48 protein-coding genes and 4 tRNA genes (1 of these 52 running past the window's edge) are annotated in these 57134 nt (G+C 70.8%); 23 read left to right on the top strand and 29 right to left on the bottom strand.

What is annotated here, in order from left to right:
* Positions 1-302: 302 nt before the first annotated feature.
* Positions 303-917: a helix-turn-helix transcriptional regulator gene (locus ACQKM2_RS11375; RefSeq protein ID WP_427708516.1), complete on the bottom strand. Its 615-nt coding sequence runs from the start codon at positions 915-917 to the stop codon at positions 303-305.
* A 503-nt stretch (positions 918-1420) separates the two neighbouring features.
* Here ACQKM2_RS11375 and ACQKM2_RS11370 point away from each other — a divergent pair.
* The gene (locus ACQKM2_RS11370; protein WP_427708515.1) at positions 1421-4360 is read left to right on the top strand and encodes an AfsR/SARP family transcriptional regulator; all 2940 of its coding nucleotides are present in this window, start codon (positions 1421-1423) and stop codon (positions 4358-4360) included.
* Between the two features lie 57 nt (positions 4361-4417).
* Here the strand turns inward: ACQKM2_RS11370 and ACQKM2_RS11365 are convergent, their stop codons facing one another.
* From ACQKM2_RS11365 to ACQKM2_RS11285, 17 genes are all read right to left on the bottom strand, one after another.
* Positions 4418-5431, bottom strand: a complete 1014-nt coding sequence (locus tag ACQKM2_RS11365) for an LLM class flavin-dependent oxidoreductase (protein ID WP_427708514.1) — start codon at positions 5429-5431, stop codon at positions 4418-4420.
* Entirely contained in the window at positions 5428-6069 is a 642-nt protein-coding gene (locus ACQKM2_RS11360; RefSeq protein WP_427708513.1) for an NAD(P)H-dependent oxidoreductase, read from the bottom strand. The genes ACQKM2_RS11365 and ACQKM2_RS11360 overlap by 4 nt, the downstream gene beginning before the upstream one ends.
* Positions 6070-6099: 30 nt before the next feature.
* A complete protein-coding gene (locus tag ACQKM2_RS11355; RefSeq protein ID WP_427708512.1) occupies positions 6100-7269 on the bottom strand; it encodes a sugar phosphate nucleotidyltransferase in 1170 nt (389 codons plus the stop codon).
* The gene (locus ACQKM2_RS11350; RefSeq protein ID WP_427708511.1) at positions 7266-7991 is read right to left on the bottom strand and encodes a 2'-5' RNA ligase family protein; all 726 of its coding nucleotides are present in this window, start codon (positions 7989-7991) and stop codon (positions 7266-7268) included. The genes ACQKM2_RS11355 and ACQKM2_RS11350 overlap by 4 nt, the downstream gene beginning before the upstream one ends.
* Positions 7991-8785: an inositol monophosphatase family protein gene (locus tag ACQKM2_RS11345; RefSeq protein WP_427708510.1), complete on the bottom strand. Its 795-nt coding sequence runs from the start codon at positions 8783-8785 to the stop codon at positions 7991-7993. Before ACQKM2_RS11345 ends, ACQKM2_RS11350 begins: the two co-directional genes overlap by 1 nt.
* A complete protein-coding gene (locus tag ACQKM2_RS11340; protein ID WP_427708509.1) occupies positions 8778-9698 on the bottom strand; it encodes an ROK family protein in 921 nt (306 codons plus the stop codon). The genes ACQKM2_RS11345 and ACQKM2_RS11340 overlap by 8 nt, the downstream gene beginning before the upstream one ends.
* Positions 9682-10470 (bottom strand): MBL fold metallo-hydrolase, encoded by a 789-nt coding sequence (locus ACQKM2_RS11335; RefSeq protein ID WP_427708508.1) that lies wholly within the window; start codon positions 10468-10470, stop codon positions 9682-9684. The genes ACQKM2_RS11340 and ACQKM2_RS11335 overlap by 17 nt, the downstream gene beginning before the upstream one ends.
* Entirely contained in the window at positions 10460-11755 is a 1296-nt protein-coding gene (locus ACQKM2_RS11330) for an aspartate aminotransferase family protein (protein ID WP_427708507.1), read from the bottom strand. The genes ACQKM2_RS11335 and ACQKM2_RS11330 overlap by 11 nt, the downstream gene beginning before the upstream one ends.
* The gene (locus ACQKM2_RS11325) at positions 11745-12914 is read right to left on the bottom strand and encodes an acyl-CoA dehydrogenase family protein (protein WP_427708506.1); all 1170 of its coding nucleotides are present in this window, start codon (positions 12912-12914) and stop codon (positions 11745-11747) included. The genes ACQKM2_RS11330 and ACQKM2_RS11325 overlap by 11 nt, the downstream gene beginning before the upstream one ends.
* A 20-nt stretch (positions 12915-12934) precedes the next feature.
* Positions 12935-13933: an NAD-dependent epimerase/dehydratase family protein gene (locus tag ACQKM2_RS11320; protein WP_427708505.1), complete on the bottom strand. Its 999-nt coding sequence runs from the start codon at positions 13931-13933 to the stop codon at positions 12935-12937.
* A gap of 50 nt (positions 13934-13983) precedes the next feature.
* Positions 13984-14235, bottom strand: coding sequence for an acyl carrier protein (locus tag ACQKM2_RS11315; protein ID WP_427708504.1), 252 nt, complete (start codon positions 14233-14235; stop codon positions 13984-13986).
* Between the two features lie 22 nt (positions 14236-14257).
* Complete coding sequence (locus tag ACQKM2_RS11310; protein WP_427708503.1) at positions 14258-15430, bottom strand: NAD(P)-dependent malic enzyme; 1173 nt, start codon at positions 15428-15430, stop codon at positions 14258-14260.
* Positions 15417-16736: a hypothetical protein gene (locus ACQKM2_RS11305; protein WP_427708502.1), complete on the bottom strand. Its 1320-nt coding sequence runs from the start codon at positions 16734-16736 to the stop codon at positions 15417-15419. The genes ACQKM2_RS11310 and ACQKM2_RS11305 overlap by 14 nt, the downstream gene beginning before the upstream one ends.
* Positions 16726-18228: a class I adenylate-forming enzyme family protein gene (locus ACQKM2_RS11300; protein WP_427708501.1), complete on the bottom strand. Its 1503-nt coding sequence runs from the start codon at positions 18226-18228 to the stop codon at positions 16726-16728. The genes ACQKM2_RS11305 and ACQKM2_RS11300 overlap by 11 nt, the downstream gene beginning before the upstream one ends.
* The gene (locus ACQKM2_RS11295; RefSeq protein WP_427708658.1) at positions 18221-20488 is read right to left on the bottom strand and encodes a peptidase domain-containing ABC transporter; all 2268 of its coding nucleotides are present in this window, start codon (positions 20486-20488) and stop codon (positions 18221-18223) included. Before ACQKM2_RS11295 ends, ACQKM2_RS11300 begins: the two co-directional genes overlap by 8 nt.
* Positions 20489-20949: 461 nt before the next feature.
* Positions 20950-22569 (bottom strand): condensation domain-containing protein, encoded by a 1620-nt coding sequence (locus ACQKM2_RS11290; protein ID WP_427708500.1) that lies wholly within the window; start codon positions 22567-22569, stop codon positions 20950-20952.
* Positions 22570-23115: 546 nt separating this feature from the next.
* Positions 23116-23604 (bottom strand): YajQ family cyclic di-GMP-binding protein, encoded by a 489-nt coding sequence (locus ACQKM2_RS11285; protein ID WP_427708499.1) that lies wholly within the window; start codon positions 23602-23604, stop codon positions 23116-23118.
* A 204-nt stretch (positions 23605-23808) separates the two neighbouring features.
* Here ACQKM2_RS11285 and ACQKM2_RS11280 point away from each other — a divergent pair.
* Positions 23809-23890: transfer RNA gene (locus ACQKM2_RS11280), tRNA-Tyr, on the top strand.
* A 65-nt stretch (positions 23891-23955) separates the two neighbouring features.
* Here ACQKM2_RS11280 and ACQKM2_RS11275 read toward each other — a convergent pair.
* Positions 23956-24465: a hypothetical protein gene (locus tag ACQKM2_RS11275; protein ID WP_427708498.1), complete on the bottom strand. Its 510-nt coding sequence runs from the start codon at positions 24463-24465 to the stop codon at positions 23956-23958.
* Between the two features lie 107 nt (positions 24466-24572).
* Here ACQKM2_RS11275 and ACQKM2_RS11270 point away from each other — a divergent pair, with 107 nt between their 5' ends.
* Positions 24573-25013, top strand: a complete 441-nt coding sequence (locus tag ACQKM2_RS11270) for a DUF3574 domain-containing protein (RefSeq protein WP_427708497.1) — start codon at positions 24573-24575, stop codon at positions 25011-25013.
* A gap of 56 nt (positions 25014-25069) precedes the next feature.
* Here the strand turns inward: ACQKM2_RS11270 and ACQKM2_RS11265 are convergent, their stop codons facing one another.
* Both ACQKM2_RS11265 and ACQKM2_RS11260 read right to left on the bottom strand, forming a co-directional pair.
* Positions 25070-25726, bottom strand: coding sequence for an SDR family oxidoreductase (locus ACQKM2_RS11265; RefSeq protein ID WP_427708496.1), 657 nt, complete (start codon positions 25724-25726; stop codon positions 25070-25072).
* A 54-nt stretch (positions 25727-25780) separates the two neighbouring features.
* Positions 25781-27052: an amidohydrolase family protein gene (locus tag ACQKM2_RS11260; RefSeq protein WP_427708495.1), complete on the bottom strand. Its 1272-nt coding sequence runs from the start codon at positions 27050-27052 to the stop codon at positions 25781-25783.
* A gap of 370 nt (positions 27053-27422) precedes the next feature.
* On the opposite strand from ACQKM2_RS11260, the gene ACQKM2_RS11255 reads away from it, so the two are divergent.
* From ACQKM2_RS11255 to ACQKM2_RS11210, 10 genes are all read left to right on the top strand, one after another.
* A tRNA-Thr gene (locus ACQKM2_RS11255) sits at positions 27423-27495 on the top strand.
* A 48-nt stretch (positions 27496-27543) separates the two neighbouring features.
* Positions 27544-27616, top strand: a tRNA-Met gene (locus ACQKM2_RS11250).
* 86 nt (positions 27617-27702) lie between these two features.
* Complete coding sequence (rpmG, locus tag ACQKM2_RS11245; RefSeq protein WP_007265873.1) at positions 27703-27867, top strand: 50S ribosomal protein L33; 165 nt, start codon at positions 27703-27705, stop codon at positions 27865-27867.
* A gap of 215 nt (positions 27868-28082) precedes the next feature.
* On the top strand, positions 28083-28535 hold the full coding sequence (locus ACQKM2_RS11240; protein ID WP_007265874.1) for a MaoC family dehydratase N-terminal domain-containing protein: 453 nt from the start codon (positions 28083-28085) through the stop codon (positions 28533-28535).
* Between the two features lies 1 nt (position 28536).
* Positions 28537-28968, top strand: coding sequence for a MaoC family dehydratase (locus ACQKM2_RS11235; RefSeq protein ID WP_427708494.1), 432 nt, complete (start codon positions 28537-28539; stop codon positions 28966-28968).
* A 126-nt stretch (positions 28969-29094) separates the two neighbouring features.
* Positions 29095-29649 (top strand): TetR/AcrR family transcriptional regulator, encoded by a 555-nt coding sequence (locus ACQKM2_RS11230; RefSeq protein ID WP_427708493.1) that lies wholly within the window; start codon positions 29095-29097, stop codon positions 29647-29649.
* An 81-nt stretch (positions 29650-29730) separates the two neighbouring features.
* Positions 29731-31218: a DHA2 family efflux MFS transporter permease subunit gene (locus ACQKM2_RS11225; protein ID WP_427708492.1), complete on the top strand. Its 1488-nt coding sequence runs from the start codon at positions 29731-29733 to the stop codon at positions 31216-31218.
* Positions 31219-31459: 241 nt separating this feature from the next.
* Positions 31460-31858 carry a DUF3291 domain-containing protein gene (locus tag ACQKM2_RS11220; protein ID WP_427708491.1) on the top strand — a complete coding sequence of 133 codons (399 nt, stop codon included), beginning with the start codon at positions 31460-31462 and terminating at the stop codon, positions 31856-31858.
* Positions 31859-32959: a UDP-N-acetylmuramate dehydrogenase gene (locus ACQKM2_RS11215; protein WP_427708490.1), complete on the top strand. Its 1101-nt coding sequence runs from the start codon at positions 31859-31861 to the stop codon at positions 32957-32959.
* 1 nt (position 32960) lies between these two features.
* Positions 32961-33413, top strand: coding sequence for a hypothetical protein (locus tag ACQKM2_RS11210; RefSeq protein ID WP_427708489.1), 453 nt, complete (start codon positions 32961-32963; stop codon positions 33411-33413).
* Here the strand turns inward: ACQKM2_RS11210 and ACQKM2_RS11205 are convergent.
* Both ACQKM2_RS11205 and ACQKM2_RS11200 read right to left on the bottom strand, forming a co-directional pair.
* Positions 33367-34386: an adenosine deaminase gene (locus ACQKM2_RS11205; protein WP_427708488.1), complete on the bottom strand. Its 1020-nt coding sequence runs from the start codon at positions 34384-34386 to the stop codon at positions 33367-33369. The two genes, ACQKM2_RS11210 and ACQKM2_RS11205, sit on opposite strands and share 47 nt — an antisense overlap.
* 188 nt (positions 34387-34574) lie before the next feature.
* Positions 34575-35801 carry a pyridoxal phosphate-dependent aminotransferase gene (locus tag ACQKM2_RS11200; protein WP_427708487.1) on the bottom strand — a complete coding sequence of 409 codons (1227 nt, stop codon included), beginning with the start codon at positions 35799-35801 and terminating at the stop codon, positions 34575-34577.
* Between the two features lie 195 nt (positions 35802-35996).
* Between ACQKM2_RS11200 and ACQKM2_RS11195 the strand changes: the two genes are divergently transcribed.
* The 10 genes from ACQKM2_RS11195 to ACQKM2_RS11150 all read left to right on the top strand — a co-directional run bounded on the left by ACQKM2_RS11195 (position 35997) and on the right by ACQKM2_RS11150 (position 49334).
* Positions 35997-36069: transfer RNA gene (locus ACQKM2_RS11195), tRNA-Trp, on the top strand.
* Between the two features lie 105 nt (positions 36070-36174).
* A complete protein-coding gene (gene secE, locus ACQKM2_RS11190; RefSeq protein WP_042801552.1) occupies positions 36175-36456 on the top strand; it encodes a preprotein translocase subunit SecE in 282 nt (93 codons plus the stop codon).
* An 84-nt stretch (positions 36457-36540) separates the two neighbouring features.
* On the top strand, positions 36541-37476 hold the full coding sequence (gene nusG / locus ACQKM2_RS11185; protein WP_427708486.1) for a transcription termination/antitermination protein NusG: 936 nt from the start codon (positions 36541-36543) through the stop codon (positions 37474-37476).
* Between the two features lie 170 nt (positions 37477-37646).
* Complete coding sequence (gene rplK / locus ACQKM2_RS11180; RefSeq protein WP_007265885.1) at positions 37647-38081, top strand: 50S ribosomal protein L11; 435 nt, start codon at positions 37647-37649, stop codon at positions 38079-38081.
* Positions 38082-38168: 87 nt separating this feature from the next.
* Positions 38169-38897: a 50S ribosomal protein L1 gene (gene rplA / locus ACQKM2_RS11175; RefSeq protein WP_427708485.1), complete on the top strand. Its 729-nt coding sequence runs from the start codon at positions 38169-38171 to the stop codon at positions 38895-38897.
* 155 nt (positions 38898-39052) lie between these two features.
* Positions 39053-39970, top strand: coding sequence for an LppX_LprAFG lipoprotein (locus ACQKM2_RS11170; RefSeq protein WP_427708484.1), 918 nt, complete (start codon positions 39053-39055; stop codon positions 39968-39970).
* Between the two features lie 285 nt (positions 39971-40255).
* Positions 40256-40786, top strand: coding sequence for a 50S ribosomal protein L10 (gene rplJ, locus ACQKM2_RS11165; RefSeq protein WP_329380783.1), 531 nt, complete (start codon positions 40256-40258; stop codon positions 40784-40786).
* Between the two features lie 111 nt (positions 40787-40897).
* Complete coding sequence (gene rplL, locus ACQKM2_RS11160) at positions 40898-41281, top strand: 50S ribosomal protein L7/L12 (RefSeq protein WP_329197480.1); 384 nt, start codon at positions 40898-40900, stop codon at positions 41279-41281.
* 575 nt (positions 41282-41856) lie between these two features.
* Positions 41857-45339, top strand: coding sequence for a DNA-directed RNA polymerase subunit beta (gene rpoB / locus ACQKM2_RS11155; RefSeq protein ID WP_427708483.1), 3483 nt, complete (start codon positions 41857-41859; stop codon positions 45337-45339).
* A gap of 95 nt (positions 45340-45434) precedes the next feature.
* The gene (locus ACQKM2_RS11150) at positions 45435-49334 is read left to right on the top strand and encodes a DNA-directed RNA polymerase subunit beta' (RefSeq protein WP_427708482.1); all 3900 of its coding nucleotides are present in this window, start codon (positions 45435-45437) and stop codon (positions 49332-49334) included.
* Positions 49335-49395: 61 nt separating this feature from the next.
* Here the strand turns inward: ACQKM2_RS11150 and ACQKM2_RS11145 are convergent, their stop codons facing one another.
* The 6 genes from ACQKM2_RS11145 to ACQKM2_RS11120 form a co-directional block, all read right to left on the bottom strand.
* Positions 49396-50436, bottom strand: a complete 1041-nt coding sequence (locus tag ACQKM2_RS11145; RefSeq protein WP_427708481.1) for a M48 family metalloprotease — start codon at positions 50434-50436, stop codon at positions 49396-49398.
* A complete protein-coding gene (locus ACQKM2_RS11140) occupies positions 50433-51380 on the bottom strand; it encodes a hypothetical protein (RefSeq protein ID WP_427708480.1) in 948 nt (315 codons plus the stop codon). Before ACQKM2_RS11140 ends, ACQKM2_RS11145 begins: the two co-directional genes overlap by 4 nt.
* Before the next feature lie 16 nt (positions 51381-51396).
* On the bottom strand, positions 51397-53529 hold the full coding sequence (locus ACQKM2_RS11135) for a hypothetical protein (protein ID WP_427708479.1): 2133 nt from the start codon (positions 53527-53529) through the stop codon (positions 51397-51399).
* A complete protein-coding gene (locus tag ACQKM2_RS11130; protein WP_427708478.1) occupies positions 53526-54317 on the bottom strand; it encodes a hypothetical protein in 792 nt (263 codons plus the stop codon). Before ACQKM2_RS11130 ends, ACQKM2_RS11135 begins: the two co-directional genes overlap by 4 nt.
* A gap of 127 nt (positions 54318-54444) precedes the next feature.
* On the bottom strand, positions 54445-55158 hold the full coding sequence (locus ACQKM2_RS11125) for a Crp/Fnr family transcriptional regulator (RefSeq protein ID WP_427708477.1): 714 nt from the start codon (positions 55156-55158) through the stop codon (positions 54445-54447).
* 61 nt (positions 55159-55219) lie between these two features.
* On the bottom strand, positions 55220-57134 hold the 3' portion of the coding sequence (locus ACQKM2_RS11120; RefSeq protein ID WP_427708476.1) for a YfhO family protein. Its footprint extends 569 nt past the window's final position; only the last 1915 of its 2484 coding nucleotides appear in the window; the start codon falls outside the window, past its right edge — the gene reads right to left on this strand; its stop codon occupies positions 55220-55222.

Here is a 57134-nt window from a genome sequence, read left to right as displayed (position 1 = left end):
GCAACCCTCGCGCGGGACGAATCCCGTATCCCGACGAGGCTGACGTTTCTGGAAGTGGTGGCCCGATTTATTCGAGCCGCCCCTTCTCGTCGATTTTTCGACCCTCGCACTTCCTGCGATCGAGGTCAAGCGTCCATCAGGGCAGAAATGTGCACTTAAGGGCAGCGCGCAGCCCCGCCCCAGTGGATTTGATTTCACCGGACCCGACACGCCTGCGCCGTATTGCCCTTTCGGCTCGAATGCCTGCCCGTGTGGGTAATCGTGCGGTCCGCACGGCGTGGCCGGAGCACGCGCCGGACTCCCTAGATGTAGCCCTCGCGCAATGCGTAGGCCACCGCGTGGGCGCGGTTGCGCAGCTGGAACCGCGTCGTCACGGTGTGGAGGATGTTCTTGATCGTCCGCTCCGAGTACAGGAGCTTGGCCGCTATCTCCCCGGTGTCCATGCCGTCGGCCATCAGGCGCAGTACCTCGACCTCTCGCGGCACCATGCCGACGGCGACGGGAGCCCCCTCCCGGGCCGGACCTTCGCCGCCCTGGCGCCGCCCCATGCTGCCGATCAGTTTCCCCAGCAGGTCGGGGGGCAGGTCGCCATGGCCCCGGTGGGCGGTGAGGACGGCCTGGCGCAGCCGCTCCCCGGTCACCTCGCGGCGCCACAGGATCGTGGTCACACCGTGTGAGACGACGTTGACCAGTTCCGACTCCTGGATCCGGTCCAGGACCAGGACCACTCGCGTCCGCTCCGCCCGCACGAGCCGGGACAGGCTCGTCAGAACCGCCGCGTCGAAGGTGTCGGCGATCAGCAGCGCGACGCCGGCTCCGGCCTGCTGGTCGTCGTCGACGAGTGCCATCTCCGGGCACTGCCGGAGGTAGCTCACCACTCCGGCCCGGGAGAGCGGGTCCAGGGCGTGAACGGTCACTAAGATCGGGCGGATCGTACGTATGTCGTCGGCATACTGAAGCACGGCGATGGGTTCCTTTCGTTGCGCTTGACGGCGCAGGCGCCACCCTGGGGGCGGCGGCACCATGTCGGGACCGGTCGCGGGGCGTCTACCGCCGGGCGCCGTCATCCCCCTCCTGCGCTCAGGTTGACGCCGCAGGAGTTCCCTCATGTCCCGCCGACCGCTCGGCCGGACATGATCACCGGGCACAAGCTAGCCGCTGCCTGTCAATAAAAGATTGACGGACGCGCGCCCGCTCCACCCGCGCGTGCGGTTTGCGTCCGTCGCCCCGCCGATAGGAGGATCAACGTCCTGACCGTTTCCGCGAGTGTGTGCGGCAGGTCGACCGCACGAGGACACGTGAACGACAAGACCCCGCTGACGACCAGTCGGAACTCCGGACACCCCGGTCCGCCGCCGGTCGCCGGGACACGCCTGGCCGCCCGGGCAGACGGTCCGTCCGGCTCCACTCACGTCCGACGGTGACCGGCATCCGCGCGTCCCACGGTGCGCCGGCCACGGGTGGCGAGGGCCGGCTGCGCCTCTGTCTGCTCGGGCCGGCGCAGGCCTGGCGAGGGGAGACCGAGCTGGACCTCGGGTCCCCCCAGCAGAGGGCGATGCTCGCCGCGTTGGCGCTGCGGGCGCGCCGGATCGTCTCCGTCGACGAGCTCCTCGACGCCCTGTGGGAGGAGCCTCCGGCCCGCGCCGCCACGGTGGTGCGCACCTACGTCTCGCGGCTGCGGCGAGTGCTGGAACCGGACCGGCCCCACCCGACGGTCCTGGTGTCCTCGGGCAGCGGCTACATGCTGCGACTGCCTGCGGAATCCCTGGATGTCGAAGTGTTCGAGGAACTGGTCACGGCGGCGGGCCGGGCCCGCTCCACGGGGGACACGGCCGGTGCGGCCGGACTACTGAGGGAGGCCTGCGAGCTGTGGGGCGGCGAGCCGCTGGCGGGACTCCCGGGGCCCTTCGCCCAGGCCCATCGGGCCCGGCTCGTCGAGCGGCGGCTGCATGCCGTCCACGGCTGGCTGGAGGCGGAGTTGGCGGTCGGGAGGCACGCCGGTGTCATCGGTGAGCTGACCATGTGGGTGAACCAGCATCCGCTGCTGGAGCCGATGCGGGAGCTGCTGATGCTGGCGCTGTACCGCAGCGGGCGGCAGGCCGAGGCGCTGGGCGTGTTCGCCGACACCCGCCGCGCGCTCATGGAGCAGCTGGGCATCGACCCGGGGCCGCAGCTGCGCGAGCTCCAGCAGGGAATCCTGTTGGGCGATCCGAAGCTGGCCGCGCCGACGGTGCTGCCCGCGTCGGCCCTCGACGCACCGGTCGGGCCCGCCGGCCCCGCCCCGTTCCCTCCGGCGCAGCTGCCCGCCGACATCGCCGACTACACCGGCCGGGACCAGCTCGTGCGGGACCTCTGCGTCGGCCTGCGCTCCGACGGCCCGACGATGCCCCTGGTGGGGGTGTCGGGCATGGGCGGGGTGGGCAAGTCGACGCTCGCCGTGCACGTCGCCCACGCCGTGCGCGACCGGTTCCCCGACGGTCAGCTGTACGTCAACCTCCGCGGGGCCGGTCCCTATCCCGCCGACCCGGGCGAGGTGCTGGCCGCCTTCCTCGGCGCACTGGGCGTGGCCGACGCCGCGATCCCCCCGGGGACCACGGAACGGGCCGCGCTGTTCCGGTCCCGGGTGGCGGGCCTGCGGCTGCTGATCCTGCTCGATGACGCCCGTGACACCGTCCAGGTCGGGCCGCTGCTGCCCGGCAGCACGTCGTGCGCGGTACTGGTGACCAGCCGGGCGGGGCTGGCGGAGATGCCGATGTCGCGGCGGGTGGGCCTGGAGCCGCTGGCGTCGGAGGAGTCGGTGCGGCTGCTCGCCGCGATCGCCGGGGAGTCCCGCGTGGACGAGGAACCCGACGCGGCCCGCCTGATGGCGGAAGCCTGTGGGTTCCTGCCGCTGGCGGTGCGGACCGCGGCGTCCCGCCTGGCGGCCCGCCCGAACTGGCCGCTGTCGTACATGGCTGACCGACTGGCCTCCGAACGCCGGCGCCTGGCCGAGCTGGAGGCCGGCGAGCTGGCCGTCGCCGCGTCGTTCCGGCTCAGCTACGACCAGCTCGACCGCGAGGCCGCCCGCGCGTTCCGGCTGCTGGCGCTGCCGAACGGCCCGGGCGTGTCGTCGGCGGCCGCCGCGGTTCTGCTGGAGCGGCCGGAACAGGAGGCCGAGCGGCTGGCCGAGTCGCTGACCGACCTGGGACTGCTGTCCTGCCCGTACCCCGGCCGCTACCAGTACCACGACCTGCTGCGGCTGTTCGCACGCCAACTGGTCCAGGAGGAGGACGGTGCCGTCGCCGAGCGGGCCGCCGTCGAGCGGCTGCTGCGGCACTACCTGGCGACCGTGGCCGGCCTGTACCGCGCGGTCAGGCCCGGCTACCCCTTCCCCGACCTGGTGGCGTCGGAGGCCGCCGAGCCCGGGTTCGACGGACCGGCCGAGGGGCTGCGCTGGGTCAGGCAGGAGATCGCCGCCGTCCTGGCGGTCGCCGAGCAGGTCATCCGCGACCCTGACGGCCCGCTGGCGGTCGTCGCGGATCTGACGCTGGTGCTGATCCAGCTGATCGACCTGGGCATGGCCGTGCCGGAACTGTGCGACCTGGCCGGACGCGTCGCCGAGGCCACCCGCGTGGCCGGGCTGCCGCAGAGCGAGGCGCGTGCCCGCTACACGCTGCTGTGGGCCCTGCGGGAGATGCAGCGCCCCCGGCAGGCCCGCGCCGAAGCGGCCCGGGTGATCGCGTTGGGGCGGCGGACGGGGCAGGCGGCCCTGCTGTCTCCCGCGCTGACCGCACTCGCGCTGACCAGCATCCGCCACAGCAGCGACGAGGAGGTCATGGCCTGGTGCGACGAGGCCGTCCGCCGGACCGCCGAACTGGGGAACCCGTCCTCACACGCGTTCGTCGAGGGAATGGCGGCACTGGCCGACGTCGCCGTCGGACGACCGGAGTCGGCACGGCGCCGGGCCGAGCGCAGCCTGGCGGCGTTCCAGCACCTCGGGGACTTCGTCGGCCAGGTCCACATGCTCTACGCCCGGGCGATGGCGCTGCACGGGCTGGGCATGTTCGAGGCGGCGTGCGACGGCTACCGGGAATGCCTCGCGGCCCTGCGCACACTCGGGTCCTGGGACCGGATGCCGGGCGTGCTCGTGGGCCTGGCCGAGTCCTGCCGAGCCGCCGGACGCCCGGCCCGGGCGTTGGAGGCGGCCGAAGAGGCGCTGGCGATCGCCCAGCGGGTCGGCCTGGAACACCGCAAGGCCAACGCGCTGGCGGCCCTCGGGCAGGCACTGTGCGACCTCGGGCAGCACGACCGCGGCCAGGCCTGCCTGGCGGAGGCACGCGCCGAGTTCGCACGGCTCGCCGCCTTCGCACCGGAGGCGTGAGCCCCGCACACCGCGGTCGCGACGAACGCCCCGGCCAGGACGAGCCCCGGACAGGCCCTAGGACGGGCTCCGGCCGGGCACGGTCCACCGCGCAAGGAACTCCGCGTTGGACTCGTACTCCTCCCAGGGGCTGGCCAGGATGATCTCCGAAACCCCGCACTCCAGGTACCGGGAGAAGTAGCGCCCCACCTCCTCGGCCGAACCCACCAGGAACGGCGAATGCGAAGCCCCGGAGAGGATCGCCCCCAGCCAGAAGACGCCCTGGTGCGTCTCCTCCGCGGACAGGTCCGCCAGGTCCTTGCGCCACACCGAGTCCGAGGCGCGCCCGTGGAGTTTCACGTTGATCTGCGCCGCCCGGTTCGGTGGGAAGTACCGCCGGGCAGCGGCCCACGCCTCCTCGCTCGTCTCGCGCACGATCAGGCCGAAACGAACACCCGAGTCCGTCCGGCGCCCCACCGAAGCGGCGAAGCCGTCGGCGAACAGGTCGGCCGGAGCCGGATTGGTCACGGCCACCGCACCGTGCCGCACGCTCAGGTCCACGGCCTCGTCCGAGGATCCGCCGATGAAGATCCTGGGAAGCAGCTCCGGATCCATCCCGGTCGCGAAGTACTCCGGCTTCTCGTAGTCGTACAGCGGAACGGTCCGCGCGGCCGGCGAACCGCCGGTCAGGAGTGCCGTCAGGACGCCGAGGTACTCGTCCATGCGGTCGAACCGCGCCCCGTGGTCGAGGCGGTCGCCGACCTGGCGCAGTTCCTTCGGCGTCGAGCCGGCCACCATGTTCAGGTCCACCCGGCGGCCGTGGAGGTAGGCCGTGGTGGCGAGCATCTTGGCCAGGGCGAAAGGCGAGGTGTAGTACGGCTGGACCGCGACCATGGGGACGAACGTCGTCGATCGCTGGATCAGCAGCGACGACAGCAGCCAGGGGTCGGGGACGCGGTGGTTGAAGTGGACAAGCGCACCGGTGAACCCCAGGCGCTCACACGTCGCGGCCAGTCCCACCGCGTTGGCGATGTAGTCCTCGTCGGGGAACAGCCCCTGCATCGAGGCGTAGACCCGAAGTCCCTCGCTCATCGGTTCCGTGCTCCGCTCGTCATCGTCGCCGCGAAGTCGGTCGCGGCCTTCCGGGTCTTGTCCGCGGCGTCCGGCCCCAGGCGCCGGCCGGGGCAGTCGGGGTCGGGGCGTTCGAAGGCGTCTTCGAGCAGGAACAGGCCCTTGGTGCAGGTGGCCCCCAGGGTCCGGAGGACGGGAGCCAGCCCGTACTCGATGCCGAGGAGGTGGGCGAGCGTCCCCGCCGTCGCCGTCGGCAAGACCGTCTTCCCGGCGAGCGCGTCGCGACCGAGCAGGTCGAGGAAGACCTTCAACAGGCCGGCGTAGGACGTCTGGTAGATCGGCGTGGCGACCACCAGTCCGTCCGCCCGGTCGACCAGATCGAGGGCGGCACGGATGCGGGGCTCGTCCCGACGGCAGCGTACGAGGCCGTCGGCGGGGAGCTCGCGCACCGGCAGGTGCCGGACCTGGAAGCCGGCGGCATCCAGGCCGTCGAGGACGCCGAGCGCCGCCGCCGTGCTCATCGAGTGTTCCGACGGGCTGCCGGTGACCGCCACGACCAGCGGACCGGAAGCCGGTGCCGGTGAGGTCTCCGGGTCGGGCAGGGCGCGCAGCGCTCCGCTGGTTCCACGGCTCGGGGCCGCTACGGTGATCGTGTTCATCAGGCGCATTTCTCTTCTGCGGACGTTCTGTCAGGGCGCCGGGGCGTCGGTGTGGAAGCTCGTCGCGTCCACGGGGGTCGCGGCAGCGTCGGAGAGCAGCATCCGGAAGGCCCGCTGTCCGGCGGCCAGCCGCGCCCCGGGAAGCAGGACGCACTCCCGGACCTCCGCGTCCGGCCCGACACTGGCGCCTTCCTCGATGACCGCGGGCCCGACGACCCGGCTGCCCCGGCCGAGCCGGACACCGCGTCCGATCCGGACCGGTCCGGAGATCACGGCTTCCGGATGGACCGACGCGCTCGGATCGACGGCCGCGAGCGGACCGTCCGCAGCGGTGAAGGGCGGACGCCCCAACCGCCCGGTCAACGCCATGAACGAGCCGTCCAGGAACTGCCGCGGCGTGCCGAAGTCGACGAACCGGTGCGTCGTGACGTGGGCCAGGACCCGGGCGTCCGGGCGGGCGACGATCCTGGCGAGCACGTCTCGGCCCAGGTCCACGGGGTCCGGCCGGCCCGCTCGGCCGTCGAGCGTCTCCGACCGGACGGAGTCCTTGACGAGTCCGGCCGCCGACGGACCGAACACGGCGATCCCCGTCGCGGCGATCCGGCCTTCCGCGGCGGCTCCGGGCTTGTGCTGGTAGCGCAGGACCCGGCGGCGGTCCCCGGCCAGAACGGCGATGTCGCCGGTGAACTCCGCGGCCGGCCACGGGTGGCGCAGGCAGCCGAGGGTGACGTCGCCGCCGCCGGACCGGTGGTCCGCCAGCAGGGCCGTCAGGTCGAGGGTGGAGACGGTGTCGGCGGGCAGCACGAGCAGGGTCTCGCCGGACCCGGACCCGGACCCGGACCCGGACCCGGACCCGGACCCGGACCCGGCGAGGGCGGCGAGCGTCCCGCCGGTGCCGAGCGGGACCTCCTCCCGCTGGTAGGAGATCTCGACGCCCAGATCGGCGAAACCGGCGAGCGCCTGCCGGAAGGCGGGTTCGTGGACCGACCGGACGTTCACCGTGACGGCCCTGACGCCGGCTGCCCGGAGCCGGTCGACCGCCCAGCAGATCAGCGGGACGCCGAGGACGGGCAGCAGCGGTTTCGGGCAGGTGTCCGTGACGGGTGCCAGCCGGGAGCCGTATCCGGCCGCGAGCACCAGTGCGCGCACCGCTGCGCGCTCCGTACCGCCCTCGGCCGCCGCCGTGTCGTAGGGGCTCACCGCGCGCAGCTGATGCCGGCGAGACGGCTCATCGTGATCTCCCCGCCCGCCAGGTCGTACCGGACGAGGTCCAGCGTCGCGGGCCGTATCGTCCCGTAGCGCTTCGCGCGGCGTGCGGAGACGACTCCGGCGATCGAACGCTCGGGGACGACCGGCGCCCGGAACACGGCGACCGAGACGTGGGCGATGTCCCGCATGGTCGTGTAGTCGTTGCTGGCGAACGCCCGCGGGCCCTCGGCCGCACCGGCCTCGTGCAGTCTGGTCCGCAGCCGGACCAGACCGTCACTGGGGATCCCGCACACGAACAGTCCGCCCTTCGATCCGCCCAGGCCGGACAGCTCGATCTCGATCGGCGGGCAGTCCTCCAGCGCGGTTTCGACGAGGTCCGCGTAGTGGTCCACCTGGTCCTGCGGCACTTGGTCCTGGTAGCCCTCCAGACTGCGCACGGTGCTGTGCAGGTGCTCGGGCAGGTAGGTGAAGTGGTGCGGCGACAGGGCCGCGGCGATCGGGCCCAGGTCCTGGGCGATCGCGTCCCGGACCGCGCCGTCGACCGGCACGACCAGACTCAGCCCCCAGCGGGGGTCGCCGTGGCGGGGGACGGGGTCGGCGTTGTACGCGCCCTCGGCGAGAGCGGACTCGGCGTCGCCCCACATGCTCTGGAACTTCGCGGCCAGGCCGGGTGTCCGGTGGGTGCCGGCTGTCGGGTCCGTCGGCTCGGGCATCAGTCACTCATCCGGGTGTTCGGCGGGGTCGGGCAGCGTCGGAGATCGGCGATCAGCTCGTCGTGCAGCGCGCCGTTGGTGGTCAGCAGGCTTCCGCTGCGGAGGTCCCGGGTGCCCGACATGTCGGTCCAGGCACCGCCCGCCTCGGCGACGATCAGGGCCGGGGCCGCGACGTCCCAGGGCGAGGTGCCGTAGGACAGCGCCGCGTCGACGCTTCCTTCGGCGACCATCACGTGCCCCCAGAAGTTGCCCCATCCCCAAGCGGTTCGGAACCCGCGCATGACGTCGGAGAGGGCTTCCCAGGCGGGTACCGGGTATTCGTGCGCTCCGCCGAAGGCGAAGCCGGCCGATCGCCGCTCCCGGACGGCGGAGGTCCGCAGCCGGCCCGAGACGCCGTGCGCGCCCTGTCCGGCCGCGGCCCACCAGCGCCGCTCCAGCCCCGGCGCGTCGATCGCGGCGGCGGTGACCGCGTCACGGTCGTGCCAGGCGACCAGCGTCCCCCACACCGGATGCCGTCGGCTGAAGTTCTCGGTGCCGTCGATGGGGTCCACGATCCAGACCTCGGACAGTTCGGTCGCGCCGCCGGACTCCTCGGCCAGCACCGCCTCCCCCGGGGCCAGGCGGTGCAGCACCGCCAGGACCGCCTGCTCGGCGGCCAGATCCGCCTCGGTGACGATGGATCCGTCCGCCTTGTCCCACCGTGCGACGGAGGGCCGGCGCAGGAATTCGGCGGCCGCCGCCGCGCCGGCCGCAGCCGCGGCCCGCGCGATGTCGGCCCTGCTCGGACTAGTCATCCCACACTCCCGTCGATGCGAGGGCCGCGGCGCCCGCCACACCGGCGAACCGGCCGAGGCGGCCGACCACGATCCGGGCGTCGCGCCCGGTCACGGTGGTCATGTGCCGGTGCGCCGCGGCGCGGAGGTCTTCGAGGAAGAGGTCCGACACGTCGGCCACGCCTCCGCCGACGACCACGACCTCCGGGTTGAACAGGTTCGCCATGGTCGCCACCGCCACCCCGAGCCGGCGGCCCAGGTCGGTGAAGAGCCGGACGGCGGCGGGATCCCCGGCGCGCGCCGCCCGGGCCGCGGCGCGGGCGTCGGCCGGTCCACCGGTGGCCGCGGCGAACCGCCGTGCCAGCGCGGTCCCCGAGGCGACCTGTTCCAGGCAGCCCGCGCCGCCGCAGCCGCACGACGGCCCGTCGGGGTCGACGACGATGTGCCCGGCTTCAAGCGCGACCCCGGAGGCGCCGAGCAGTCGGCGGCCGCCGGTGATCGCCGCCCCGCCGACCCCGGTGCCGACGAAGATCCCCACCGCGTCGCCGACGCCCCGGGCCGCCCCGAACCGCCATTCCCCGAGGAGCGCGGCGTTGGCGTCGTTCGCCAGGGCGTCGATGTCGAGGCCGGAGCCCGGCGCGCCGGGTCGGAGCCCGACCAGGGCGGGCGCCGTGGGCGCCGACGCGATCCGTCCGGTACCGGCCTCGACCGATCCGGCGACGCACAGTCCGGTGCGCGCGACGCTCCGGCCGGCGGCCGCCGCTTCGGCCACCAGCCGTTCGCGCAGGTCCCGGACCTGCCCCAGGGCGTCGGGCCGACGCGGTTCGTCGATCGTCGATCCCACCAGTCGGCCGTCCACGGCCACCAGCGCCGCGCGGACGCTGGTACCGCCGACGTCGAACCCCGCGATCAGCGGCTCACGCTCCGATGACATGGATGTCCCCCTCTCTCGCGAGATCGATGTCGGCCGCCGGGGCGGCCGCTGCGGCGGCGGTCAGGCTCGCGGCCGCGTGTCGTGCGTCGTAGTGGGTCAGCAGCGTGCGACGGGGCTCGGCCCGCCGTGCGATGTCCGCCGCCTCCGACGGGGTCATGTGCCAGTGCTCGCCGGAGACCGGGGCGGTGGCCGACGTCGCCTCGACGAGCAGCAGGTCGCAGTGCTCGGCGAGCCGGACCAGCCCCTCGAAATGGGCGGTGTCGCTGGAGAAGACCAGGGTCCGGCCGGCGGAGTCGGTGATGCGCAGGGCGTTCGCCACGGTGTTGTGCACCGCCGTGACGGGCTCGAACGCCAGCGCGCCGCTGGTGAAGGGCAGCCCCTCGCCGTACGGGTGCGCGGTGAACGCCGCGTCGAAGTAGTCCTCGGCCAGCTGCATGCCCCGGGCGACGCCCCGCAGGATCTCCGGGCCTCCCGCCGGGAGGAAGAGGGGGAGTTTCGGCAAGCCGTGGCAGAACACGTAGTTCCGCAGGGCGACCAGGTCGAAGAAGTGGTCCGGATGCATGTGCGAGACCACGACCGCGGTGAGTTCCTCGGGGCCGGCGTACTTCAGCAGCTTGCCGACGGCCCCGTGCCCGCACTCCAGGAGCACCGCGGTGCCCGGGGCCCGCAGCAGATAGGCGGAGGTGGCCTGGTCCGGGTTGGGGACGGCACAGCTCGCGCCGAGGATCTGGAGGCTGAAGCCGGTCGTGCTGTCCGTCGTGTCATCGGTCATGTCGTCGGTCCTCCAGTTCTGAGCCGTCCACGGCCAGAGCGGCGGCCAGCCGGTCGGCGGCCTCCTCGGCCTCGGACTCGTCGATGGTCAGCGCGGGGTTGACCCGCAGGACCCGGCCGCTGCGGCCGACCAGCAGACCGTGCTCGGCGAGGCGCTGGTCGAGCGCCGCCCACTGCGGCGCCGAGAGGTCGGCCCCGACCTCGATCCCGAGCATCAGGGCGCCACCGTGCACCGTCACGTCCAGTGGCCCGTCGGCCAGCCCGGAGCGCAGCCGCTCGGCCCAGGCCGCGCCGAACCGTCCGGCCCGCTCCACGAGGCCCCGTCGCAGAAGCGTGTCGAGGACGTAGGAACTGGCGGCCACGGCCAGCGGGTTGGCCCCGTACGTGCTCGACAGGAAACCGGGGTACCGGCGGGCGGCCCGCTCGACCAGCTCCGGACGGGCGAGGACGCCTGCCACCGGGAACCCGTTGGCCATCCCCTTGCCGGTCACCATCAGGTCCACGCCGTGGTCGGCGGCCTCGGAGACGAACAGCCGACCGGTGCGGCCGAAGCCGGTCAGCACCTCGTCCGCGATCACCAGTGCCCCGTGCGCCTTGGCGACGGCCGCCAGCCCGGCGAGGAACCCGGGTGCCGCGGGCCGGTTGCCGTTCGTGCCCTGGACCGGTTCCACCAGGACGGCGGCCACGTCCGCCCCCGGCTGCCGAAGAGCTCCGGTGACCGCGTCCAGTGCTTCGGCGAGCCGGTCGCCGGGGGCGTCGTCCAGGAGGCTGGGGAACGGGCACCGCAGGACCTCCGGATCCCCGGCCCCGCCACCGAGCCAGCGCCCGTCGGTCAGCCCGGCGACGCCCGAGCTACGGCCGTGGAAGGACCCGTCGAAGACGACGACGCCCCGCCGCCCGGTCGCCTCCCGCGCGATGCGGACGGCCGCGTCGACCGCTTCCCCGCCCGTCGAGAACAGCGACAGGTGGGTCAGCCCCTCGGGCGCGACCCCGGCCAGCGCTTCCCCGAACGCCGCCCGCCGCGAGCTGGGGTGCCGGGTGACGGCCAGCCGGCCGGCCTGGTCGGCCAGGGCCGCCGCGAACCCCTGGTCGCCGTGCCCCAGAACGCAGCGGCCCGCCCCGGCGAACAGGTCCAGGTACTCGCGCCCCGCGGCATCGACCACCCGCGAGCCGGTCCCGTACTCGATCGCCGGCGGCCGGGCCGTCACCACACCCAGCCCGTGCAGCAGGTGGCGGCGTTCCCGCGCGACGGTCCTCTGGTTCGCGTCGGCCGTCTCAGAGGTCATGGTAGGAGGTGCCTTCGAGTTCCAGACGGCCTATCAGCTCTTTGCAGAAGTCGTCGTTGGGTCCCATGAGCGAAGCCGCCAGGGAGTCGCGCAGGTGCCGCTCGATGGGGAGGAACCCCTTGGCGTAAGCGCTCCCGCCGCTGGTGAGCAGCGCTTCGCGGGCGACCTCGGAGCAGGTCTCGGCGAGCGCCACCTTGGCGGCCGTCATCAGCACCGAGAGCTGCTCGAATCCGCGATCGGCGTCGATCTCCGCGGCCAGCCGGGCCACCAGGCTCTCCCCGGCGGCGATCTTGATCGCCATGGTGCCGACGTGCCGGCGCGCGACCGGGTACTGGCTCAGGTTCCGGCCGAACGTCGTGGCGTCGCCGGCGTAGCGGCGGCCCCGGACACGCTCGACGCAGGCGCGGTAGGCCGCCTGGGCGATGCCGAGGTACACGGACGCCACACCGAGGTGGTAGATGGGCTGGTTCGCCTCGTTGTACTTCGTCAGCCCCGATGTGTCGCCGCCGGCGAACAGCAGCGCCTCTTCGGGGAGATCGCAGTGGAAGGTGATCCACGTGCTGCTGTTGCCGGCCAGGCCGAGCCCGTTCCACTCCCCGAAGGTGATGCCGGGGGTGTCCGCGGGCACCGCGAAGAGGGCGTGGTCCCGGTCGTCGTCCGACCCCGGGCTGCGCGTCGAGACGATGTACAGGTCGGCGTGGCCCGCCGAGGTGGCGAAGCTCTTCTCCGCGTCGATCCGGAACCCGCCGCTCTCGTTCCGCTCGGACCGGCTGGCCACCGACCACCACTGCGAGCCCGAGCCGGCCTCGCTGATCGCCTCGGTGACCAGGGCGGTGCCGTCGAGCACCGGCCCCAGGTACAGCTCCCTCTGCTTCTGCGATCCGAACAGCACGATGGAGTTGAGTGCGGTCAGGTGCATGACGTAGACCATGGCGGTGGACGCGCACTCGGTGCCGAGCCGCCTGACGATCTCGCTGATCTCGGCGGCGCCGAGCCCCCAACCGCCCATCTCGGCGGGCACGGTGGCGCCGAAGAAGCCCGCCCGCCCCAGCGCCGCCAGACCCGCGGCCGGGAACCGGCCCGCGCGGTCGACGTCCGCCGCCTGGGGACGGACCGTCTCGGCGATGATGCGGTCCAAGGTGGTCAGGTGGTCGTCCATGGGCGCAGTCCTTGAAGGGGTCATCGGGTGATCGGGTGGGCGTGGTCGAGGATGAACTGCGGGCCGGTGCGGTCGGCGTGGATCTGGGGCTCGAACCGGGACCACCACGCCTCGTTCCCGCGGTACCAGCGCAGGGTGGCCGCGAGGCCGTCGGCCAGCGCTGTCTCCGGCTTCCAGCCGACGGCCCCGCGCAGCCGCTCCGAGGCGGCCACCAGCGAGCTGCCGCGGCCGTCCGAGACGGGGCAGTCGATCCGCCGGGTCCGCCCGCCGACACCGGCGTCGATGGTCTCCGCGACCTCCACGAGGTCGACCCCCTCGCCCGCGGAGATGTTGTACGTCCCGCCCCACTCGCCCGATTCGACGAGGGCGAGGATCGCGGCGGCGGCGTCCGCCACGTACAGGAAGTCACGCCGCCGGCCCGTCGTGACCTCACGCTCGCAGCCGCCGAGGATGCCCTGAGTCAGCAGCCGGGGGACGATCCGGTCGGGGGCCTGCCAGGGTCCGTACAGGTTCGTCAGCCGCACCGTGGTGATCGGGCAGCCGTAGTTGATCCGGTAGGAAGCGGCGATGTGCTCGCAGCCCACCTTCGAGGCGGCGTACGGCGACCGCGGGTCGGCCTCGTCGTCCTCGACGAGCAGCTCGCCGTCGTTCCCGCCGTACACCTCGATGGAGGAGGTGAACAGGACGGGGATGCCGTGCCGGCGGGCCGCGGCCATCACGGGGGTGTGGGCCGCCATGTTGTTGGCCACGACCTGCTCCGGGTGGTGCAGGGAGTAGTCGACGTGCGGCAGCGCCGCCAGGTGGACGATGAAGTCCAGATCCTCCGGCAGCACCGCGTCCGGCCGGGCCAGGTCCAGATCCAGGCGGGTGATCCGCGGGTCGGCGGCCCGGTGCGCGAGCCGGCCCAGGCGGTCCCCGACGTCCACGGTCACGACGTCGTAGCCGCGCTCGACCGCGAGGTCGGTCAGATTGACACCGAGGAATCCGGCCCCGCCGGTGATGCCTATCTTCTTTCGCATGATGGTGAACCTTTCAGTGGGGCCGTGCTGCCGCTTGCCGACGCGGCCGGTCAGATCCGAGCGTTGATGTAGGCGCGCACCGCGCCGACGGTCGCGAAGGTCTCGAGCGTGAAGTCCTCGTCCGAGATGGTGAATCCCCAGGTCGCCTCGATCTGTGCGAGGAACTCGACCAGGTCCAGGGAGTCGAACCCGAGGTCGGCGACCAGCGCCTCGCCGTCGGCGAACTCCGCCGGCGCGGTACCCCGTGCCGGACCCTGGGCGAACCGGCCGATCAACTCGTCGATCGCGGTGTGTGTGGTCATGGGCTGTGTCCTTTCCTGCGGTTCATGAGACGGGGGCCGCCGCTCCGACGGCCGCGCTGACGTGCGCGAGGACCGCCGGGTCCAGGACGTCGGGCATCAGGTGGCCGGCGTCGAGCGTCGGGAGCGAGGCCGAGACCAGTCCGTCGACCGCGGCGAGCAGCATCGCGGGGGTGATCTGCTCCGCTCCGGCGGACAGGGCCCCGTGGAAGATGCCGGGGACCGCCAGCAGGTTGGTGACGCAGTTCGGGGCGGTGGCCCGGCCGGTGGCGTAGAGGGCCCCCACCGAGCACGCCGCCTCCGGCAGGACCTCGGGAACCGGGTTGGCCAGCGACAGGACGATCGGCTCGGGACGCATGCTGGCCAGCAGGCTCCCGGCCACCGTGGCCCGCGACAGTCCGACGAGGGCGTCCGCGCCCGCCAGCGCCTCTTCGAGGCCGCCGGTCAGGGCACGCGGGTTCGTGTACGCGGTGGCCTCGCGTTTGGCGTCGTCGAGGTCCCGGCGCCGGGCGCCGACGATTCCGCGCGTGTCCACCAGCGTCAGATCGGGCAGGCCCGCCGTCGCCAGCAGCCGCGCCGTCGCGATACCGGCCGCGCCGGCGCCGAGGATCACCACGCGCATGGCGGCGAAATCGCGGCCGGTGAGCAGCGCCGCGTTGCGCAGGGCGGCCACCACGGCGACTGCCGTGCCGTGCTGGTCGTTGTGCATGACCGGGCAGTCGAGCGCGTCGCGCAGCCGCCGCTCCAGCTCGAAACAGCCCGGCGCGGCCACGTCCTCGATGCTCACGGCCCCGAAGGACGGCCGCAGCGCGGCCAGTGCCGCCACGATCGCGTCGATGCGTCGGTCGGAGAACACCAGGGGAATCGCGTCCAGGCCGGCGAGCTCCTTGAAGAAGGCGCACTTCGTCTCCAGGACCGGCAGACATGCGCGCGGCCCGACGTCCCCGAGCCCCAGCACGGCCGAGCCGTCACTGACGACGGCGACCAGGCGCGGGGCCCAGGTGTACTGCTCGGACAGCTGCGGGTCCCGCTGTATCGCGGAACTCACCAGAGCCGTTCCCGGCGTGGACAGCGCGGCGAGCCCGGATCCGACCAGCAGCGGACGTCGTAGCGCCGTCCCGATGAGGCCGTGCTCGAAGGTCTCCAGCACCTGCGGTACGGACAGCCCCGGCGGCGCCGGCAGGCTAGCGTTCGGCATGCTGAACGCCGGTTCCGCCGACGGACGGGGCCGGCCCGGCCCCGGTCCGGAAGCCGTCGGCCGCATCGTGCGCCGCGGTCCGGCGCCCGTCCCCGGGCCTGTCCGGTCCCTGACTGAGGACGCTTCGGAACTTGCGCCCCGGCTCGTGCAGGACGTCCCCGAGCAGGACCGAGACCTCGCTGGCGAAGAAGGTCGGCTTCAGGTACTCCGCCAGGACCCGGCCGGCCTCGGGGGTCCAGGCCCGCCCCGGCTCGATCACCGTGGTCAGCTCCGCCCCGGTCTGCCGGAACTGGTAGCGGGCGATGGAGCCCGGCCACGCCTTGAGGGCCCGGCGCACGCCGATGTCGAAGAAGGTCTGGTAGACCGGCTCGCCACCGTCCCCGACCGCGTACTCGGCTATCCGCCCCTCGACGACCTCGATCGCCGGGCCGGACCGGCCGCAACCGCACTCCTCGGCGCGCACCGTCACCCGGTCGCCCAGGTCGTAGCGGAGCAGCGGCATGGTCCGGAACCGGTGGTTGGTGACGATCAGGGCACCGGTGCCGTGGGACGCCGGACCGTCTTCGGTCAGCACTTCGACCGTCAGGTTCTCCGTCAGGACGTGGCGGACACCCAGCGGACACTCGTAGGCGACGCACCAGGTCTCCTTCGAGCCGTAGTGGTCGGCGAGCCGAGCGCTCGGGAACGCCGTCCTGATGGCGGACCGGTCCCCGGGAAGGGTCGGCTCGCTGTTCAGCTCGATGAGGCGCAGGCTGTCCGGGCCGGTGAGCCCGCGCTCGGTCAGCCAGCGGCCGAACAGCCCGGCCACACTCGGAACGACCTGGAACCACACCGGCCGATGCCGGAGGAGCGCGTCGTGGTACTCCTGGAACGCCGCGTCGGACAGATCGCGGACGCTCAGGCTGAGGACGCTTCCGCGGACCTTGGCACGGCCTTCGTCGTTCTCGTCACTGCTGAACCGGCAGGCCGGCAGCCGCGGTGAGGTGACGCCGTACCAGCGGCGGGCCTTCCACAGCGGCATGGCCGCCCGGGTCCCCTCCACGGACCGGTAGTAGCGGCGCAGCGGGGTGCCGGTCGTTCCGCTCGTCTCGACGAACAGCAGGTCCGACGGGACGTACCCGTCCGTCAGGAACGCCGACTCCCGTCCCCGGACGCCCGCCTTGCCGAGCACCGCGAGATCACTCAGCGCCGAGGCTCCGCCGGGGTACGCCTCCCGGTAGTGGGGAACTTCCTTCAGCGCGTGCCTGACGAGGCTCTCGACCTCCTGACCGGCTCGGCCGGCCGAGCCCGACGGTTCAGACCCCATGACGCTCAGCCCTTCCGATCTTGCCGTTCACGGTCCGCTCCAACGAGTCGACGAACACCACGTCCCGCAGCCACTTGTGGGGGGCCAGCTGTGTGCGCACGGCCTCGTGGATCTGCTCGGCGGTCACCACCACGTCCCCGCGCCCGGCCACCACCAGGGCCACCGGCCGCTGCCCGCGCCGAGGGTCGTCGCGGCCGAGGACCCGGACCGCCGTGACGCCGTCGACCGCGCCGACGACCTGCTCCAGCTCCTCGGCCGAGACCTTCTTGCCGGCGACGTCGATGAGGTTCTTGAGGCGGCCCTGGACGTAGACGAGGCCGTCCTCGTCCACCCGCCCGAGGTCGCCGGTCCGGATCAGCCCGGGCGCCACGAGGACGTCGGCCTCCGCCGCGGAACCGGAGAGGTAGCCGAGCATGGCGTACGGGGTGTGCGCGTACAGCTCGACCGGCTCCTCGGCCGAGCCGGCCGGCCCGGCGGCGGACGGGGTCCCGACGCCCACCCCGTTGATCGGGCGGCCCACGCAGCCCTGGGCCAGCGGGTCGCGGCTGCTCCGCCACGTCGTCAGCCGCGGGCCGCACTCGGTCATGCCCCAGGTCTGGAGGATCTCCACGTCCGGCAGACCGGCGGTCACCCGCCGCAGGAACTCCGGGGTGACGGCCGAACCGCCCAGCGCCACCTGGCGGAGCGTGGGCACGTCGGCGAGGGCCCGGAGCAGCACGTCGCCCATCAGCTGCGGGACCATCGTCGTGTTCGTGCACTCCCCGGTCCGCATCGCGGAGACCAGGTCGAACGGCATCGCGGGCCGGGGCGGGAATACCAGGCGCCCGCCCACCAGCAGGTGGGCGAGGATCTGGCTGGTGTGGCAGTAGCCGAACGCCGGCGACAGGATGAGGAGAGTGGTGTCGTCACGGCCGAGACCGACCGACGACGCGTGCGCGGCCGCGTTCGCCACCAGACGGTCGGGACGGTGCAGCGCGCGCTTGGGCAGTCCGCCGGTACCGCTCGTGGAGAGCAGGACCAGGCCGCCCGCCGCGAGTTCCGCGTAGGGCGACGGCGACGGCGACGGCGGGGGCACGGCCTCGGAGTCGGGCCGGCGACGCACCACCTCGGTGCCGGTGACGTGCGGGACGAGCCGTACGCCGACTCCGTAGCGGGCCATCTCCCGGTCGGTCTCCGCCCGGCCCATGGCCGGGTCGTACGGCATCACGTTGGCGCCGGCCGACAGCGCCGCGAAGTAGGCGGTGAGATAGGCCGTGTCGTGCGTCGCCTCGACCATCGCCAGGTCGCCGCGCCGCACTCCGGCGGCCCGCAGCCCGGCGGCGTCGGCGCGCACCGACTCCACCAGTTCGGGGTACGTCAGGGCGCGGGCCGGATCACGCACCGCCCAGCCCTCCGGACGCAGCCCGGCCGCGTCCTCCAGGGCGCGCAGGACGGCGTGCCCCGTCGGCCCGGCGGCACCGGCCCCGGCGCTCCCGTTCTCCGGATCAGGCATCGAACAGCCTCCGATGTTCAGCGGGGCCCGCCGACAGGTCCTCGGCCGACCGGTAGCTGGTGGTTTCGCCGTCCTCGACGACCACGATCAGGTCCGCGTCCCGCGCGGCCGACAGGCGGTGCGCCACGGCGACCAGGGTCCGGCCGGCACGGGAGAGGGCCGCGAAGATCTGCTCCTCGGTCTCCCGGTCCACGGCGCTCGTGGCCTCGTCGAGGATCAGCAGGTCCGGGTCGCGGACCAGGGCGCGGGCGAGCGCGACGCGCTGCCGCTGGCCGCCCGAGATGCCCGCGCCGTTCGGCCCGAGCATGGTCTCGTAGGCCATCGGCATCGCCATGACCTCGTCGTGGATGCAGGCGCTGACGGCCGCTTCCTTGATCTGCTCGTCCGTCACACCCGCCTCGCCCATGCCGATGTTGTCGCGGATGGAACCGGCGAACAGCCGCGTGTCCTGGTTGACGAAGGAGATGGAACGCCGGAACGTCGGCCGGTCGAGCTGTTCCATCGGAACGCCGTTCAGCCGGACGCTGCCCTCGGTCGGGAGGTAGAGCCCGGCGGCCATGGCGGCCAGCGTCGACTTGCCCGAGCCGGTCCGGCCGAGCACGACGGTGAAGGTTCCGGGGGCGATGGCGAGGTCGACGTTCTTCAGCACCGGCCGCGCACCGCCGGGGTAGTCGAATCCGACGCCCTCGAACTCGACCGTGCCGCTGCCGTCCCCGGTCAGCAGGACGTCCTGCGGGGAACGCTCCGGAACGGCGTCCAGGATGTCGCTCAGACGCGCAAGCGGCGCGTACAGGCCGGCCACCTGGAGACCGTTCTGGACGATGTTCGCCAGCGGCACCAGCATGCCCATGGACAGCGAGGCGAATCCGATCACGGTGCCCAGCGAGGCCGTGCCCTGCGCGACCCGGACCGCACCGATCAGGAGCACGAGGACCGGGGCGACGAACTGGATGCCCATGCTCAGCGCCCCGCTCAGCACCGCCCACCGGCGGGCCCGGCCGCGGGCGTTGATCTCGTCGGCCAGCACGTTCGACCAGCGCTCGCCGGCCAGCTCGTCCAGGCCGGCGGCCTTGAGGGTGGCGACCCCGTCCAGCAGTTCGATCAGCTCGCCCTCGGCCTGGGCCTGGCTCTCCAGAGCGTCCACCGAGAGGTACCGCTGCCGCTGCCAGGACGTCACCAGCACGGCGATCTGAAGGACTGCCAGGACGAAGACCAGCAGGGCGAGTCCAGGATCGACCAGCGGCAGCAACACGCTGTAGCCGAGGACCAGTACGCCGTCGAAGGCGGCCGACAGCGTCGTGTTCGTCAGGACCTGGCGGGTGATGGCGGTGGTCCGCACGCGCAGCGCCAGGTCCCCGCTGTTGCGGGTGACGAAGTAGTCGTAGGGCAGCGAGAGCAGGTGCTGGAGGATGCCGAGCGTCACCTGCTTGTCGGCCAGCGCCTGCAACGACTGGATCGCCAGCCCTCGTGCGGCCTGCAGCCCGAGGAAGACGACCACCAGCACGGCCGCGCCCGCGGCCGCGAACGGCAGTCCGCCCAGCGGTCCGCCGGGCTTCACGTGACTCACCAGGTACGCGGACGCGAGCGGGACGACGAAGTTGAACGCCAGCAACGCCAGCGACGTCGCGGTCAGCGCGCCCCAGTTCGCCGCCCGGGGGAGGAAGTGGCGCAGGTACCGCCACGGGCTCTTCGGCTTTCCGGCGTCCGGCGCGGTGTCCGCCGGCCGGTCCTGGACCAGCGGCGCCTGGAACTCCAGCACGACGCCGGTGAACGCCTTCGCAGCGGTGTCGAGGTCCACCCGGCGGCGTCCGAACGAGGGGTCGACGATGTAGACCCAGCCGTGCGAGACCCGCTCCAGCACCACGAAGTGATTGAAGTTCCAGAACAGGATGCTGGCGGGCGGCAGGTCGGCGAGGCCGTCGATCGTGGCACGTACACCGCGCCCGGACAGGCCGTGGCGCCGGGCCGCCTCCAGCAGGGTCCGGGCCGAGACTCCGTCCCGGCCGGTCAGGGTCTCCTGCCGCAGCTGCTCGATGCCGATCTCGACGCCGTGGAAGGCGAGCACCATGGACAGGCACGCCACGCCGCAGTCCGTCATCTGCGACTGGATCCGGACCGGGACGCGCCGGTTCGCGTGACGCGACGGCCGGGCTGCGGAACGCCGTTCGGCACCGTCGCTCCGGACCTGTTGCGCGGGACGGAGCCGAGCACGTGTGACGACCAGCGGCCCGTACTCCTGCGAGCTCGCCCGCTTCTCCAACGCTTCGCGACGGAACCGTCGGTCCCGTTCCGCGAATCCGTCTCGCGGGAGCTGTCGCTCGTCCGATCCGCTCATCCGTACCATTCCCCATGCGCCGCCGGTGGGGACACCGGCGCGCCGCCGACTCGGCCACGTGCGTGTCAATGCGAATCGGGAGCCAGCCGCCGGCATGAGCCGGCGACTGGCTCCCACTCGATCTCGGGGAGTTGTCCGCCCCTCAGGGCGCCTCCCCGTTGATCCGGCAGGGCCGAGATCAGATCTTGCCGCGGGCGGGAACCGCGAGCAGGCCACCGACGATGTCGTCGAGGTCAGCGTCCGACAGCTCGCAGATGTCGACGTTGGTGAACTCAATCTTCTCCATGGAAAAACACCTCCTCCCCTCACTTGATTCTTGTGGTGTCGCCGTCGGCTTTCGACACGTCCCGACCCGGGGATCGGGACGGCAATCGGCCGACGGACGTCTAAAGGGGACCGCGGACCACCACTACATCCCCTGGGATGACGTGGTCCGGCGTATCCGGTTCGGCTGCACGCAGCCTGGCATGCAAATCATCGATATCGGTGCCGACGGCCGCGCACACGGTCGCGCGCAATGCCGTTCCGCCGTCAGGATGATCCTCGACCTCGACCTCGACGCCGGCCGTCGCAGTTCCGAGCAGACCAGCCAGCCCGGCAGCGATTTCGGCGACATCGACGGCGACCGCTGACCGGCCCAGGGAATTCTTCAGGAATTCCCTTTTGTGGCCGTCCTTGCGGGATGTCGAATGCCTTTCCCTGTCTTCTTTCGACTGGAAGACATTCACATCGTATATCCGCTTCCGAAGAATTTCAAGAAACTCTTCGGAAACAGCTTCCGGGAATATCGATTCAAGGAATACCAGGCGCAGGGCCGTCTCGTCCCGATCGCAGCGCACCTGCAGGCTCACGCCATCGGTTTCGTGGGCGAACTCAGGCCAGTACGGCCCGGTCTGCACCACCACCGAAGGCGTCTGCACGTCCTCTTCGAGCTGCCGGCCGCCGAGATGGTTGACCGAGATCCCGCAAGCCCGGTGGGCGCCCCAGCGCTCACGGGAGATCCGGCGGATCCCGGTGAACGCCTCGACGGACAGGCCCCGGTGCGCGACCACGGCCAGCAGTTCCCGTTTGACCTGGCGCACCAGGTCGCCCGGCTCGGCCGGGCGTTCCAGGACCACGGGCAGTGGCAGCATGAACATCCCGACAACGCCGCGCTCGGCCCACCGGCGGGTGTCCACCGGGATGCTGAATTTCAGCAGGTCCTGCTCGGTGAACTCGAAGAGGGCGGCCGCGAACGCGGCCAGGATCCATTGGAACTCCGTCACCCCGGCCGCCCGTGAGCGATCACGGAGGGCCGTCAGGCCGGCTTCCCGCCAGTTCAGCCTCTTGAGCACACAGGACTGACCGCCATCATCCGGACCCACCCGCCCGATCGCCTGGAACGTGGGCGGCGCAGCGGCCGCCCGCGACTCCCAGAAGCCGTCACGGGACGGATCCGAACGCTCCCGGGCCGCCCTCAGGCGTTCCCGGACGACGGATTCGAAACCGACGGGCACGCCCATGACCGGCTCGCTCCCGGCTTCCAGCTCCCGGTAGCGCCGCCACAGGTCGTTGACGAACAAGGTGCGGCCCGTACCGTCGATCACCAGGTGGGAGAAGGTGGCGAGGAACGCGTGAACCGACTCGGAGTGCCTGAGCAGATGGAATCGGAACGGAAGCTCCTCCGCCAGCTGCCAGTCTTTCCACAAGTCCGCCATGAGCAGGTTCCGCGCATAGCGGCCGAACTGCTCCTCGTCCTTGCTCGCCACCTGCCGACAGTCAATCAGGTCCTTCCCCTCGGGGACTTCCCTGACCCATTGCACCGCTTCACCGTCGAACCCCGTGGCGACGCCCAGGCGAAGCGCCTCGTGATCCGTCACGCAGCCTTTCAGGGCGGTGATGAAACGAGAGACGTCGAGCTCGCCGGAGATGCGCTGCTGGATGTATACCGGATTCCGGCCCGCATTGTTCTGCAGGGCAGACCAATGGTTGTACTGCCCCTCGGTGAGAGGAAACGTACGACTCATGGCACTCCGGACTGGTAGGCGCAACGGTGGCGTTCTGCAGAGTTCGACCTCGATTTGTCGGTCATGATGGCCGACCGGTCGTTCCTGAGTAATTTGACCAGCTCGGCAAGGGCGTGAATAGAGCGTCCCGGGTAAACCCCCTGCCCTTTCGGGCAGCCGCGGCCGGGGGAGGGGCGGCGGTTTCGGGGACGCGGCGGGGCGGGCTCACCCGGAGAAGTGCCCGGCGGGTCGGGGACGAGGCTCCGGGAGCAGCGCGAGGGCGCGTTTCAAGAGTGGGGAGCGTCGTGGCCGGTCGGCCGGTCGGTGCGAGGGGGGACGGCCTTCGGTACTTCTGCGTCCTGGTGCCGATCAAGCACGGGGGGCGTCAAGGCGGTGCAGAAGCGCCTTGACCGCGCGAAGCCGTCGATCGCGCTGAACATCTGCACGTGGCTGTGGCCGGGCGGGGAGGACACGACGAGGGCAGCGATCGAAGCCGTTTTCGGCATTGCGTCGCCGACGTGCCCTCCCGGGCCGGGGACTAGCGTTTCAGCAGGTCAGACCGGTTTTCTAGCGGTAGTTCACGAACTGGATCGCGAAGTCCAGGTCCTTGCCCTTGAGGAGGGCCTGGATGGCCTGGAGGTCGTCGCGGCTCTTGGAGCTGACGCGCAGCTCGTCGCCCTGGACCTGGGCCTTGACGCCCTTGGGGCCCTCGTCGCGGATGATCTTCGCGACCTTCTTGGCGTTCTCCTGGGAGATGCCCTCCTCGATCGACGCGAAGATCTTGTACTCCTTGCCGGACAGCTGCGGCTCGCCGGCGTCCAGCGCCTTCAGCGAGATCCCGCGCTTGACCAGCTTGGTCTCGAACACGTCGAGGACGGCCTTGACGCGCTCCTCGGAGACCGCCTCCATGAGGATCTTGTCGCCGGACCAGGCGATGGTCGCGTTGGTGCCCTTGAAGTCGAAGCGCTGCGAGAGTTCCTTGGCGGTCTGGTTGAGGGCGTTGTCGACCTCCTGCCGCTCGACCTTCGAGACGATGTCGAAACTGGAGTCGGCCATGTGCTGTGGCTCCTTGAAGTCGGCTGTGATGGGCCCCGCAGGGCCGCGGCCGGACATCCCCGGACCGCTCCGCAAAGCCTAGCCACCACGCCCACGTGCGGCGCTGATCAATCCGGTGGCGAACCACCCCCGAGCATCGGGTATCGTTTACGTCGTTGCCAGGGAACAACGCCGAAAGGCGGAGGAACCGAAGCGACATCCCATGGCGGTGTGCCCGAGTGGCCAATGGGAGCGGACTGTAAATCCGTCGGCTTAGCCTACCCAGGTTCGAATCCTGGCGCCGCCACGCGAGTGGAACCCCCGTTCATCTGCGGAAACGCAGTGGACGGGGGTTTCTTCGCATACCCCCGCTCAGAGCCGGGGCGCGGTGACCGTCAGGTGGTAGGTCGTGTCGATCCAGAAGCCGTTCGCCGCCGCCGCCTCCACCTCCAGGACGAACTGGCCCGGCGGGAGGGGTTCGAGGGCGCACCACAGCCCCCAGGCCACCTGCGGCAGCCCCCTCAGCGGGAAGGGCTTCGAGGAGAACTCGCGGGGCTCCAGCGGAGAGCTGTTCAGGGCCGCCGAAGCCCGGGCCACCTCCAGCCGCCACGGCCGGGTCAGGAACGGCACCGCCGCCCGCTTGGTGTTCAGCACCGGGAAGAACAGCGGCCGGCCCGACGGGATGCTGCACCGGCGCACCACCCGGCCGCCGTAGGTCCCCGCCAGGAACCACACGTCCCGGGGCTGACGCCACCCGGCGTACGCGCCCGTCGCGTCCCCCACCGGGCTCTCCTCGTCCGGCGCGGACAGGGCCCACCGCCACCACCGCGCCGCGAGCCGACCGCCCTCCGCCGCGCTGACGCGCCACTCGCCGTCGCCCATGCCCCACCCCGGAACCCCCGTACGGCCGCCCCCTGCGGCCGATTTCGGGGTGACCCTATCGGCCCCCCGCCACGCACCGAAGCGGTCGGCCGGTCGTTTCACGGGGCATGACATGGACTTCGGACAAACGCGGCAAAGCCGGAGGCGGCGTACTGCTCGCCCTGCTCGGCGCCGGCATCCCCGCCCTGGTCGGAGCCGCGCTGCACGGCAACACGGGAGAGCCCTACCGGGAGACCCGCCTGCACTTCGCCGCACAGCGCCCCGACGGCCGGGAACCCGTCGCGAAAGGGGAGTTCACCCGGTTCCTCGACCGCGAGGTCACCCCCGCCTTCCCCGAAGGGCTCACCCTCCGCGACGCGTACGGCCAGTGGCGCGGCGACGACGGCGCCGTCATCCGCGAGCCCGGCTACGAGGTCGTGCTGCTCTACCCCCGTACCGAGGCCGACGAGCGCGGCACCCGCGTCGAACGGATCCGCCGGCAGTACGAGAAACAGTTCCTGCAGCACGCCGTCCGGCGCGTCGACGACGAGGTGCAGGCCGGTTTCTGACAGCCGCTCGACCCCACGGCACACCGCCCACGACCCACCGCCCACCGCACCCCGCGTCAGTTGCCCGCCACGTCCTTCACGGCCACCGAGACCGGCGCCGAGCCCGAGACGAGCTCCAGCGTCAGCCCCGCCGTCGCCGGAGTCTCGACCAGCTCCGCCAGCACCGCCGCCACGTCGTCGCGCGGCACGAGCCCCCGGCCCGTGTCCGCCTCCAGCCGGACCAGCCCCGTACCGGCCTCGTCCGTCAGCTGACCCGGCCGCAGCACCGTCCACTCCAGCCCGAGCCGGGTCCGCAGATGGGCGTCGGCGTCACCCTTCGCCCGCAGGTACACGTCGAAGACCTCCTCGCCCCCGTGCCGCGGGTCGGCACCCATCGTGGAGACCATCAGGAAGCGGCGCACCCGCGCCCGTTCGGCGGCGTCGGCGAACAGCACCGCCGCAGCCCGGTCCACGGTGTCCTTGCGCGCCGCCCCGCTGCCGGGACCGGCACCGGCGGCGAACACCGCCACGTCCGCGCCCTGCAGGATCCCCGCGACGTGCTCGACCGAAGCAGACTCCAGGTCGCACAGCACCGGTTCGGCACCCGCCTCCCGCAGGTCGCCGCCCTGCTCCGGATCACGGATGATGCCCGCGACCTCGTACCCGCGCGCGGCGAGCAGGCGCTCCAGCCGCAGCGCGATCCGACCGTGTCCACCCGCGATGACGATGCGCATGCCCCGACCGTACGACGGCCCGCCCGCCCCCGCCCGCGAACACCCCGCGACGCACTACGGTCCCGGCTCCGTACGGCCCTGCCGGGGCAGGTCCAGGGCCACCGCGACCGCCGAGTCGCAGTACTCCCGCACGGCACTCGTACGGGCTACCACCCGCCCCCGGTGGATCACGATGCGGCTGTACGCCAGCGACAGCACCCCGGCGATCCGGTCCCCGCGCACGGCCAGCAGCTCCGCCGGGAAGCCGGCCTCCACCCGCACCTCCGGCAGCCCCATCGCCTCCCGGGCGGCGGCACTGACCGCCTCGTAGGCCTCGCCCGCGCGCAGACCGCCCTGCGAGGCCAGCAGGTACGCCGCTTCGAGCGGGTCGCCCCGGCCCACCGGGTTCCCGGCGTCCCGCAGCGCCCCGCTGCCGGCCGCGACCCGGACCCCGGCCGAGCGCAGCAGGCGTACGGGGGCCGTGCGCAGCCCGCGGCGCTCCAGGGCCGCGCAGTCGCCCTGCGGCAGACAGGTGACGCGCACCCCGGCGGCGGCGAGCCGGTCGGCCGCGCGGGTGGCCGAGTCCAGCGGGAGCCGGGACAGGCCGCCGCACGGGCCGACGGTCACCCCGGGCCGAAGCCCCCCGGCCATGGCCGCCAGCCGGGCCAGCCGGCCCGGGTCGTCACCGTCGGTGTGCAGGTCCACCGGGCAGCCGTGCTCCGCGGCCAGCTCCAGGACCGCCTCCAGGAAGCCCGTCGGGTCGGGGTCGAGGTCCGGACAGCCGCCGATCACCGAGGCGCCCATCTTCACGGCGTCGCGCAGCATCGCGAGCCCGTCCGCGCCGGCCACCCCGGTCAGCAGCCGGGGCACCGCCACCGTCGTCAGGTCCGCCAGCCCGCGCAGGGAGCGGCGGGCCTGGAGGACGGCCTCCATGGGCCCCAGCCCGTGCACGTCGCCGATCCGGACGTGGGAGCGCACCGCGGTGGCGCCGTGGCCGAGCTGGAGCAGGGCCGCCTCGGTGGCGCGGCGCTGCACCTCGTCGGGGGCGTACGAGACCGGCCCCTCGCCGTCGGCGGTCAGCGCGGTGTCCCCGTGGGCGTGCGGCTCGGCGGGGGCGGGCAGGAGCAGGTAGCCCCGCAGGTCGACCCGCGACAGGGCGGGGGCGGGCAGGCTGCCCGCGGTGCCCACGGCCTGGATGCGGCCGCCGCTGAGCCGGACGTCGACGGTCCGGCCGTCGGTGAGCCGGGCCCCGGTGAGCAGGAGCCCCGTCGCCTCGGCGGCGGGTCCGCCGACGGGATTGCGCGGGGAAGGGGACGGGGAGGGCTGCTGCGGCTGGCTGTCGGACATCGCGCTCCTGCGGTGGCTCGGGCGGTTCCTGTGCCGTGGCCACAGCCGGCGGCCCAAGATCACGCAGCGTGCTCCGAGCCTAGGGCGCGGGGGTCCCGGGTTCGCGGAGGAGCGCAATAGTCGTACCGGTGTGGTCCCGGTGTGGTCCTGGTGGACCCCGGTGGGGTCCTGCGCCCCCGGGGAACGTGGCGGGAGGGCCTGCCGGGGGACCGCCGGGGGAGCCGAGTGTGACCCCGGGCACAAACGGGCCGTTTTCCGGGTCGGGTGAGGCCCGAGAGGCCCGTGGAATGGCCGGGCGAGCGCTTCGGAGCCCAGTCGCCCCAAAGGATTTGGGCGATCGGCTGGCAACCGTGTAATGTCTTCCTCGCTCGCCCCAATAGCTCAGTCGGTAGAGCGTCTCCATGGTAAGGAGAAGGTCTGCGGTTCGATTCCGCATTGGGGCTCTGGTGAGAGAGGTTCCCCACCCTCGGGTGGGGAACGGATCTCATCAAAGCGGCGTAGCTCAGTCGGTAGAGCAAGCGGCTCATAATCGCTGTGTCACCGGTTCAAGTCCGGTCGCCGCTACACCCAGTAGCCGATTGCGGGGTCGGTCTCCCGATCGGCTACTCTTTTATGCGTTCATCCGTCCCAATCCGTCAAGGAGCACTCACGTGGCTGCCACCGACGTCCGCCCGAAGATCACGCTGGCCTGCGTGGAGTGCAAGGAGCGGAACTACATCACCAAGAAGAACCGGCGTAACAACCCGGACCGCATGGAGATGAAGAAGCACTGCCCGCGCTGCAACTCGCACACCGCGCACCGCGAGACCCGCTAGTCACTGGCGAAGTCTCCAATATAGGCACCGTCATGAGGTCGTCCCCTTCAATGGGGGCGGCCTCGTGTCGTTTCCGCACCAGATCTTGATCGGGTGTGCGGTACGCCGCCCCGGGTGCGGCCGGAGCACTCGATTCGTGCGGAGTTCGAGCGCGCCCCTTCACCATGTCCGTGCAACGTGTCCAAACGTGTCCCTGCAACAGGAGGCAGTGAGCCATGGCCCTCGATCAGACCTTCGTGGGGCGGACCTACCCGCCCACCGAGCCGTACGAGGTCGGCCGGGAGAAGATCCGCGAATTCGCGGTCGCGGTGGGTGACGAGAATCCCGTCTACACCGATCCCGAAGCCGCCAAGGCGTTTGGTCACCAGGACGTGATCGCCCCGCCGACTTTCGTGTTCGCCATCACCTTCGCGGCCGCCGGCCAGGTCATCGAGGACCCGCAGCTGGGCCTGGACTACAGCCGCGTCGTGCACGGCGACCAGAAGTTCGCGTACGTCCGCCCCGTGCGGGCGGGTGACCGGCTCACCGTGACCTCCACCATCGAGGCCGTGAAGTCGCTCGCCGGCAACGACATCATCGACATCCGCGGTGAAGTCCACGACGAGTCCGGCGAGCACGTGGTGACCGCGTGGACCAAGCTCGTGTCCCGCGCCCCCGAGGAGGCCTGAGGTGACCGCGCAGATCCACTACGCCGACGTCGAGGTCGGCACCGAGCTCCCGGCGGCGTCCTTCCCCGTGACCCGCGCCACGCTCGTCCGCTACGCCGGTGCCTCGGGTGACTTCAACCCGATCCACTGGAACGAGAAGTTCGCCAAGGAGGTCGGACTGCCGGACGTGATCGCCCACGGCATGTTCACCATGGCCGAGGCGATCCGCGTCGTGACCGACTGGGCGGGCGACCCGGGCGCGGTCGTCGAGTACGGCGTCCGCTTCACCAAGCCGGTCGTGGTCCCGAACGACGACCAGGGCGCGCTGATCGAGGTCACCGCGAAGGTCGCCGCCAAGCTGGACGACAACCGCGTACGGGTCGACCTGACGGCACTCAGCGCCGGCCAGAAGGTCCTGGGCATGTCCCGCGCCGTGGTGCAGCTGGCTCCCTGATCGGGGGTTGGGGGGCGGGATCTCCTCGGGCGGGAGCAGGGAGGGTCCGGGGGGATCGCTCCCACCCCACCCGGTCCCGCCCCACCCCGCTTGACGTAGTTAGTGATTGAGTACTAACTTACTGCCATGGCAAGGATGAGTGCGGACGAGCGGCGCGAGAGCGTCATTCGCGCGGCGATCGTGGAGTTCGCCTGCGGCGGCTACTACGGGACCTCCACCGAGGCGATCGCCAAGCGGGTCGGGGTTTCGCAGCCCTACCTCTTCCGGCTGTTCCCCAGCAAGCAGGCCATCTTCCTCGCGGCGGCGGCCCGCTGCATGGAGCGGACCCGGGAGGTGTTCGCGCAGGCGGCCGACGGGCTCGGGGGCGAGGACGCCCTGCACGCCATGTCCGCCGCCTACAACAAGCACATCGCCGACGACCCGCAGGTCGTCCAGATGCAGCTGCAGATGTACGTCACCGTGGCGTCCGCCGAGGCGGCCGGGGACCTGGAGTTCGGCCGGCTGGTGCGTGCCGGCTGGCTGGAGCTCTGGGACACCGTGATGGCCCCGCTCGGCGGGGACGCCGTCGAGACGACCACCTTCATGGCCTACGGAATGCTCATCAACACCCTCACCGCGATGGGCTTCGCGCCCAGCCATCGCGTCTGGGAGGGGTTCCCCTCGGCGAGTCCCGAGTGCTGACCCCCGCCCCTGACGGCTCCGCCGTCTTTTTTTGCCCGCGAAAGTTAGTCAGTAATAACTAACAACCCCTAGGGGGGAACCGTGAACCAGCCAGCCGAGACGAAGCTCAGCAGGCCCGCGATCTGGGCCCTAGTCCTCACGGGCGCCGCCAGCTTCATGGCCGCCCTCGACAACCTCGTCGTCACCACCGCCCTCCCCGCCATCCGAGCCGACCTCGGCGGCGGGCTGGAGGACCTGGAGTGGACGGTGAACGCCTACACGCTCACCTTCGCCGTCCTGCTGATGTTCGGCTCCGCCCTCGGTGACCGCTTCGGCCGGCGCCGGCTCTTCATCGCCGGCCTCGCCGTCTTCACCGCCGCGTCCGCCGCCGGAGCCATGTCGTCCGGCATCGACCAGCTCATCGCCGCCCGCGCCGTACAGGGCGTCGGCGCGGCGATCATGATGCCGCTCAGCCTCACCCTGCTCACCGCGGCCGTTCCCGCCGCCCGGCGGGGCGTGGCCCTGGGGATCTACGGAGCCGTGAGCGGACTGGCCGTCGCCACCGGGCCCCTCGTCGGGGGCAGCATCACCGAGCACATCTCCTGGCAGTGGATCTTCTGGCTCAACGTGCCCATCGGCCTCGCCGTGATCCCGCTCTCCCGCCTGCGCCTCGCCGAGTCCAAGGCCCCGAACTCCCGCCTCGACATCCCCGGCACCGTCCTGATCAGCGGCGGCCTCTTCGGCATCGTCTACGGCCTGGTCAACGCCAACATCCACGGCTGGACCAACGCCACCGTCCTGACCTCGCTCATCGCCGGCGGCGTCCTCATCGCGGGCTTCGTGGGCCACGGCTTCCGCAGCGCCAACGCCATGCTGCCCATGCGCCTCTTCCGCGACCGGGGCTTCTTCGGGATCAACATCGCCAGCCTGATGATGTACCTCGGCATGTTCGGCTCGATCTTCCTGCTGAGCCAGTTCCTCCAGGGCGTCGTCGGCTACTCGCCCGCCGAGGCCGGCCTGCGCATGCTCCCCTGGACCGGAATGGCGGTCATCGTCGCCCCGATCGGCGGGGTGCTGTCCGACCGGATCGGCGGCCGCCCCGTCGTCGTCGCGGGTCTGGCCCTCCAGGCCATCGGCCTCGGCTGGTTCGCCATGATCCTGAGCACGGACCTCTCGTACGCCGCCCAGCTCCCGGCGCTCGTCCTGAGCGGGATCGGCATGTCCCTGTTCTTCGCCCCCGCCGGCAACCTGCTGATGTCCACGGTGACCACCGCCGACCAGGGCAAGGCCTCCGGCGCCAACAACGCCCTGCGCGAGGTCGGCGGCGCCCTCGGCGTCGCGGTCCTGGCCTCCGTCTTCTCGGCCCAGGGCGGCTACGAGACCCCGCAGTCCTTCACCGACGGAACCGTCCCCGCCCTGTGGATCGGCGCCGCCGTCCTGGCCGTCGCCTCCGCCCTCGCCCTGCTGCTCCCGGGCAAGGCCGTCGAGACCGCCGGACACCAGGAGCAGGCTCCGGTGGAAGAGGTCGAAGAGGTCCCCGCTCCGGCCGCTGCCCCCGCCCCCGCCCCCACGCCGGTCCGCGTCGGCTGATCCAGGCCGGCTGATCCAGGCCGACCGGTCCAGGCCGAGCGGTCCAGGCCCACTGACCCGAGGAGCGTCGTGTACTACCCGCAGAGAAGATGAGCCCGCGCCGGTCCAGGCCGACCCCGACCGAAAACGAAGGAGTGCAATGTACTACCCGCAGAGAAGATGAGCCCATTACGATGCGTGCGATCCAAAAGGGCCCGAACCCCCTTGTCGTCCGCCTGAACCGTGCGAAGGAGACCCCGTCATGCCCGACATCCCCTGGCTCACGCCCACCCAGGCCGCCCCCGGGTCCGAGGTCTACGTCATGGCTTCCCGCTTCGAGACCGCCACTCTCCTCGGCGCCGTCAGGTTCTTCCTCAAGGCGCCCGGCATCATCAGCCAGATCCGCAAGGCCCCCGGCGCCCACGGCGCGGCCCTCCGGGCCCGCGTCGTGCGCCGGACCTTCCTCACCCTCTCCGCCTGGGAGGACCGGGAAGCGCTCTACCGCTTCGCCCGCAGCGAGCCCCACCGCTCCAGCTCCCGCGCCGCCGGCGCCTACATGAAGGAATCGGCCTTCACCTTCTGGACCGTCCCGGCCTCCGAACTCCCCATCACCTGGGACGAGGCCGAGCGCCGGCTGGCGGAGCAGAAGCAGGGCTACTGAGTGCCCCGCCGGGATGCGAGGGGGACGGACCGTACTCTTGTCCACGTGCAGGAACTCCACGACGCCCCCCTCGCCCCGCTGACCACCTTCCGCCTCGGCGGCCCCGCGGCCCGGCTGGTCACCGCGACCACCGACGCAGAAGTGGTCGAAACCGTGCGCGCCGCGGACGAGAGCGGTACCCCGCTCCTGGTCATCGGCGGCGGCAGCAACCTGGTCATCGGAGACCAGGGCTTCGCCGGCACCGCCCTGCGCATCGCCACCACCGGCTTCACGCTCGACGGCACCACCCTGGAGCTCGCCGCCGGCGAGAACTGGTCCGACGCCGTCGCCCGCACCGTCGAGGCCGGTCTCGCCGGCATCGAGTGCCTCGCCGGGATCCCCGGCTCGGCCGGCGCCACCCCGATCCAGAACGTCGGGGCGTACGGCCAGGAAGTCTGCGACACCATCACCGAGGTCGTCGCCTACGACCGCACCACCGGCGAGACGGTCACCCTGACCGCCGCCGAATGCGCCTTCCGGTACCGCAACAGCACCTTCAAGGACCAGCCCGGCCGCTACGTCGTCCTCCGCGTCCGCTTCGCCCTGGAGGACGCGGGCGGCCTCTCCGCCCCCATCAAGTACCCCGAGACGGCCCGCGCCCTCGGCGTCGGGGCCGGCGACCGCGTCCCGGCCGCCCTCGCCCGCGAGACCGTACTGCGCCTGCGCGCCGGCAAGGGCATGGTCCTGGACCCCGCCGACCACGACACCTGGTCGGCCGGCTCCTTCTTCCACAACCCGATCCTGACCGACGAGGACTACGCGGCCTTCCTGGCCCGCGTCCAGGACCGCCTCGGCGCCGAGACCGCCCCGCCCGCCTACCCGGCAGGCGAGGGACGTACGAAGACCAGCGCGGCCTGGCTGATCGACAAGGCCGGCTTCACCAAGGGCTACGGCACCGGCCCGGCCCGCATCTCCACCAAGCACACCCTGGCCCTCACCAACCGGGGCGAGGCCACCACCGAGGACCTGCTGACCCTCGCCCGGGAGGTCGTCGCCGGCGTCCACGCGGCCTTCGGCGTCACCCTCGTCAACGAGCCCGTGACGGTCGGCGTCGACCTCTGACATGCACTGCCCCCTGCACGGGGCCGGTACGGACCCCACACGGCTGGTGGGGCGCGAGATCCGCCGGGTCGTCGCGTCCTGGCACATCTGCGAAGGCGAGCGCTCCGAGGCACCGCTCGACGTCTGGCTGATCGACAGCCTCGGCGAGTGCACGCGCATCACCACGGGGTCCGACCAGTGCCTCATCGTCGAGTGCGCCGAACCGCACGAGCCGTACGACCTGGGGGAGTGGGGCCGGATCGAGGTCGGCGAGGACCTCGGCGAGCACCCCTTCCTGCGCCACCTCGGCCAGACCGTCGAATCGGTCGCCGAGTTCGCGCTGCCCGAGCAGGGGCGCACCCACCTGGAGATCGGCTTCCCCGACGGTCACCGGGTACGGGCCGACTGCCACGAGGGCGACCTGCGGCTCACCCGGCCAGCCAGTGCTCGATCCCGTCCAGAAGCTTCGCCTTGACCTCTTCCGGCGCGGCCGACCCCCGCACCGACTGACGGGCCAGCTCGGCGAGCTCCGCGTCCGTGAAGGCGTGGTGGCGGCGCGCGATCTCGTACTGGGCCGCGAGGCGCGACCCGAAGAGCAGCGGGTCGTCCGCGCCCAGCGCCATCGGCACCCCGGCCTCGAAGAGGGTCCGCAGCGGCACGTCCTCGGGCCGCTCGTACACGCCGAGGGCGACGTTGGAGGCCGGGCAGACCTCGCAGGTGATCTGCCGGTCCGCGAGCCGCTTCAGCAGCCGGGGGTCCTCGGCGGCCCGTACGCCGTGCCCGATGCGGGAGGCGTGCAGGTCGTCGAGGCAGTCGCGGACGGAGGAGGGGCCCGTCAGCTCGCCGCCGTGCGGGGCCGCGAGCAGGCCGCCCTCGCGGGCGATGGCGAAGGCGCGGTCGAAGTCGCGGGCCATGCCGCGGCGCTCGTCGTTGGAGAGCCCGAAGCCGACGATGCCCCGGTCGGCGTAGCGGACGGCGAGGCGGGCCAGGGTGCGGGCGTCCAGGGGGTGCTTCATGCGGTTCGCGGCGATCAGGACCCGCATGCCGAGGCCGGTCTCGCGGGAGGCGCTGTCGACGGCGTCCAGGATCACCTCGACGGCCGGGATCATCCCGCCGAGGAGGGGCGCGTACGAGGTGGGGTCGACCTGGATCTCCAGCCAGCCGCTGCCGTCCCGGACGTCCTCCTCGGCCGCCTCGCGGACCAGCCGCTGGATGTCCTCGGGCTCGCGCAGGCAGTTGCGGGCGGCGTCGTAGAGCCGCTGGAAGCGGAACCAGCCGCGCTCGTCGGTGGCGCGCAGCTTGGGCGGCTCCCCGGCGGTCAGGGCGTCGGGGAGGCGGACGCCGTACTTGTCGGCGAGCTCCAGCAGGGTCGACGGGCGCATCGAGCCCGTGAAGTGCAGGTGGAGGTGGGCCTTCGGCAGAAGCGTGAGATCGCGTACGTGCTCCATCTGGTGATCCTGCCGCATCGGTCACCCGATTGGCAGCGGATTACCTGAACGGGACGTTGCCCGAACATGAATCTGACGGCCGGGGTCTCACCGGGGCCGGGGCCGGGGCCGGGGCCAGGCCGGACGTGCCGGAGCGGCGCCGCCCCTGTCGGGGTGACGCCGCTCCGTACCGTGCAGCCGCCGGAGGCTTACGCCTTGGCCTCCGCCAGGAGCTTCTGGATGCGGGACACGCCCTCGACCAGGTCCTCGTCGCCCAGGGCGTAGGACAGGCGCAGGTAGCCCGGGGTGCCGAAGGCCTCGCCCGGGACGACCGCGACCTCGGCCTCGTCCAGGATCAGCGCGGCCAGCTCGACGGAGGTCTGCGGGCGCTTGCCGCGGATCTCCTTGCCGAGCAGCTCCTTGACCGACGGGTACGCGTAGAACGCGCCCTCGGGGGTCGGGCAGAAGACGCCGTCGATCTCGTTGAGCATCTTCACCATCGTCTGGCGGCGGCGGTCGAAGGCCTTGCGCATCTCGGCGACGGCGTCCAGGTTGCCCGAGACGGCGGCCAGCGCGGCGACCTGGGCCACGTTGGAGACGTTGGAGGTGGCGTGCGACTGCAGGTTGGTCGCGGCCTTGATGACGTCCTGGGGGGCGATGACCCAGCCCACGCGCCAGCCCGTCATGGCGTACGTCTTGGCGACGCCGTTGACGATGATGCACTTGTCGCGCAGGGCCGGGACCAGCACGGGCAGCGAGGTGAACTTCGCGTCGCCGTAGACGAGGTGCTCGTAGATCTCGTCCGTGAGGACCCACAGGCCGTGCTCGGCGGCCCACTCGCCGATCGCCTTCGCGTCGTCCTCGCTGTAGACCGCGCCGGTCGGGTTGGACGGGGAGACGAACAGGACGACCTTGGTGCGCTCGGTGCGCGCGGCCTCCAGCTGCTCGACGGAGACGCGGTAGCCGGTGGTCTCGTCGGCGACGACCTCGACCGGGACGCCGCCGGCGAGGCGGATCGACTCCGGGTAGGTGGTCCAGTACGGGGCGGGGACGATGACCTCGTCGCCCGGGTCGAGGATCGCGGCGAAGGCCTCGTAGATGGCCTGCTTGCCGCCGTTGGTCACCAGGACCTGGGAGGCGTCGACCTCGTAGCCGGAGTCGCGCAGGGTCTTGGCGGCGATGGCCTTCTTCAGCTCGGGCAGGCCGCCGGCCGGCGTGTAGCGGTGGAACTTGGGGTCGCGGCAGGCCTCGACCGCCGCCTCGACGATGTAGTCCGGCGTCGGGAAGTCGGGCTCGCCCGCGCCGAAGCCGATCACCGGGCGCCCGGCGGCCTTGAGGGCCTTGGCCTTGGCGTCGACGGCGAGGGTGGCGGACTCGGAGATGGCGCCGATACGGGCAGACACCCGGCGCTCGGAGGAAGGCGTTGCAGAGGTCATGGGGCCAATCGTCCCAGACGGCCGAGAAGGCCCGCACACCGTTTCAATCACCGGACGGAGCAGATCCGGATGTCTTCTGTTCGACGTCAGGGCCCGGACCACGTACACTCACCTGTCGTTGGTCCTCAACAGCCGCCCCAGAGCGTGAGCACTCCGTGCACCCGCTCGGATGCGGTAGGTTGGGGAACGCAGCAAAGGGTCGTAGCTCAATTGGTAGAGCACTGGTCTCCAAAACCAGCGGTTGGGGGTTCGAGTCCCTCCGGCCCTGCTTCACACTCCTTCTCGGATGTGTGCGCAGGTACGTACTTCGATGCAACGCCGTGCGGCGCAACCGGGCGCGGCTACGGCCACGACCCGGATTCAGGTGAGAGACGTGACGGACGCCCTGGGCTCCATCGACATGCCTGACGCCGACAGCGACACTCGCGAGAAGAAGGCCCGCAAGGGCGGCAAGCGCGGAAAGAAGGGCCCCCTGGGCCGCCTCGCGCTGTTCTACCGCCAGATCGTCGCGGAACTCCGCAAGGTCGTATGGCCCACCCGTAACCAGCTCTCGACGTACACCACCGTGGTGATTGTCTTCGTCGTCATCATGATCGGTCTGGTGACCGTGATTGACTATGGGTTCCAGGAAGCCATCAAGTTCGTCTTCGGCTGATCCCCGCGGAGGGCGGCGCCTTGATGGGTGCCGCCTTTTTTCGCATGTTCGACCACCTTTTGTATCCAGGAAGAAGCAGCCACCGTGTCTGACCCGAACCTGAACGCGAGCCACGACTCCGTCGAGTCCGTCGAGGACCAGCTCGACATCGTCGAGGCGGCGGACGCTGTGGACCCCGACGAGGTCGAGCTCGCCGACGCCGAGGCCGGCATCGCCGCCGAGGAAGCCGCGCTGCACGTCGAGGACGAGGTCGACGCCGAGGCTGACGAGGACGCCGACGAAGACGCCGAGGACGAGGGCGACATCGAGGCCGACGACGAGGCCGAGGCCGACGACGAGGCCGACGCGGACGTCGAGACCGAGGCCGTCGAGGAGGCCGCCCCGGCCGAGCCCGCCGAGCCCGTCGACCCCATCCAGGCCCTGCGCGACGAACTGCGCCTGCTGCCCGGCGAGTGGTACGTGATCCACACCTACGCGGGCTACGAGAAGCGCGTGAAGGCCAACCTGGAGCAGCGCGCCGTCTCGCTGAACGTCGAGGAGTTCATCTACCAGGCCGAAGTGCCCGAGGAAGAGATCGTCCAGATCAAGAACGGCGAGCGCAAGAATGTCCGGCAGAACAAGCTGCCCGGCTACGTGCTCGTCCGCATGGACCTGACGAACGAGTCCTGGGGCGTCGTCCGCAACACCCCGGGCGTCACCGGCTTCGTCGGCAACGCGTACGACCCGTACCCGCTGACCCTCGACGAGATCGTCAAGATGCTCGCCCCCGAGGCGCAGGAGAAGGCCGCCAAGCAGGCCGCGGAAGAGGCCGGCCTGCCCGCGCCCGCCGTCAAGCGCACCATCGAGGTCCTGGACTTCGAGGTCGGCGACTCGGTCACCGTCACCGACGGCCCGTTCGCCACGCTCCAGGCGACGATCAACGAGATCAACCCGGACTCGAAGAAGGTCAAGGGCCTCGTCGAGATCTTCGGCCGCGAGACCCCGGTCGAGCTGAGCTTCGACCAGATCCAGAAGAACTGATCTTCCGGATTCAAAGCTTCCGAAACAGGTCAGACCAGCCCGTAAAGGGCGGTCTGACCTGCTCGGTTTTTAGCCCCGCGCCCATACCCGTTATCGTGGTGCGGTATGCCTCCATCCGGATGACCGGACGGACGGCTGAAAACTCTCACTAGGACCCGGAGAGAAGAGCAATGCCTCCCAAGAAGAAGAAGGTCACGGGGCTTATCAAGCTCCAGATCAAGGCCGGTGCGGCCAACCCGGCTCCGCCGGTCGGCCCCGCGCTCGGTCAGCACGGCGTCAACATCATGGAGTTCTGCAAGGCCTACAACGCCGCGACCGAGTCGCAGCGTGGCATGGTCGTGCCGGTGGAGATCACGGTCTACGAGGACCGCTCCTTCACCTTCATCACCAAGACGCCGCCGGCCGCGCGCCTCATCCTGAAGAGCGCCGGCATCGAGAAGGGCTCTGGCGAGCCGCACAAGACCAAGGTCGCGAAGCTCACGCGTGACCAGGTCCGCGAGATCGCCACGATCAAGATGCCCGACCTCAACGCGAACGACATCGACGCCGCCGAGAAGATCATCGCCGGCACCGCCCGTTCGATGGGTATCACGGTCGAGGGCTGATCCAGCCCCTCGCAGTTCCCCAGTGGTAGGGCCAAGCGCTGGTCCGCACCACGACTCCATGCCTGAAGCACTTACACAGGAGCAGAAGTGAAGCGCAGCAAGACTCTCCGCGCTGCGGACGCCAAGGTCGACCGGGACAAGCTCTACGCCCCGCTCGAGGCCGTCCGTCTCGCCAAGGAGACCTCCGCCACCAAGTTCGACGCCACCGTCGAGGTTGCCTTCCGCCTGGGTGTCGACCCGCGCAAGGCCGACCAGATGGTCCGCGGCACCGTGAACCTCCCGCACGGCACCGGTAAGACCGCCCGGGTCCTGGTCTTCGCGACCGGTGACCGTGCTGCGGCCGCGGAAGCCGCCGGCGCCGACATCGTCGGCGACGACGAGCTGATCAACGAGATCGCCAAGGGCAACCGCCTCAACGAGTTCGACGCCGTCGTGGCGACCCCGGACCTCATGGGCAAGGTCGGCCGCCTCGGCCGCGTGCTCGGTCCGCGTGGTCTCATGCCGAACCCGAAGACCGGCACCGTCACCATGGACGTGGCCAAGGCTGTCACCGAGATCAAGGGTGGCAAGATCGAGTTCCGCGTCGACAAGCACTCGAACCTGCACTTCATCGTCGGCAAGGTCTCCTTCACCGACGAGCAGCTGGTCGAGAACTACGCGGCCGCTCTGGACGAGATCATCCGTCTGAAGCCGTCCGCCGCCAAGGGCCGCTACATCAAGAAGGCCGCCCTCAGCACCACGATGGGCCCCGGCATCCAGCTGGACTCCAACCGCACCCGGAACCTCCTCGTCGAGGAAGACCCGGCTGCTGTCTGAGCCTCACGGCTCGCCTGAGTGGCTGAACGGGCCCCTCGCTCCCTCGGGAGCGGGGGGCCCGTTTCCGTTTCCCCTGGCCGATAACCCGTACGACTTTTGCGTGTATCTGCCATATGGTCGGACAGTTCGACGATCACATCAGGGGTGGGGACTCCATGTTCACGTACCGCAAGAAGACCGCAGGCGCCGCGCTGGCCGCCGTACTGCTCGTGGGCGGGGCCACGACGGCCTGCGAGGACGGGAAGAAGGCCGACGGCGGCAAGGCCGCGTCCGCGCCGTCCGCGCAGGCCTCTCCGTCCGCCTCCAAGGCGGCCGGGGGCGCCGCGGACGCCACGCCGGCCGCGTTCCTGCAGAAGGCCAAGAAGACCTCCGAGGAGATCACCTCCGTCCGCTACACCCTGACGGGGACGGCCTCGGGCCAGCAGGTCTCCTCCGAGGCCTCCATGCGGTTCAAGCCGTCCGTGGCGATGTCGATGAAGGCCACCTCGCAGGGCGCCGAGTCCGGCACCGTCGAGATCCGCATGGTTGACGGGGCCATGTACCTGGGCTCCGACGGCACGTGGCTGAAGTTCGACATGAAGGCCCTCGACCCGGCGACCGCCAAGAAGATGGAGAGCGCCCAGGGCGGCGCGAACAGCTCCGGCGAGAACCCGGGGGACCGGGCCGACCAGCTGATGGGGGCCAAGGACCTCAAGACGGTCGGCGAGGAGAACGTCGACGGCGTGAAGACCACGCACGTGGCGGGGACCATCACGACCGAGCAGATGCGCGCCGGCATCGCGACGACCGCCACTCCGGAGGCCCGGGAGCGCCGGGAGAAGAGCCTCAAGCAGCTGGAGGGCGAGGGGATCAAGTCCCTCGCCGTCGACATGTGGATCGACGAGACCGGCCGCACCAAGCAGGTCCGCACCCGCGGTGAGGGCACCAAGGGCCCGATGGACACGACGATCAAGTTCCTGGACTACAACAAGCCGGTCGAGATCACGGCCCCGCCGGCCGACCAGGTCGTCGACCTCGCCGAGATGATGAAGCGCTCCCGCGAGGGCGCCGGCTCCGGCACCCAGCAGGGCTGACCAGGCAGGACGTGTGGAGCGGATCCGCCGTACGGGCGGATTTGCTCTGCAACGGATGGTTCGCGTACTCTTCCGGAGAAGCCAAAGACCGCTGGTCGTTGCCGTGCCTGGAAGGGTGCGGTGGCCGAAGGATCCGCTACTGCGGACGACCCGCGTAGGTGACTGTGGAATATGTTCCCGGGAATTCGTTTCCGGTCGAGCTACGCCCTGGCGCCTGCGCCGGGGCGTTTTGTATGTAAGCCCCTTCTGAGCGGTCCTCATCACCCGGAAGGAGGCGAACGCACCATGCCGACGCCCAACAAGGCTGCATCGGTGGCCGAGCTCAAGGACGCGTTCCAGAGCTCCAACGCCGCCGTGCTGACCGAGTACCGGGGTCTCACCGTCGCGCAGCTCAAGACGCTGCGTCGCTCCCTCGGTGAGAACGCCCAGTACGCCGTGGTGAAGAACACGCTGACCAAGATTGCGGCCAACCAGGCCGGGATCACCGCGCTGGACGAGCACTTCGCTGGTCCGACCGCGGTCGCCTTCATCACCGGTGACCCGGTGGAGTCGGCGAAGGCCCTGCGTGACTTCGCCAAGGAGAACCCGAACCTCATCATCAAGGCCGGTGTCCTTGACGGTAAGGCTCTCTCCGCCGACGACATCAAGAAGCTTGCGGACCTCGAGTCCCGCGAGGTTCTGCTCAGCAAGCTGGCCGGTGCGTTCAAGGGCAAGCAGTCCCAGGCTGCCTCGCTCTTCCAGGCGCTCCCGTCGAAGTTCGTCCGCACCGCGGAGGCGCTTCGGGTCAAGCTCGCCGAGCAGGGCGGTGCCGAGTAATTCGGCTCGCGCATTGATCCACGCCGCCTAGTGCGTGGGTCGTAGCGGGCCGTTACGCCCGCCTCTATAGACACATCGGCACCTGCCGAATTAGTGGAAGGATCGCCCATCATGGCGAAGCTCTCTCAGGACGACCTCCTCGCCCAGTTCGAGGAGATGACCCTCATCGAGCTCTCCGAGTTCGTGAAGGCCTTCGAGGAGAAGTTCGACGTCACCGCCGCCGCGGCCGTCGCCGTTGCCGGTCCGGCCGGCCCGGGCGCCGTCGTCGAGGCCGAGGAGGAGAAGGACGAGTTCGACGTCATCCTCACCGGTGCGGGCGACAAGAAGATCCAGGTCATCAAGGTCGTGCGCGAGCTGACCTCCCTGGGTCTGAAGGAGGCCAAGGACCTCGTCGACGGCACCCCGAAGCCGGTCCTCGAGAAGGTCAACAAGGAGGCCGCTGACAAGGCCGCCGAGGCCCTCAAGGCCGCCGGTGCGGGCGTCGAGGTCAAGTAACACCTCTGAGGCCGCCTGACGGCCTCTGCGAAGGGCGATCACCCGTAAGGGTGGTCGCCCTTTGGCGTATCCGCAGTGCCTGACTTGCCCTCCTCTCGTTGGGGAGTAGGGTGATCTTCGTTGTCCCGAAGCAGGGTCCGGAGATGATCCGCTCGGAGCACGGGGCCTTGACGAACGGCCAGCGGCGCGCAATTCTCAGTCCCGTCGCGAGGTCGGCCGGCTCGATCCGAGATCCGAGGTACGGATCGAGGCATGGATCGACTACGAAGAGGGCAGTACTGATACGCGCTCTGTGTACGAGAGCCGCAGCGTGTTGGTTGAACAACGGTAGGGAAGGGCCTGTTGCCGGTTTCCGGAAACCTGGTCTGGACATCAGTGAGCCAAGTGGCTACACTGACCCTTTGCGCTGCCTGTTAGCTGTCCCCTGCCCGTCGCCAGGGGCATGCCCACGCTCGAGCACATCTGACTGACCGCCTCTGACCTGGTCTTTTCGCCAGATCCGGAGCACCTTGTCTCCTGTGTCGGCTGGGACCGGTACGCGCGTAGTGAGTCCGAGCCCTCGGAAGGACCCCCTCTTGGCCGCCTCGCGCAACGCCTCGACCAATACGAACAACGGTGCCAGCACCGCCCCGCTGCGCATCTCCTTTGCAAAGATCAAGGAGCCCCTCGAGGTTCCGAACCTCCTGGCGCTGCAGACCGAGAGCTTTGACTGGCTGCTCGGCAACGCCGCCTGGAAGTCCCGCGTCGAGTCGGCGCTTGAGAGTGGACAGGACGTCCCCACCAAGTCCGGTCTGGAAGAGATCTTCGAGGAGATCTCGCCGATCGAGGACTTCTCCGGGTCGATGTCGCTGACGTTCCGCGACCACCGGTTCGAGCCGGCGAAGAACTCCGTCGACGAGTGCAAGGAGCGCGACTTCACGTACGCGGCGCCGCTCTTCGTCACGGCCGAGTTCACGAACAACGAGACCGGTGAGATCAAGTCTCAGACGGTCTTCATGGGCGACTTCCCGCTCATGACCAACAAGGGCACCTTCGTCATCAACGGCACCGAGCGCGTCGTCGTGTCGCAGCTCGTCCGTTCCCCGGGTGTCTACTTCGACTCCTCCATCGACAAGACGTCCGACAAGGACATCTTCTCCGCCAAGATCATCCCGTCCCGGGGTGCCTGGCTGGAGATGGAGGTCGACAAGCGCGACATGGTCGGCGTCCGCATCGACCGCAAGCGCAAGCAGTCCGTCACCGTCCTCCTGAAGGCGCTCGGCTGGACCACCGAGCAGATCCTCGAGGAGTTCGGCGAGTACGAGTCCATGCGCGCCACCCTGGAGAAGGACCACACCCAGGGCCAGGACGACGCGCTGCTCGACATCTACCGCAAGCTGCGCCCGGGCGAGCCGCCGACCCGCGAGGCCGCTCAGACGCTGCTCGAGAACCTCTACTTCAACCCGAAGCGCTACGACCTCGCGAAGGTCGGCCGCTACAAGGTGAACAAGAAGCTCGGCGCCGACGAGCCGCTCGACGCCGGTGTGCTCACCACCGACGACGTGATCGCGACGATCAAGTACCTCGTCAAGCTCCACGCGGGCGAGACCGAGACCATCGGTGAGTCGGGCCGTTCGATCGTCGTCGAGACCGACGACATCGACCACTTCGGCAACCGTCGTCTGCGCAACGTCGGCGAGCTCATCCAGAACCAGGTCCGTACGGGTCTGGCCCGTATGGAGCGCGTCGTGCGCGAGCGCATGACCACCCAGGACGTCGAGGCGATCACGCCGCAGACCCTGATCAACATCCGGCCGGTCGTCGCCTCCATCAAGGAGTTCTTCGGCACCAGCCAGCTGTCGCAGTTCATGGACCAGAACAACCCGCTGTCGGGTCTGACGCACAAGCGTCGTCTCTCGGCGCTGGGTCCCGGCGGTCTCTCCCGTGAGCGGGCCGGCTTCGAGGTCCGTGACGTGCACCCGTCGCACTACGGCCGCATGTGTCCGATCGAGACCCCCGAAGGCCCGAACATCGGTCTGATCGGCTCGCTCGCGTCCTACGGCCGCGTCAACGCGTTCGGTTTCATCGAGACCCCGTACCGCAAGGTCGTCGACGGCGCCGTGACCGACGAGGTCGACTACGTCACCGCCGACGAGGAAGACCGCTTCGTCATCGCCCAGGCGAACGCCCGCCTGGACGACGAGCTGCGCTTCACCGAGAACCGCGTCCTGGTCCGCAAGCGTGGCGGCGAGGTCGACTACGTCGAGCCGTCCGACGTGGACTACATGGACGTCTCGCCGCGCCAGATGGTGTCCGTCGCCACCGCGATGATCCCCTTCCTCGAGCACGACGACGCCAACCGCGCCCTCATGGGCGCGAACATGATGCGCCAGGCCGTCCCGCTCATCAAGGCGGAGGCCCCGCTCGTCGGCACCGGCATGGAGTACCGCTGTGCGGTCGACGCCGGCGACTCGATCAAGGCGGAGAAGGACGGTGTCGTCCAGGAGGTCTCGGCCGACTACATCACCGTCGCCAACGACGACGGCACGTACACCACGTACCGCGTCGCCAAGTTCTCCCGCTCGAACCAGGGCACCTCGGTCAACCAGAAGGTCATCGTCAACGAGGGTGACCGCATCATCGAGGCCCAGGTCCTCGCCGACGGTCCCGCGACCGAAGAGGGCGAAATGGCCCTCGGCAAGAACCTGCTCGTCGCGTTCATGCCGTGGGAAGGCCACAACTACGAGGACGCGATCATCCTGTCGCAGCGCCTCGTGCAGGACGACGTCCTCTCCTCGATCCACATCGAGGAGCACGAGGTCGACGCCCGTGACACCAAGCTGGGCCCCGAGGAGATCACCCGGGACATCCCGAACGTCTCCGAGGAGGTCCTCGCCGACCTCGACGAGCGCGGCATCATCCGCATCGGTGCGGACGTCGTCGCCGGCGACATCCTCGTCGGCAAGGTCACGCCCAAGGGTGAGACCGAGCTGACCCCCGAGGAGCGCCTGCTCCGCGCGATCTTCGGTGAGAAGGCCCGCGAGGTGCGTGACACCTCGCTCAAGGTCCCTCACGGTGAGATCGGCAAGGTCATCGGCGTCCGCGTCTTCGACCGCGAGGAGGGCGACGAGCTTCCTCCGGGCGTGAACCAGCTGGTCCGCGTCTACGTGGCCCAGAAGCGCAAGATCACCGACGGCGACAAGCTCGCCGGCCGTCACGGCAACAAGGGTGTTATCTCGAAGATCCTTCCGATCGAGGACATGCCGTTCCTCGAGGACGGAACTCCGGTCGACATCATCCTGAACCCGCTGGGTGTCCCGTCCCGAATGAACCCGGGACAGGTCCTGGAGATCCACCTCGGCTGGCTCGCCAGCCGCGGCTGGGACGTCTCCGGCCTCGCGGACGAGTGGGCGCAGCGCCTCCAGGCGATCGGCGCCGACCAGGTCGCCCCCGGCACCAACGTCGCCACCCCCGTCTTCGACGGTGCGCGTGAGGACGAGCTGGCCGGCCTGCTCCAGCACACGATCCCGAACCGCGACGGCGAGCGCATGGTGCTCCCGACCGGTAAGGCGCGTCTGTTCGACGGCCGCTCCGGCGAGCCGTTCCCGGACCCGATCTCGGTCGGGTACATGTACATCCTCAAGCTGCACCACCTGGTCGACGACAAGCTCCACGCCCGTTCGACCGGTCCGTACTCGATGATCACGCAGCAGCCGCTGGGTGGTAAGGCGCAGTTCGGTGGTCAGCGCTTCGGTGAGATGGAGGTGTGGGCACTTGAGGCGTACGGCGCCGCCTACGCGCTCCAGGAACTCCTGACGATCAAGTCCGACGACGTGACCGGCCGCGTGAAGGTCTACGAGGCCATCGTCAAGGGCGAGAACATCCCCGAGCCGGGCATTCCCGAGTCCTTCAAGGTGCTCATCAAGGAAATGCAGTCGCTCTGCCTCAACGTGGAGGTGCTGTCCTCGGACGGCATGTCCATCGAGATGCGCGACACCGACGAGGACGTCTTCCGCGCGGCGGAGGAGCTCGGTATCGACCTGTCCCGGCGCGAGCCGAGCAGCGTCGAAGAGGTCTGACGGGCCTGGCCGGGGGATCCGATCGATCCCCCGGCCGCCCCGGGACCGTTCAGACCATGATTGAGACTCGACCCCGAAAGAGGGATTGACGCACAGTGCTCGACGTCAACTTCTTCGACGAGCTGCGGATCGGCCTTGCCACCGCGGACGACATCCGAACCTGGTCGCACGGCGAGGTCAAGAAGCCGGAGACCATCAACTACCGCACCCTCAAGCCCGAGAAGGACGGACTCTTCTGCGAGAAGATCTTCGGTCCTACCCGGGACTGGGAGTGCTACTGCGGCAAGTACAAGCGTGTCCGCTTCAAGGGCATCATCTGTGAGCGCTGTGGCGTCGAGGTCACGCGCGCCAAGGTGCGCCGTGAGCGCATGGGCCACATCGAGCTCGCCGCTCCCGTCACCCACATCTGGTACTTCAAGGGCGTCCCGTCGCGCCTGGGCTACCTGCTGGACCTCGCGCCGAAGGACCTCGAGAAGGTCATCTACTTCGCCGCGTACATGATCACGTTCGTCGACGACGAGCGCCGTCAGCGCGACCTGCCGTCGCTGGAGGCCCACGTCTCCGTCGAGCGCCAGCAGATCGAGAACCGCCGTGACGCGGACCTCGAAGCCCGTGCCAAGAAGCTCGAGAGCGACCTGGCCGAGCTGGAGGCCGAGGGCGCCAAGGCCGACGTGCGCCGCAAGGTGCGCGAAGGCGCCGAGCGCGAGATGAAGCAGCTCCGCGACCGCGCCCAGCGCGAGATCGACCGCCTCGACGAGGTGTGGAACCGCTTCAAGAACCTCAAGGTTCAGGACCTGGAGGGCGACGAGCTCCTCTACCGCGAGCTGCGTGACCGCTTCGGCACGTACTTCGACGGTTCCATGGGTGCGGCTGCCCTGCAGAAGCGCCTGGAGTCCTTCGACCTGGAGGAGGAGGCCGAGCGCCTCCGCGAGATCATCCGTACCGGCAAGGGCCAGAAGAAGACCCGTGCGCTCAAGCGCCTCAAGGTCGTCTCCGCGTTCCTGCAGACCAGCAACAGCCCCAAGGGCATGGTCCTGGACTGCGTCCCGGTCATCCCGCCGGACCTGCGTCCGATGGTGCAGCTGGACGGTGGCCGCTTCGCGACCTCCGACCTGAACGACCTGTACCGCCGCGTGATCAACCGCAACAACCGCCTGAAGCGCCTTCTCGACCTCGGTGCCCCCGAGATCATCGTGAACAACGAGAAGCGCATGCTCCAGGAGGCCGTGGACGCCCTCTTCGACAACGGTCGTCGTGGTCGCCCGGTCACCGGTCCCGGCAACCGTCCCCTGAAGTCCCTCAGCGACATGCTGAAGGGCAAGCAGGGTCGATTCCGTCAGAACCTCCTCGGCAAGCGCGTGGACTACTCCGCGCGTTCCGTGATCGTCGTCGGTCCGCAGCTGAAGCTGCACCAGTGTGGTCTGCCCAAGGCCATGGCGCTGGAGCTCTTCAAGCCGTTCGTGATGAAGCGCCTGGTCGACCTGAACCACGCGCAGAACATCAAGAGCGCGAAGCGCATGGTCGAGCGCGGCCGCACGGTCGTGTACGACGTCCTCGAAGAGGTCATCGCCGAGCACCCGGTCCTGCTGAACCGTGCGCCCACGCTGCACCGTCTCGGCATCCAGGCCTTCGAGCCCCAGCTGGTCGAAGGCAAGGCCATCCAGATCCACCCGCTCGTCTGCACCGCGTTCAACGCGGACTTCGACGGTGACCAGATGGCCGTCCACCTGCCGCTCTCCGCGGAGGCGCAGGCCGAGGCCCGCATCCTGATGCTGTCCTCGAACAACATCCTCAAGCCGGCCGACGGCCGTCCGGTCACGATGCCGACGCAGGACATGGTCCTGGGTCTGTTCTTCCTGACCACCGACGGTGAGCTCCGTGACGTCAAGGGCGAGGGCCGCGCGTTCGGCTCGACCGCCGAGGCGATCATGGCGTTCGACGCCGGCGAGCTCGCGCTGCAGTCGTCCGTCGACATCCGCTTCCCGGTGGGCACCATCCCGCCGCGCGGCTGGGTCGCGCCGGTCGCCGAAGAGGGCGAGCAGGAGTTCCAGCCGGGCGACAGCTTCCGTCTGAAGACGACCCTGGGCCGCGCGCTCTTCAACGAGCTGCTGCCCGAGGACTACCCGTTCGTCGACTACTCGGTGGGCAAGAAGCAGCTCTCCGAGATCGTCAACGACCTGGCGGAGCGCTACCCCAAGGTCATCGTGGCGGCGACGCTCGACAACCTGAAGGCGGCCGGCTTCCACTGGGCGACCCGTTCGGGCGTCACCGTGGCCATCTCCGACGTCGTCGTGCCCGAGGCCAAGAAGGCCATCGTCGCGGGCTACGAAGCTCAGGACGAGAAGGTCCAGAAGCAGTACGAGCGCGGTCTGATCACCAAGGACGAGCGCACGCAGGAGCTCATCGCGATCTGGACCAAGGCGACCAACGAGGTTGCCGAGGCGATGAACGCGAACTTCCCCAAGACGAACCCCATCTTCATGATGGTTGACTCGGGTGCCCGAGGAAACATGATGCAGATGCGACAGATCGCCGGTATGCGTGGTCTGGTGTCGAACGCGAAGAACGAGACCATCCCGCGTCCGATCAAGGCGTCCTTCCGTGAGGGCCTCACCGTTCTGGAGTACTTCATCTCCACGCACGGTGCCCGTAAGGGTCTGGCGGACACCGCCCTGCGTACCGCCGACTCGGGTTACCTCACCCGTCGTCTGGTGGACGTCTCGCAGGACGTCATCATCCGCGAGGAGGACTGCGGCACCGAGCGCGGCCTCAAGCTCAAGATCGGTGTCAAGGACGAGGCGGGTGTCCTCCGCAAGGCGGACGACGTCGAGACCTCCGTGTACGCCCGCATGCTGGCCGAGGACGTCGTCATCGACGGCAAGGTCATCGCGCCGGCGAACGTGGACCTCGGCGACGTGCTCATCGACGCCCTCATCGCGAACGGCGTCGAGGAGGTCAAGACCCGCTCGGTCCTGACCTGCGAGTCCGCGGTCGGCACCTGTGCCTTCTGCTACGGCCGCTCGCTGGCCACCGGCAAGCTCGTCGACATCGGCGAGGCGGTCGGCATCATCGCCGCCCAGTCCATCGGTGAGCCCGGTACCCAGCTGACGATGCGTACCTTCCACACCGGTGGTGTGGCCGGTGACGACATCACGCAGGGTCTGCCGCGTGTCGTCGAGCTCTTCGAGGCCCGTACCCCGAAGGGTGTCGCCCCGATCTCCGAGGCCGCCGGCCGCGTGCGGATCGAGGAGACCGAGAAGACGAAGAAGATCGTCATCACGCCCGACGACGGCAGCGAGGAGACGGCCTTCCCGATCTCCAAGCGCGCCAAGGTCATCGTGCACGAGGGCGACCACGTCGAGGTGGGCCAGAAGCTCACCATGGGTGCCACCAACCCGCACGACGTGCTGCGCATCCTCGGCCAGCGTGCCGTCCAGGTCCACCTGGTCGGCGAAGTCCAGAAGGTCTACAACTCGCAGGGCGTGTCGATCCACGACAAGCACATCGAGATCATCATCCGGCAGATGCTGCGCCGCGTGACGATCATCGAGTCCGGCGACGCGGAGCTCCTGCCGGGCGAGCTCGTCGAGCGCTCGAAGTTCGAGACCGAGAACCGTCGCGTGGTCACCGAGGGCGGTCACCCCGCCTCCGGCCGTCCGCAGCTGATGGGTATCACCAAGGCCTCGCTGGCGACGGAATCCTGGCTGTCGGCCGCCTCCTTCCAGGAGACGACCCGAGTCCTGACGGACGCGGCGATCAACGCCAAGTCCGACAGCCTCATCGGCCTCAAGGAGAACGTCATCATCGGTAAGCTCATCCCGGCCGGTACGGGTCTGTCCCGCTACCGCAACATCCGGGTCGAGCCGACCGAGGAGGCCAAGGCCGCGATGTACTCGGCCGTCGGCTACGACGACATCGACTACTCGCCCTTCGGCACCGGCTCCGGCCAGGCTGTCCCGCTGGAGGACTACGACTACGGCCCGTACAACGGCTGAGTCGGACACGAGCAGTAACCGCAGGGCGGTCACCCGAGAGGGTGGCCGCCCTGCGGCGTTCCTAGCCCCGGAGCTCCAGATATCGCTGGAGGTGGTGGAGGCGGGTGCGGTGGTCGGGGTGGGTGGAGAGCAGCCGTGACAGGACACCGTCATCGGCGGGGGCCGCGGTCTCCTCGGCCAGTACGTCGTGCAGCATCCGGGACAGCATCGGGGCGAAGCCCAGTGCGGCCGCGTGCCGGTCGGCGCGGAGTTCGGCGCGGCGTCCGACGGCGGCGGTCAAGTAGGGCAGCGCGAGCAGGAGCAACGGCAGGCCGTAGGTCAGGGTCAGGGTGGCGAAGGTGATCCACCCGAAGAAGGCGATCAGGATGCCTGCGGCCAGGTACGAGAAGCCGCTCGCGATGCGGATCAGCCTGACCGCGCCCGCGGCCAGGCCGAGCCAGGCCAGCCGGCCCGGGAGCGCGTACCACCAGCTGAGAAGCCCCGTCCACGCGTGGCCGGCGGTGTGGTGGCCCAGCTCATGGGCGAGTACGGCGGCCAGCTGGGCCTCGGGCAGCCGCTCCAGGGCGCGCCGGGTGACGGCGACGATGTGACCCGCGGCGGCGAGGGCGTTCAGGCCGTCGCTGTCCTCGATCCACAGCTCGTAGCGGCTGCCGTCCACCCCGGCACGGGCGGTGACCTCGCGCCACACGGGGGCGAGCACGTCCAGCTCGGAAGGGAGCGGGTGCTGGAGCCGGAGCAGATGGCGGGCCAGGAACCGCTCGCTGGGGCGGTGGAACGTGAGGGCCCCGGATACGAGCCACAGCACCGTCGGCACCCAGGCGGGCAGCCCGAGCCAGGCTTCCACCAGCGTGGCCGTACCCAGGACGACGAGCAGGCTCGTCAGGAATCCGGGCAGGTGCAGGGCCAGCCGGCCGAGGGCGGTGGCGTCGGTGGTCCGCTGCCGGGCGCGGTAGTGGACGCGGGTGCCCGGTGGATGGCGGTAGCCGAGGTCGTCATGTTCAGGCTGGGCCTGGGAGGGGACGTACGCGGGCGCGGGAGCAGGGGCCTCCGGGTACCGGGGGTACTCGGGCGGGGGACCCGGCGGCTCGGCGGGCTTGCTCACGGCGCCCGCTCCGGTTCGACGGGCGGATGGGGGCGGCGCCCGTAACCGGGCGGCAGCTCGGGGAGCTCCGGCGTGGGGAGCGTGGCAGGGGGGTGGGGCGCGAGGGCCTCGTTGATCTGCTCGATCATGAGCTGCCGGGTGCGGTCCAGCTCGTGGGCCTCACCGCCGTCCCCGCCCAGCAGCGTCTTGACCTGGTCGAGCTGTGCGCGGAGGAGCGCGAGGTGGTGCTTCTCCATGCTGTCCAGTGCGAGCCGGGTGTCCTCGGGGTGCCGGGCCAGGTGCAGGGCCCAGGCCTGAACGCCGCCCCGGGCGAAGTGCTGCTGGTAGAAGGCGATCTTCTGGGCCTCGTACCGCTGGAGCTCGAGTTCGTGACGGGCCGCCTGGAGACGACGCTCGTGCTCGATGTTGTCGGCGTCGCGGCGCAGGCGTACCGTCCAGTCGACGCGGAGCCCGACGCTCTCACCCAGTGGCTTGCCGACGTGTACCGTGGCGAGCAGTTCTTCCTCGGCGGCCGCGCTGCGGGTGATGTGGAAGCCGCGGGTCACCGGGCGGCAGGACTGTTCCAGCTCGCCGAGCAGGAGCCGGGGGACGTCACGGCAGCCGCTCCGGACGTACCCGGCCGGGTCGGTGACCTGCCAGGCGAGCTCGACGGCCGCCGTGAACTCGTGGGCGTCGTTGTCGCTGGGCAGCGGGATCTCCGCGCTGACGGGGTGCGACCCCATGTCGACCTCGTACACGGCGGTGTAGAGGCGCGCGGTGCTGGGGCGCGGCCGGTTCGGGGGCAGGTACGTCACGTAGGTGCCCTTCGGCGTCGCGTAGACCAGGGCGTGGTCGATGCGGGTCGCCGCCCGGCCGCCGAACTCGAAGCGGCCGATCTGCCGGACCGTGACGACGGGGTCGGTCAGCTTGGTGTGGCGTCGGGCGTGCTGGTCGTAGTCGTACATCGTGCGGGCCTTCCCTTCAGGCGGGCGTGGGGCGGGTGAGCGCGATGCGCAGACGGGTGGCGACCTCGGGATACGGGCCGCCGTCCACGCCCTGCGGATTGCGCAGCAGGTAGGTCAGGCGGGAGGTCTCGCGGGGGGTCGCGGCCAGCCTGGTCAGCAGCGAGGCCAGTGCCCATTCCGTCTTCTCGTCCTGGTCGGCGGCCCGGATCCAGCCGCGCAGCACCTGCTCGGCGTCCTCCGTATGGGTCCGGTCGTCGAGGGCCTCGCGCAGGAGCCGCACGATCGCGGGCGCCGTCGTGGTGTCGTCGTGGTCGGCGCGCGCGTACCAGTCGAGGACGAGCGGGCGGCCGTGCCCGGCCTCCTCGTCCCGCCGGCTGCAGGCGGTGAGGAAGCCGCGCACGGCGAGTTCGTGGGCCGACCGGTGGTCGGGGAGGGTCCGCAGCAGCTCGGCGAGGACGGTGTCCGCTTCGGGCGACAGCAGGAGGAGGGCGACGGATTTCGGGAGTTCGTCGTGCACCTGCTGGTCGGGCTTCGTCTTGCCGTGCTGCCGGTGTGCCTGTGCACGGAGGGCGGCCAGGGCGGCCTGCGGGCGCTCGGTCCCGATGAGCCCCTGCGCCCGCACCGCGACCCAGCAGGGGCGGGGGTCGTCGGCGTCCGCGCTCCAGGCGTCGACGATGCGGGGGATGTTGGGCGCGTCGATCTGGTGGGCGAGGGTGAGGGCGCTGACGGCCGTCGTCCGTCTCCGAGCCCTCTCCGAGCGGGCCCAGGGCTCGATGATCAGGGCCATGGCGGACGGCAGGTCCGTGTGTGCGAGTACGGCGGCGGTGGCCGCGGCGCGGGTGCGCACCAGGGGCCGGCCGTCGTCCGCCAACTCGTTCAGCCACTTCACCAGGGCGGGCCGGGCGGCGGGATGGCCGGTCCACACCTCCGGCAGCAGGACGAGGGCCGTCCGGTCGTCGCGAAAGGCCGCCTTGAGCTGGGTGACCTCGCCCCACTCGGTGTCCTCGTGCTCGGCGTACGTGTCCGCCCGGGCGAGCTGGAGCCGTTTGCCGATGTGGGTGCTGAAGACGGGGATGGCTTCGTAGCGCTTGGGGTCGCCGACGCGCTGGAGCTGGGAGTACAGCAGGTCGCTGAGCTCTGCCGTCAGGGCGTACGGGCCCCCGTCGAAGGCGGCCAGGGCGATGAGGAAGGCCTTCTCCCGCAGGTGGATGATCTCCTCGGGCTCCGCGAACCACTCGCGCACCTGCTGTTTCAGCGCGCGCAGTGAGTAGTCGGCCAGTTCGTCCGCGCCGCGCTGACCCACTGCGTACTGGCGCAACTCGGTCGCGTATCCGACGACCTCGCGGAGCTGGTGGTCGCGGGAGAGGAACTCGTCGACCGCAGGAAGGGCGAGCAGCCGGGAGGCAGCTTCGGCTCCGACGTCCACGGAGAGCCAGGCGGCCAGCACCGCACTCTGGCCTGGAGGCTCCCACTCTTCCGGGCGGACGGCATCCTCCAGGTACGAACCCACACCGGTGGTGATCACCAGGTGGGTCTTCCGTTCGTGCATCAGGTCGCGGAGGGCGTTGAACTGGGATTCGCGCAGGGGGTCGTCGCGGCTGGTGTTCAGGTCGCACAGCACGTAGCCGACTGCCTTGCCGGGCGTGTCGAACAGGCTCGCCAGCCTGCCCGGGGTCGTGGTGCCGTCCAGGGCGTGCACCGGTGTGGCGCCCACGGAGCGGAGGAGCATCAGGGCGGCGGCCCGACGTCCGGTGAAGGGGGTGCCCGTGAGGACGAGGACCTGCTCCTTCAGGAGGCGGTCGCGTAGCTGCGCGAATCGGGTGCCCTCGTCGACGAAGACGCCAGCCAGCCGGTCAAGGTAGGGAGGCGGGATCTCCCCCGATGCGGGGGCGCCGCTGCCGAGTCCGCCGAAGCTGTAGTGGATCTCGGTGGTGACGTTGCCGAAGATCCGCTCGGCCACGACGCCGTGGTTGGTGCCGTCGAACGCCATCGACTTCGGTGCGTGTGCGTGCAGCTCACGACGGGTGGCCCACGGCTGCTGGGCCTCCTCCTCGGTCTTCTTCTGCTGCTCGGCCGTACCCCCGTCTTCCGCTGCCGCGGACTCGGGCTCCTCGGCGGGGTCCGCCGACCGGTCCGGCTGATCGCTCACCGGCGGTCACCGAAGATGATGTCGCCGTGGACGACATCGGCCCGGACGGCGTTGCCGTCGATGTGGCCGGCGAGGATTCCGTTGTTGACGCCCTGGAAGCGGATGAGGGCGGGGTCCGGTCGGCCCTCTCCGCCGGACTCCGCCCCTTCTCCCGCTCGTCCGGGTCCGCGCGGGGCCTCCGGTGCGGGGGCCGCCGCGGGTTCGGCGGCCGCCCCCGTCGGCAGGGGTCCGTGCAGCCAGGCCTGGAGCGGGCCGTTCTTGCTGGCCACGGTGACCTCGTGGAACTCCTCCGCGGGGATGCCCGGATGGTTGTGCCGCACGATCCCGCTGTGGACCGAGGGGGAGACGCAGAGGGCGTAGTCGTCCGTCCGCTCGCGGAGCGCAGCCCGCAGCGGTTCGCCGTCCAGGAGCCGACAGGCTTCGTTGAGGTCGGTGCCCACCCAGCCCTCGTGTTCGTCGATCATCACCATGCCGCTCGCGAGCACCACCCGCAGCCGGAGCTGCGCCGAGCTGGCCGCCAATCGGTTGATCGCGCGGAGCTGGGCGGGGACCTCCGTCAGCAGCGTGCGGAGCAGGACGTTCAAGGGGACGTGCGGGTCGATCAGCTCCATGACCGAGTCGCCCCGGTCGGCGCGCAGCCGTAACGTCCGGTCGACCCCGGCGGCCTGCAGGGTCCGGTCGACGACGTCGTACAGCATCCGGCGCAGGTAGGTCTGCTGGACGTCGTCACGGTCACTGAACCGCTCCGTGTCGACGAGGAGGAAGTTCCGCGGCAGTGGGTTGCTCATGATCGCCTCTCGTGGTGGTTTCCTGCGGTGACACCCGGGGATGACAGGAGACTGGCGCAGGCGGGCGCACCGTGGAGAGGGCGGATGACGCACTCGGAGTGTGACGGCCTGCACTGAACGGGACGGCTCAGCTTTCGCCCTGCGCCTGCGCGATCCGGCGCAGTACGTCCGGCCGTGCGATCAACGTCGTGCGGCGTCCCGTGATGACGACCCCGCGGTCGCGCAGGCTCTTGAGTTCGCGCTGGACCATTTCGCGGGAGGCTCCGACGGCTCCGGCGATCTCCTGCTTGCTGAGGGGGACGGTGATCTCGATCCCGTCCTCCGTGCGCCGGCCGTGCGTCCGGACCAGGTCCTGGAGCAGGACCGCCAGGCGCTCGCGCACGCTCAGCGAAGCGAACTCCAGCCGCCTCTGGTCGCCGGCCCGGGCGCGGTCCGAGGTGAGGGCCAGGAGCTGGAAGGCTGCGGAGGGGACATGGGCGAGGAAGGCGCGGAAGTGCCCGGGGTCGACGGCCACGGCGCGAACCGGTTCGAGCGCGGTCACGGTGGCGGAGCGGGCCCGTCCCGTGAGAGCGGCGGACTCGCCGATGATGTCGCCCGGCCCCCGCAGGGCGAGCAGGGCCTCCTTGCCGTTGGCGGCGGCGCTGGTGACCTTGGTCCAGCCGTCGAGGATCAGCAGGACGTGGGCGGCGGGCTCGTTCTGGTGGATGAGGTGCGTCCGGGGCGCGAACCGCAGCTCGCGGCCCAGTGCCCGTAACGCGGCGCCTTCCTCGTCCTCCAGGCGGGCCAGGAAGGGGACCCGGTCGTCCAGTCCTCCGCCGCCCGCCACGTGCTCCGCTCCCATGCGCGCCCCCTGGTCGTCAGGGCGGTCAATGTACTGGCCACCGGGGACGCGCGGCGGTGGATCAGCGGATTTGGCGGCGGCGCCTGAAGTAGGCGGCCGTCGTGACCGACGCCAGGGTGAGGAGGGCCAGGGCGGCGGCTGCGAGGCCCGGGGGGAGGCCCTTCGGGGTGAAGGTGCAGGAGAGGTTGCGGGTGCTCGGGGTGACCGGGAGGGCGAGCAGGCCGTGGAAGTCGCGGATCGGGGCCGAGCACTGCCAGCCGGGGATGTTGGTGACGGCGAGGACCGCGGTGCCGGTGGTGTTCGGGGGGAGGGTGGCTTCGAGGGTGTGGCCGCCGATGCGGACGGAGGTGGCGCCCGTGGCCTTCAGGGCGGCGGTCCTGGCGTCCAGGGCGGCGCGGTTCAGGCAGCCGATGGGGTGCTCGCCGGCCGTGGCGTTCTCCGTGCGGGTCTCCACCGTCGCGGTGACCTCGCCCGAGGCGGGGACCGGGCCCAGGGGGACGACGCCCGTCATGCGGTCCGTGAGGGGGAGCTCGGAGGCCGGGGTGCGGAGGGTGCCGTAGAGGGAGGGGGAGTACCAGTAGGCCTCGGAGCCCGGGGTGCACCGGGCCGTGTACGTCTGGGTCGTGGGGGTGCCCGTACGGGTGGTGCGGGGGACCTCGTAGACCGTGGCGCCCAGGACGTTCTCCTGGTGGGCGTAGACCGAGTCCGCGGGGTTGGGGGAGGTGTACGGGGTGGTGCGGAGGGTCACCAGGGGCGGGGCGGGCTGCTTGGTGGCCGTCCAGCTGCCCGGGGTGGGGCCCGGGTGGACGCGGGCGCCGATCGAGAAGATCGCGTCGAGCACCGGGTTGTCGGCGCCGAAGAAGGTCCGGCCGTCGTTCTTGAAGCCGTAGCCGAGGGGTTCCAGGGCCCGGTAGGTCGCTTCCGGGAGGTAGCTGCTGTAGTACTGCGGGCCCTCCGCCTGCAGGGCGAGGGCGTCGTTGTACGAGGTCTGCGGCGCGCCCGAGTCCGTCCGGTAGGCGGGCCAGCCGTCCACGCTCCGGACCGCGTCGAAGTGGTTCGTGATCGAGCGGTTCGAGGTCGGGACAGGGGCCGCCCAGCGCTCGCGGGAGCGGCGGGCGTCCGCGTTGGCCGCGGCGACCGTCGATTCGGCGAAGACGACCCCGACCATCAGGAGGGCCGCCAGGGGGAGCAGGGCCCGGTGCCGGCCCGACTGGGTGAGCAGGAGCAGGGCCAGCAGGGAGGCGGCGCCGCCGGCGAGCACGGCCGGCCAGGTCCAGCCGCCGAAGTCGTTCGTGTGGCGCAGGACGAAGGTGGCCACGAGCAGCAGGGCCGCCGACAGGGCCAGGTGGAGGGGGCGGGGGCGGTTGGCCAGGGCGAGCCAGGCCAGGACGACGACCATCCCGCTGAACACGAACGCCTCGCGGTACGGGTTGCCGTTCGGCACCGCCAGGCCGTGCCACACGTACTGCGTCGGGGGGAACTGGAAGGAGGCGAGGACGAGGAGGGTGGCCGCCGCCCACGTCAGGCGGGTACGGGCCGCGATGCGGGTGTTGAGGAGGAAGCTGCCCGCCAGGATCAGGCCCAGCGAGGCCACGTACAGGCGCGGGCGGCCGCCCCAGAGGTGGGTGGCCGGGAGCATGCCGGACAGGAAGATCTCGATGCGGACCGGGTCGAAGGCGCCGGCCTTGGTGGGCTGCGCCGCCCCGCTGGACAGGAACGACGGCAGGAGGAGGGGGAGGGTGAGGAGGATGCCCACCCCCGCCGCGGTGGCCGCGCGCCACAGGGCGCGCAGGCGCTGGGCGCCGGTCAGGTCCAGGGTGATCAGGCGGATGGCCAGCAGTACGCAGGCGGCCATCGTGGCCATCATGGCGGTGTAGAAGTTCCCGAACCAGGCGAGGGCGACCAGCAGCGCCGCACCCGTCCAGCGGCGTCCTTCCAGGCACCACTCGACGGCGATGCCGAGCAGGGGGAGGGCC

Origin of the sequence: Streptomyces sp. NPDC004126, from assembly GCF_050275515.1 — a bacterium.
In the GTDB taxonomy this organism is placed as follows: domain Bacteria; phylum Actinomycetota; class Actinomycetes; order Streptomycetales; family Streptomycetaceae; genus Streptomyces.
This window is presented reverse-complemented; position numbering and strand designations above follow the sequence as displayed.

Excerpts from the sequence above, each read along its gene's own strand:
- ACQKM2_RS11340 (WP_427708509.1), bottom strand. The coding sequence starts at position 9,698 with ATGTCATCGGAGCGTGAGCCGCTGATCGCGGGGTTCGACGTCGGCGGT.
- ACQKM2_RS11140 (WP_427708480.1), bottom strand. The coding sequence starts at position 51,380 with ATGTACGACTACGACCAGCACGCCCGACGCCACACCAAGCTGACCGAC.
- ACQKM2_RS11310 (WP_427708503.1), bottom strand. The coding sequence starts at position 15,430 with ATGCCGAACGCTAGCCTGCCGGCGCCGCCGGGGCTGTCCGTACCGCAG.
- rplJ (WP_329380783.1), top strand. The coding sequence starts at position 40,256 with ATGCCGACGCCCAACAAGGCTGCATCGGTGGCCGAGCTCAAGGACGCG.
- ACQKM2_RS11315 (WP_427708504.1), bottom strand. The coding sequence starts at position 14,235 with ATGACCACACACACCGCGATCGACGAGTTGATCGGCCGGTTCGCCCAG.
- ACQKM2_RS11240 (WP_007265874.1), top strand. The coding sequence starts at position 28,083 with ATGGCCCTCGATCAGACCTTCGTGGGGCGGACCTACCCGCCCACCGAG.
- rplK (WP_007265885.1), top strand. The coding sequence starts at position 37,647 with ATGCCTCCCAAGAAGAAGAAGGTCACGGGGCTTATCAAGCTCCAGATC.
- ACQKM2_RS11325 (WP_427708506.1), bottom strand. The coding sequence starts at position 12,914 with ATGGACGACCACCTGACCACCTTGGACCGCATCATCGCCGAGACGGTC.
- ACQKM2_RS11345 (WP_427708510.1), bottom strand. The coding sequence starts at position 8,785 with ATGACTAGTCCGAGCAGGGCCGACATCGCGCGGGCCGCGGCTGCGGCC.
- ACQKM2_RS11290 (WP_427708500.1), bottom strand. The coding sequence starts at position 22,569 with ATGAGTCGTACGTTTCCTCTCACCGAGGGGCAGTACAACCATTGGTCT.
- ACQKM2_RS11265 (WP_427708496.1), bottom strand. The coding sequence starts at position 25,726 with ATGCGCATCGTCATCGCGGGTGGACACGGTCGGATCGCGCTGCGGCTG.
- ACQKM2_RS11365 (WP_427708514.1), bottom strand. The coding sequence starts at position 5,431 with ATGAGCGAGGGACTTCGGGTCTACGCCTCGATGCAGGGGCTGTTCCCC.
- rplL (WP_329197480.1), top strand. The coding sequence starts at position 40,898 with ATGGCGAAGCTCTCTCAGGACGACCTCCTCGCCCAGTTCGAGGAGATG.
- ACQKM2_RS11320 (WP_427708505.1), bottom strand. The coding sequence starts at position 13,933 with ATGCGAAAGAAGATAGGCATCACCGGCGGGGCCGGATTCCTCGGTGTC.
- ACQKM2_RS11130 (WP_427708478.1), bottom strand. The coding sequence starts at position 54,317 with ATGAGCAACCCACTGCCGCGGAACTTCCTCCTCGTCGACACGGAGCGG.
- ACQKM2_RS11260 (WP_427708495.1), bottom strand. The coding sequence starts at position 27,052 with ATGTCCGACAGCCAGCCGCAGCAGCCCTCCCCGTCCCCTTCCCCGCGC.
- ACQKM2_RS11210 (WP_427708489.1), top strand. The coding sequence starts at position 32,961 with ATGCACTGCCCCCTGCACGGGGCCGGTACGGACCCCACACGGCTGGTG.
- ACQKM2_RS11360 (WP_427708513.1), bottom strand. The coding sequence starts at position 6,069 with ATGAACACGATCACCGTAGCGGCCCCGAGCCGTGGAACCAGCGGAGCG.
- ACQKM2_RS11230 (WP_427708493.1), top strand. The coding sequence starts at position 29,095 with ATGGCAAGGATGAGTGCGGACGAGCGGCGCGAGAGCGTCATTCGCGCG.
- ACQKM2_RS11335 (WP_427708508.1), bottom strand. The coding sequence starts at position 10,470 with ATGACCGATGACACGACGGACAGCACGACCGGCTTCAGCCTCCAGATC.
- ACQKM2_RS11305 (WP_427708502.1), bottom strand. The coding sequence starts at position 16,736 with ATGGGGTCTGAACCGTCGGGCTCGGCCGGCCGAGCCGGTCAGGAGGTC.
- ACQKM2_RS11170 (WP_427708484.1), top strand. The coding sequence starts at position 39,053 with ATGTTCACGTACCGCAAGAAGACCGCAGGCGCCGCGCTGGCCGCCGTA.
- ACQKM2_RS11300 (WP_427708501.1), bottom strand. The coding sequence starts at position 18,228 with ATGCCTGATCCGGAGAACGGGAGCGCCGGGGCCGGTGCCGCCGGGCCG.
- ACQKM2_RS11350 (WP_427708511.1), bottom strand. The coding sequence starts at position 7,991 with ATGCCCGAGCCGACGGACCCGACAGCCGGCACCCACCGGACACCCGGC.
- ACQKM2_RS11205 (WP_427708488.1), bottom strand. The coding sequence starts at position 34,386 with ATGGAGCACGTACGCGATCTCACGCTTCTGCCGAAGGCCCACCTCCAC.
- ACQKM2_RS11220 (WP_427708491.1), top strand. The coding sequence starts at position 31,460 with ATGCCCGACATCCCCTGGCTCACGCCCACCCAGGCCGCCCCCGGGTCC.
- ACQKM2_RS11285 (WP_427708499.1), bottom strand. The coding sequence starts at position 23,604 with ATGGCCGACTCCAGTTTCGACATCGTCTCGAAGGTCGAGCGGCAGGAG.
- ACQKM2_RS11200 (WP_427708487.1), bottom strand. The coding sequence starts at position 35,801 with ATGACCTCTGCAACGCCTTCCTCCGAGCGCCGGGTGTCTGCCCGTATC.
- ACQKM2_RS11125 (WP_427708477.1), bottom strand. The coding sequence starts at position 55,158 with ATGGGAGCGGAGCACGTGGCGGGCGGCGGAGGACTGGACGACCGGGTC.
- ACQKM2_RS11275 (WP_427708498.1), bottom strand. The coding sequence starts at position 24,465 with ATGGGCGACGGCGAGTGGCGCGTCAGCGCGGCGGAGGGCGGTCGGCTC.
- ACQKM2_RS11270 (WP_427708497.1), top strand. The coding sequence starts at position 24,573 with ATGACATGGACTTCGGACAAACGCGGCAAAGCCGGAGGCGGCGTACTG.
- ACQKM2_RS11330 (WP_427708507.1), bottom strand. The coding sequence starts at position 11,755 with ATGACCTCTGAGACGGCCGACGCGAACCAGAGGACCGTCGCGCGGGAA.